This is a genomic window from Sinomonas flava (genome assembly GCF_039531875.1).
Taxonomy (GTDB): domain Bacteria; phylum Actinomycetota; class Actinomycetes; order Actinomycetales; family Micrococcaceae; genus Sinomonas; species Sinomonas flava.
In genome coordinates, this window is record NZ_BAAAQW010000001.1 from 1 (window position 1) to 55,319 (window position 55,319).

52 protein-coding genes and 3 tRNA genes (1 of these 55 running past the window's edge) are annotated in these 55,319 nt (G+C 71.4%); 30 read left to right on the top strand and 25 right to left on the bottom strand.

What is annotated here, in order from left to right:
* From ABD298_RS00005 to ABD298_RS00025, 5 genes are all read right to left on the bottom strand, one after another.
* Nucleotides 1–998: PEP-utilizing enzyme (locus ABD298_RS00005; RefSeq protein WP_344297258.1), on the bottom strand; the 998-nt coding region annotated here is incomplete at its 3' end.
* Between the two features lie 26 nt (nt 999–1,024).
* Complete coding sequence (locus tag ABD298_RS00010) at nt 1,025–3,103, bottom strand: PTS fructose transporter subunit IIABC (protein ID WP_344297260.1); 2,079 nt, start codon at nt 3,101–3,103, stop codon at nt 1,025–1,027.
* A 2-nt stretch (nt 3,104–3,105) separates the two neighbouring features.
* Entirely contained in the window at nt 3,106–4,086 is a 981-nt protein-coding gene (locus ABD298_RS00015; protein WP_344297262.1) for a 1-phosphofructokinase family hexose kinase, read from the bottom strand.
* Entirely contained in the window at nt 4,086–4,874 is a 789-nt protein-coding gene (locus ABD298_RS00020; RefSeq protein WP_344297264.1) for a DeoR/GlpR family DNA-binding transcription regulator, read from the bottom strand. The genes ABD298_RS00015 and ABD298_RS00020 overlap by 1 nt, the downstream gene beginning before the upstream one ends.
* Nucleotides 4,875–5,097: 223 nt before the next feature.
* On the bottom strand, nt 5,098–5,349 hold the full coding sequence (locus ABD298_RS00025; RefSeq protein ID WP_344297266.1) for a DUF6458 family protein: 252 nt from the start codon (nt 5,347–5,349) through the stop codon (nt 5,098–5,100).
* 173 nt (nt 5,350–5,522) lie between these two features.
* On the opposite strand from ABD298_RS00025, the gene ABD298_RS00030 reads away from it, so the two are divergent.
* Both ABD298_RS00030 and ABD298_RS00035 read left to right on the top strand, forming a co-directional pair.
* Nucleotides 5,523–6,416, top strand: a complete 894-nt coding sequence (locus tag ABD298_RS00030; protein ID WP_344297268.1) for a hypothetical protein — start codon at nt 5,523–5,525, stop codon at nt 6,414–6,416.
* Between the two features lie 171 nt (nt 6,417–6,587).
* Nucleotides 6,588–7,682 (top strand): hypothetical protein, encoded by a 1,095-nt coding sequence (locus ABD298_RS00035; RefSeq protein WP_344297270.1) that lies wholly within the window; start codon nt 6,588–6,590, stop codon nt 7,680–7,682.
* Nucleotides 7,683–7,704: 22 nt separating this feature from the next.
* Here the strand turns inward: ABD298_RS00035 and ABD298_RS00040 are convergent, their stop codons facing one another.
* From ABD298_RS00040 to ABD298_RS00050, 3 genes are all read right to left on the bottom strand, one after another.
* Nucleotides 7,705–9,006, bottom strand: coding sequence for a DUF445 domain-containing protein (locus tag ABD298_RS00040; RefSeq protein WP_344297272.1), 1,302 nt, complete (start codon nt 9,004–9,006; stop codon nt 7,705–7,707).
* Nucleotides 9,007–9,131: 125 nt separating this feature from the next.
* Nucleotides 9,132–9,722: a rhodanese-like domain-containing protein gene (locus tag ABD298_RS00045; RefSeq protein WP_344297274.1), complete on the bottom strand. Its 591-nt coding sequence runs from the start codon at nt 9,720–9,722 to the stop codon at nt 9,132–9,134.
* Between the two features lie 79 nt (nt 9,723–9,801).
* Nucleotides 9,802–11,211 carry an MBL fold metallo-hydrolase gene (locus ABD298_RS00050; protein WP_344297276.1) on the bottom strand — a complete coding sequence of 470 codons (1,410 nt, stop codon included), beginning with the start codon at nt 11,209–11,211 and terminating at the stop codon, nt 9,802–9,804.
* Nucleotides 11,212–11,365: 154 nt separating this feature from the next.
* On the opposite strand from ABD298_RS00050, the gene ABD298_RS00055 reads away from it, so the two are divergent.
* The 3 genes from ABD298_RS00055 (at nt 11,366) to ABD298_RS00065 (ending at nt 13,468) form a co-directional block, all read left to right on the top strand.
* The gene (locus ABD298_RS00055) at nt 11,366–12,244 is read left to right on the top strand and encodes a glycerophosphodiester phosphodiesterase (protein WP_344297278.1); all 879 of its coding nucleotides are present in this window, start codon (nt 11,366–11,368) and stop codon (nt 12,242–12,244) included.
* Between the two features lie 67 nt (nt 12,245–12,311).
* Nucleotides 12,312–13,160, top strand: a complete 849-nt coding sequence (locus ABD298_RS00060; protein WP_344297566.1) for an AzlC family ABC transporter permease — start codon at nt 12,312–12,314, stop codon at nt 13,158–13,160.
* Nucleotides 13,157–13,468 (top strand): AzlD domain-containing protein, encoded by a 312-nt coding sequence (locus ABD298_RS00065; RefSeq protein WP_344297280.1) that lies wholly within the window; start codon nt 13,157–13,159, stop codon nt 13,466–13,468. The genes ABD298_RS00060 and ABD298_RS00065 overlap by 4 nt, the downstream gene beginning before the upstream one ends.
* Nucleotides 13,469–13,517: 49 nt before the next feature.
* Here ABD298_RS00065 and ABD298_RS00070 read toward each other — a convergent pair whose 3' ends face one another.
* Both ABD298_RS00070 and ABD298_RS00075 read right to left on the bottom strand, forming a co-directional pair.
* Entirely contained in the window at nt 13,518–14,141 is a 624-nt protein-coding gene (locus ABD298_RS00070) for a DUF5684 domain-containing protein (RefSeq protein ID WP_344297282.1), read from the bottom strand.
* Between the two features lie 89 nt (nt 14,142–14,230).
* The gene (locus tag ABD298_RS00075; RefSeq protein WP_344297284.1) at nt 14,231–14,857 is read right to left on the bottom strand and encodes a TetR/AcrR family transcriptional regulator; all 627 of its coding nucleotides are present in this window, start codon (nt 14,855–14,857) and stop codon (nt 14,231–14,233) included.
* A gap of 123 nt (nt 14,858–14,980) precedes the next feature.
* Between ABD298_RS00075 and ABD298_RS00080 the strand changes: the two genes are divergently transcribed.
* The 6 genes from ABD298_RS00080 to ABD298_RS00105 all read left to right on the top strand — a co-directional run bounded on the left by ABD298_RS00080 (nt 14,981) and on the right by ABD298_RS00105 (nt 19,380).
* Nucleotides 14,981–15,349: a thiamine-binding protein gene (locus ABD298_RS00080; protein WP_344297286.1), complete on the top strand. Its 369-nt coding sequence runs from the start codon at nt 14,981–14,983 to the stop codon at nt 15,347–15,349.
* Between the two features lie 72 nt (nt 15,350–15,421).
* Nucleotides 15,422–16,099: an O-methyltransferase gene (locus ABD298_RS00085; RefSeq protein WP_344297288.1), complete on the top strand. Its 678-nt coding sequence runs from the start codon at nt 15,422–15,424 to the stop codon at nt 16,097–16,099.
* Nucleotides 16,092–16,625: a GNAT family N-acetyltransferase gene (locus tag ABD298_RS00090; protein WP_344297290.1), complete on the top strand. Its 534-nt coding sequence runs from the start codon at nt 16,092–16,094 to the stop codon at nt 16,623–16,625. The genes ABD298_RS00085 and ABD298_RS00090 overlap by 8 nt, the downstream gene beginning before the upstream one ends.
* 94 nt (nt 16,626–16,719) lie before the next feature.
* The gene (locus ABD298_RS00095; RefSeq protein WP_344297568.1) at nt 16,720–17,778 is read left to right on the top strand and encodes a zinc-dependent alcohol dehydrogenase family protein; all 1,059 of its coding nucleotides are present in this window, start codon (nt 16,720–16,722) and stop codon (nt 17,776–17,778) included.
* A 48-nt stretch (nt 17,779–17,826) separates the two neighbouring features.
* A complete protein-coding gene (locus ABD298_RS00100) occupies nt 17,827–18,702 on the top strand; it encodes a spermidine synthase (RefSeq protein ID WP_344297292.1) in 876 nt (291 codons plus the stop codon).
* Nucleotides 18,703–18,813: 111 nt separating this feature from the next.
* Nucleotides 18,814–19,380 (top strand): hypothetical protein, encoded by a 567-nt coding sequence (locus ABD298_RS00105; protein WP_344297294.1) that lies wholly within the window; start codon nt 18,814–18,816, stop codon nt 19,378–19,380.
* On the opposite strand, the gene ABD298_RS00110 is transcribed toward ABD298_RS00105, so the two are convergent.
* Nucleotides 19,377–20,297, bottom strand: a complete 921-nt coding sequence (locus tag ABD298_RS00110; protein WP_344297296.1) for a LysR family transcriptional regulator — start codon at nt 20,295–20,297, stop codon at nt 19,377–19,379. The two genes, ABD298_RS00105 and ABD298_RS00110, sit on opposite strands and share 4 nt — an antisense overlap.
* Before the next feature lie 190 nt (nt 20,298–20,487).
* Here ABD298_RS00110 and ABD298_RS00115 point away from each other — a divergent pair, with 190 nt between their 5' ends.
* A complete protein-coding gene (locus tag ABD298_RS00115; RefSeq protein WP_344297298.1) occupies nt 20,488–21,864 on the top strand; it encodes an MFS transporter in 1,377 nt (458 codons plus the stop codon).
* Nucleotides 21,861–22,604 carry a 3-hydroxybutyrate dehydrogenase gene (locus ABD298_RS00120; RefSeq protein ID WP_344297300.1) on the top strand — a complete coding sequence of 248 codons (744 nt, stop codon included), beginning with the start codon at nt 21,861–21,863 and terminating at the stop codon, nt 22,602–22,604. Before ABD298_RS00115 ends, ABD298_RS00120 begins: the two co-directional genes overlap by 4 nt.
* Before the next feature lie 118 nt (nt 22,605–22,722).
* On the opposite strand, the gene ABD298_RS00125 is transcribed toward ABD298_RS00120, so the two are convergent.
* On the bottom strand, nt 22,723–24,174 hold the full coding sequence (locus ABD298_RS00125; RefSeq protein ID WP_344297301.1) for an amino acid permease: 1,452 nt from the start codon (nt 24,172–24,174) through the stop codon (nt 22,723–22,725).
* A 210-nt stretch (nt 24,175–24,384) separates the two neighbouring features.
* Between ABD298_RS00125 and ABD298_RS00130 the strand changes: the two genes are divergently transcribed.
* Both ABD298_RS00130 and ABD298_RS00135 read left to right on the top strand, forming a co-directional pair.
* Nucleotides 24,385–25,170, top strand: a complete 786-nt coding sequence (locus tag ABD298_RS00130) for an IclR family transcriptional regulator (RefSeq protein ID WP_344297303.1) — start codon at nt 24,385–24,387, stop codon at nt 25,168–25,170.
* A gap of 110 nt (nt 25,171–25,280) precedes the next feature.
* The gene (locus ABD298_RS00135; protein ID WP_344297305.1) at nt 25,281–26,627 is read left to right on the top strand and encodes an LCP family protein; all 1,347 of its coding nucleotides are present in this window, start codon (nt 25,281–25,283) and stop codon (nt 26,625–26,627) included.
* Here ABD298_RS00135 and ABD298_RS00140 read toward each other — a convergent pair whose 3' ends face one another.
* Complete coding sequence (locus ABD298_RS00140) at nt 26,628–27,065, bottom strand: hypothetical protein (protein ID WP_344297307.1); 438 nt, start codon at nt 27,063–27,065, stop codon at nt 26,628–26,630.
* A gap of 181 nt (nt 27,066–27,246) precedes the next feature.
* On the opposite strand from ABD298_RS00140, the gene ABD298_RS00145 reads away from it, so the two are divergent.
* The 3 genes from ABD298_RS00145 to ABD298_RS00155 all read left to right on the top strand — a co-directional run bounded on the left by ABD298_RS00145 (nt 27,247) and on the right by ABD298_RS00155 (nt 31,104).
* The gene (locus ABD298_RS00145) at nt 27,247–28,977 is read left to right on the top strand and encodes a urocanate hydratase (protein ID WP_344297309.1); all 1,731 of its coding nucleotides are present in this window, start codon (nt 27,247–27,249) and stop codon (nt 28,975–28,977) included.
* A gap of 110 nt (nt 28,978–29,087) precedes the next feature.
* Nucleotides 29,088–30,689 (top strand): histidine ammonia-lyase, encoded by a 1,602-nt coding sequence (gene hutH, locus ABD298_RS00150; protein WP_344297311.1) that lies wholly within the window; start codon nt 29,088–29,090, stop codon nt 30,687–30,689.
* A 178-nt stretch (nt 30,690–30,867) separates the two neighbouring features.
* Nucleotides 30,868–31,104: a hypothetical protein gene (locus ABD298_RS00155; RefSeq protein WP_208711342.1), complete on the top strand. Its 237-nt coding sequence runs from the start codon at nt 30,868–30,870 to the stop codon at nt 31,102–31,104.
* Nucleotides 31,105–31,176: 72 nt separating this feature from the next.
* Here the strand turns inward: ABD298_RS00155 and ABD298_RS00160 are convergent, their stop codons facing one another.
* From ABD298_RS00160 to ABD298_RS00180, 5 genes are all read right to left on the bottom strand, one after another.
* Nucleotides 31,177–31,566 carry a DUF4190 domain-containing protein gene (locus ABD298_RS00160; RefSeq protein WP_344297314.1) on the bottom strand — a complete coding sequence of 130 codons (390 nt, stop codon included), beginning with the start codon at nt 31,564–31,566 and terminating at the stop codon, nt 31,177–31,179.
* A gap of 27 nt (nt 31,567–31,593) precedes the next feature.
* Complete coding sequence (gene hutG / locus ABD298_RS00165) at nt 31,594–32,646, bottom strand: formimidoylglutamase (RefSeq protein WP_344297316.1); 1,053 nt, start codon at nt 32,644–32,646, stop codon at nt 31,594–31,596.
* 84 nt (nt 32,647–32,730) lie between these two features.
* Nucleotides 32,731–34,854: an elongation factor G-like protein EF-G2 gene (locus tag ABD298_RS00170; protein WP_344297318.1), complete on the bottom strand. Its 2,124-nt coding sequence runs from the start codon at nt 34,852–34,854 to the stop codon at nt 32,731–32,733.
* A 162-nt stretch (nt 34,855–35,016) separates the two neighbouring features.
* Nucleotides 35,017–35,586, bottom strand: a complete 570-nt coding sequence (locus ABD298_RS00175; RefSeq protein WP_344297320.1) for an NADPH-dependent FMN reductase — start codon at nt 35,584–35,586, stop codon at nt 35,017–35,019.
* A gap of 117 nt (nt 35,587–35,703) precedes the next feature.
* Nucleotides 35,704–37,155 carry an NCS2 family permease gene (locus ABD298_RS00180; protein ID WP_344297322.1) on the bottom strand — a complete coding sequence of 484 codons (1,452 nt, stop codon included), beginning with the start codon at nt 37,153–37,155 and terminating at the stop codon, nt 35,704–35,706.
* A gap of 123 nt (nt 37,156–37,278) precedes the next feature.
* Between ABD298_RS00180 and ABD298_RS00185 the strand changes: the two genes are divergently transcribed.
* Nucleotides 37,279–37,947 carry a copper resistance CopC family protein gene (locus ABD298_RS00185; protein ID WP_344297324.1) on the top strand — a complete coding sequence of 223 codons (669 nt, stop codon included), beginning with the start codon at nt 37,279–37,281 and terminating at the stop codon, nt 37,945–37,947.
* A gap of 21 nt (nt 37,948–37,968) precedes the next feature.
* On the opposite strand, the gene ABD298_RS00190 is transcribed toward ABD298_RS00185, so the two are convergent.
* Nucleotides 37,969–38,610 (bottom strand): FAD-dependent monooxygenase, encoded by a 642-nt coding sequence (locus tag ABD298_RS00190; protein WP_344297326.1) that lies wholly within the window; start codon nt 38,608–38,610, stop codon nt 37,969–37,971.
* A gap of 290 nt (nt 38,611–38,900) precedes the next feature.
* Between ABD298_RS00190 and ABD298_RS00195 the strand changes: the two genes are divergently transcribed.
* Genes ABD298_RS00195 through ABD298_RS00215 form a run of 5 tightly spaced genes read left to right on the top strand, consistent with a single transcriptional unit; the run spans nt 38,901 to nt 42,836 of the window.
* Complete coding sequence (locus ABD298_RS00195; protein ID WP_208711349.1) at nt 38,901–39,941, top strand: universal stress protein; 1,041 nt, start codon at nt 38,901–38,903, stop codon at nt 39,939–39,941.
* A gap of 54 nt (nt 39,942–39,995) precedes the next feature.
* The gene (locus ABD298_RS00200; RefSeq protein WP_344297329.1) at nt 39,996–40,343 is read left to right on the top strand and encodes an ArsR/SmtB family transcription factor; all 348 of its coding nucleotides are present in this window, start codon (nt 39,996–39,998) and stop codon (nt 40,341–40,343) included.
* Nucleotides 40,340–41,041 carry an aquaporin gene (locus tag ABD298_RS00205; RefSeq protein WP_344297331.1) on the top strand — a complete coding sequence of 234 codons (702 nt, stop codon included), beginning with the start codon at nt 40,340–40,342 and terminating at the stop codon, nt 41,039–41,041. The genes ABD298_RS00200 and ABD298_RS00205 overlap by 4 nt, the downstream gene beginning before the upstream one ends.
* Nucleotides 41,038–41,448 (top strand): arsenate reductase ArsC, encoded by a 411-nt coding sequence (locus ABD298_RS00210; RefSeq protein WP_344297333.1) that lies wholly within the window; start codon nt 41,038–41,040, stop codon nt 41,446–41,448. Before ABD298_RS00205 ends, ABD298_RS00210 begins: the two co-directional genes overlap by 4 nt.
* 29 nt (nt 41,449–41,477) lie before the next feature.
* Nucleotides 41,478–42,836 carry an FAD-dependent oxidoreductase gene (locus ABD298_RS00215; RefSeq protein WP_344297335.1) on the top strand — a complete coding sequence of 453 codons (1,359 nt, stop codon included), beginning with the start codon at nt 41,478–41,480 and terminating at the stop codon, nt 42,834–42,836.
* Nucleotide 42,837: 1 nt separating this feature from the next.
* On the opposite strand, the gene ABD298_RS00220 is transcribed toward ABD298_RS00215, so the two are convergent.
* Together ABD298_RS00220 and ABD298_RS00225 are read right to left on the bottom strand one after the other, a co-directional pair.
* Nucleotides 42,838–43,761: a cation diffusion facilitator family transporter gene (locus tag ABD298_RS00220; RefSeq protein ID WP_344297337.1), complete on the bottom strand. Its 924-nt coding sequence runs from the start codon at nt 43,759–43,761 to the stop codon at nt 42,838–42,840.
* Between the two features lies 1 nt (nt 43,762).
* Nucleotides 43,763–44,137, bottom strand: a complete 375-nt coding sequence (locus ABD298_RS00225; protein ID WP_344297339.1) for a metallopeptidase family protein — start codon at nt 44,135–44,137, stop codon at nt 43,763–43,765.
* A 63-nt stretch (nt 44,138–44,200) separates the two neighbouring features.
* On the opposite strand from ABD298_RS00225, the gene ABD298_RS00230 reads away from it, so the two are divergent.
* From ABD298_RS00230 to ABD298_RS00240, 3 genes are all read left to right on the top strand, one after another.
* Nucleotides 44,201–44,273, top strand: a tRNA-Glu gene (locus ABD298_RS00230).
* 81 nt (nt 44,274–44,354) lie between these two features.
* Nucleotides 44,355–44,428: transfer RNA gene (locus ABD298_RS00235), tRNA-Asp, on the top strand.
* Nucleotides 44,429–44,478: 50 nt separating this feature from the next.
* A tRNA-Phe gene (locus ABD298_RS00240) sits at nt 44,479–44,554 on the top strand.
* Between the two features lie 62 nt (nt 44,555–44,616).
* Here the strand turns inward: ABD298_RS00240 and ABD298_RS00245 are convergent.
* The 3 genes from ABD298_RS00245 to ABD298_RS00255 all read right to left on the bottom strand — a co-directional run bounded on the left by ABD298_RS00245 (nt 44,617) and on the right by ABD298_RS00255 (nt 48,390).
* Nucleotides 44,617–44,976 (bottom strand): protealysin inhibitor emfourin, encoded by a 360-nt coding sequence (locus tag ABD298_RS00245; protein ID WP_344297341.1) that lies wholly within the window; start codon nt 44,974–44,976, stop codon nt 44,617–44,619.
* Nucleotides 44,973–46,052, bottom strand: a complete 1,080-nt coding sequence (locus tag ABD298_RS00250; protein ID WP_344297343.1) for a M4 family metallopeptidase — start codon at nt 46,050–46,052, stop codon at nt 44,973–44,975. Before ABD298_RS00250 ends, ABD298_RS00245 begins: the two co-directional genes overlap by 4 nt.
* A 64-nt stretch (nt 46,053–46,116) precedes the next feature.
* Nucleotides 46,117–48,390 carry an ATP-binding protein gene (locus ABD298_RS00255; protein WP_344297345.1) on the bottom strand — a complete coding sequence of 758 codons (2,274 nt, stop codon included), beginning with the start codon at nt 48,388–48,390 and terminating at the stop codon, nt 46,117–46,119.
* A gap of 154 nt (nt 48,391–48,544) precedes the next feature.
* Here ABD298_RS00255 and ABD298_RS00260 point away from each other — a divergent pair, with 154 nt between their 5' ends.
* From ABD298_RS00260 to ABD298_RS00270, 3 genes are all read left to right on the top strand, one after another.
* Entirely contained in the window at nt 48,545–48,976 is a 432-nt protein-coding gene (locus ABD298_RS00260) for an ester cyclase (protein WP_344297347.1), read from the top strand.
* Complete coding sequence (locus ABD298_RS00265) at nt 48,973–50,205, top strand: M20 metallopeptidase family protein (RefSeq protein WP_344297349.1); 1,233 nt, start codon at nt 48,973–48,975, stop codon at nt 50,203–50,205. Before ABD298_RS00260 ends, ABD298_RS00265 begins: the two co-directional genes overlap by 4 nt.
* Before the next feature lie 1,072 nt (nt 50,206–51,277).
* Nucleotides 51,278–53,155, top strand: a complete 1,878-nt coding sequence (locus tag ABD298_RS00270; RefSeq protein WP_344297351.1) for an alpha-amylase family glycosyl hydrolase — start codon at nt 51,278–51,280, stop codon at nt 53,153–53,155.
* A 14-nt stretch (nt 53,156–53,169) separates the two neighbouring features.
* Here ABD298_RS00270 and ABD298_RS00275 read toward each other — a convergent pair whose 3' ends face one another.
* Nucleotides 53,170–55,319: the 3' portion of a caspase family protein gene (locus tag ABD298_RS00275; RefSeq protein ID WP_344297353.1), read on the bottom strand. It continues 43 nt past the right edge of the window; the window shows 2,150 of its 2,193 coding nt (coding positions 44–2,193); the start codon falls outside the window, past its right edge; its stop codon occupies nt 53,170–53,172.

Sequence of the window (55,319 nt, forward strand, 5' to 3'; positions counted from 1 at the left end):
CCGGCGTCGAGGGTGCGGATGACGACCTTCTTCCCGGCGAACTCGGCGAACACGGCGGAGTAGGCGGTGACCTGCTCGTCGTGGGTGGGCTCGGTGGGGCGGTCCAGGAAGCAGAACTCGGTGCGCAGCAGGCCCACGCCCTCGGCGCCGGCGGCCGCGGCGGCGGCGGCGTCCTTGCCGGTGGCGACGTTGGCCAGCAGGGGCACGGGGTGCCCGTCGGCGAGCCGGTTGGCCCCGGTGAAGCCCCCGGCCAGGGCGGCGGCCTGGGCGGCCCACGCCGCGGCCGCGGCCTCCTGCTCGGGGCCGGGGCCGGTGGCCACGGTCCCGGCGGCGCCGTCGACGTACACGGGTGTGCCGTCCGGGATGGTGTCCACGCCGGGGGCGGCGACCACGGCGGGCAGGCCCAGGGCCCGGGCCAGGATCGCGGTGTGGGACTGCGGGCCGCCGCCGGAGGTGACCAGGGCCAGGACCCGGGCCGGGTCCAGGGTCGCGGTGTCGGCCGGGGCCAGGTCGTGGGCGGCGAGCACGAACGGGGTCGGGGAGGCCGGGATGCCCGGGGCGGGCAGGCCGCGCAGCTCGGCCACGATCCGGGCGCGCACGTCCAGGACGTCCGCGGCGCGCTCGGCCATGTATCCGCCCAGGGACTCCAGCTTCGCCGCGACCGCGGCCCCGGACTCCCACACCGCCCGCTCGGCCGAGCGGGCACCCCCCTCGGCTGAGGGGTCCAGCAGCTTCACGGCGCCCTTGACCAGCATCGGGTCCGCGGCCATCAGCGCGGTCGCCTCCAGCACGCCCCGCGCCTCCCCCGCAGCGGCCGCGGCACGGTCCTTCAGCGCCGCCTGGACGGCCTTGGACGCGGACCGGATCCGCTCCGCCTCCACCACCGCGTCCTGCCCCGGGACCGGCCCCGGCACCGGCTCGGCCACCGGCGCCGGCATCTGCAGCACCGGCCCCACAACCCGCCCCGGAGTCACACCGACACCGTGAAACTGCTCCATGATTCGACCTCGGACTCTCTGTCGCCTCAGGCGGCGACGGGGACGGCTTCGGCGGTCTCGGGCGCCTTCTTGCCAACGTAGCGCTTGAGGGCGATGGTGGCCAGAGCCGTCACCACGACGCCCGCGGCGATCGAGACGACCCACATGATGAAGTTGTCGATCGCGAAGAAGACGAAGATGCCGCCGTGGGGAGCCTTGGAACCGGCGCCGAAGGCCATCGACAGCGCGCCCGTCAGGGCGCCGCCGAGCATCGAGGCCGGGATGACCCGCAGCGGGTCGGCCGCGGCGAACGGGATCGCGCCCTCAGAGATGAACGACGCGCCCAGAAGCCATGCCGCCTTGCCGTTCTCGTGCTCGGTGGCGTTGAAGTTCTTGTGGTCGAGCACGGTGGCCAGGGCCATCGCCAGCGGCGGGACCATGCCCGCGGCCATGACGGCCGCCATGATCTGGTACGGGGCTGCGTTGGCGGCGCTGCCGGCGCTCAGGCCGGCGACCGCGAAGGCGTAGGCCACCTTGTTCACCGGGCCGCCCAGGTCGAAGCACATCATGAGGCCGAGGATGATTCCGAGGATGACGGCGGTCGCGCCGCTCATCCCGGTCAGCCAGTCGTTGAGGGCCTTGGTGATGAAGGCGATCGGGCCGCCGAGGACCACGAACAGCAGGCCGGACGCGATGATCGAGGCGACGAGCGGGATGATCGCCACCGGCATGAGTCCGCGCAGCCAGCGGGGTGCCGGGAGCGACGCGAGCCAGTGCGCGACGTAGCCGGCCAGGAGGCCGCCCACGATGCCGCCGAGGAATCCTGCGCCCATGAACCCTGCGACAGCGCCTGCGACGAAGCCGGGGGCGATGCCCGGGCGGTCGGCGAGCGCGTAGGCGATGTAGCCGGCGAGCGCCGGGACGAGGAAGCCCATCGACAGAGCGCCGATCTTGAACAGCACCGCGCCGATGTACGCGCCGAGCGGTCCCCAAGCCTGCGGGCCGAACTCGGTCGGGAGGCTGAACAGGTTGTTCTGGACCACGATCGTGTCCGCGTACTTCGTGATGTCGAAGCCGCCGAGGAGGAAGCCCAGTGCGATGAGCAGGCCGCCGCCGGCGACGAAGGGGATCATGTAGCTCACGCCCGTGAGGAGCGAGCGCTTGAGCTTGCCGCCGAACGACTCGGCGCGGTCAGAGCCGGAGGCCGACGACGACGCGCCCGCCGCCGCGACAACGCGCCGCCCGTTGGGGTCGGCCGCCACGGACAGGGCCTCGTCGATCATGACGCCGGGCTCGTCGATGCCGCGCTTGACCGGCGACTGCACGTACGGCTTCCCGGCGAAGCGCTCCTTGTCGCGGACGTCCACGTCCACTGCGAAGACCACCGCGTCGGCGGCGTCGATGACAGACTGCGCGAGCGGCGTCGCCCCCGCGGAGCCCTGGGTCTCGACCTGCACGTCGACGCCCTTGTCCTTGCCCGCCGCGACGAGTGAGTCGGCCGCCATGTACGTGTGCGCGATGCCGGTCGGGCAGGCGGTGACGGCGACGATGCGGCGCGCTGAGCCCCCGCCTGTGGAGGACGCGGCGCCCGCCGAGACGGCGCCTGCGGACGATGCGGCGCCTGCCGAGGCGCCACCTGCTGCCACGGCACCTGCGGTGGCCGGTGCAGGGGCAGAGAGGCCGAGGGCATCGTTGACGAGGGAGACGACTTCGTGCTGGCTCCCGGCCGCGCGGAGCGATGCGGTGAAGTCCTTCTTGATGAGGCTGCGGGCCAGCTTGGCCAGGAGCTTGAGGTGCTGCTGGTCGGCGCCCTCGGGGGCGGCGATGAAGAAGACGATGTCTGCCGGGCCGTCCTTGGCGCCGAAGTCCACCGGCTGGGACAGGCGGGCCATCGCGAGGGACGGCACCGTGACGGCGGTTGAACGGCAGTGCGGGATGGCGATCCCGCCGGGGACACCGGTGGCGGTCTTCTGCTCGCGCGCGTACGCGTCGGCGAAGAGTCCCTCCACCTCCGTGGCGCGGCCGGCGTCGGCCACCAGGCCGGCCAGGTGCCGGATGACGTCGGCGGGCGACGAACCCAGCGACGCGTCGAGCACGACGAGCTCGGGGCTGAGGAGTTCGGTCATGGTCAGTCCTTCGTGACAAGGGCCGTGACGGTCACGGCAGAGGGATTGGTCTGGTTCACTGCCGGGACGGTTGACCCCGGCAGGGACGCGGCGGCGGCCCCGTGGGCCACCGCCTGACGGAGGCGGCCCTCGGCGTCCGCCCCGGACAGGTCGGCCAGGAGGTACCCGGCCAACGACGAGTCGCCGGCACCCACGGTGCTGACGGCACGGATGGGGGAGTGGGTCGCGTGCCAGGCGCCCTCTGCCGTCACGAGGACGGCCCCCTTCGATCCCAGCGTGGCGAGCACGGCGCCGACGCCGGCCTCCACGAGGGCACGCGCTGCCTTCGCCGCGCGCTCCGGCGAGGCTTCCAGCTCGGCGGGGGTGCCGGCGTCGTGCATCCCCACCATCGCGGCGAGCTCGGAGAGCTCGTCCGCGTTGGGCTTGAGCAGCTCCGGCTTCCCCTTCAGTGACGCCGCGAGGGGAGCCCCCGAGGAGTCGACCGCGACCTTGGGGGCCGCGCCGTCGAACGACGGGTCGGTGCGGATCCGCTCCGCCGCCGTGGCGTAGAAGTCAGCCGGCACCCCCGGGGGCACCGAGCCGGCGAGCACGACCCACGAGGCGCCGCGGGCCCGCTCGACGAGGAGCTCCAGGAGCTGCTCCTGGAGCTCCTCCGAGAGCTCCGGGCCCGGCTCGTTGACCTTCGTGGTGACGCCGTCCGGCTCGGTCAGGGCAACGTTCGAGCGCAGGGGCGCGCCGATCTTGAGCGCGGCGAACGGAACGCCAATCGCCTCGAGGCCAGTGAGGACGGGGTCGGCCGGGTCGCCGGGGAGGACGGCGAGGGTGTCGAGGCCGGAGGCCTTGAGGGCGCGGGAGACGTTCACGCCCTTGCCGCCCGACTCCTGCCGGACCGACACCGCGCGCTGCACCTCACCCCGCTCGAGGGGTCCGCCGAGCTCGACCGTGCGGTCGAGGCTCGGGTTCGCGGTCAGGGTCACGATCATCAGATGCCTGCCTCCACTACTTCCACTCCGGCCTCCGCGAGCGCGTCGGCCATCTCGCCCCGGGGGGCGCGGTCGGTCACGATGACGTCCAGCTGGTCGAGGCGCGCGAACTGCACGAGCGTCTCCACGCCGAACTTGCTGTGGTCAGCCAGCACGACGACGCGCCGTGCGCAGCGGACGAAGGCGGCCTTGACGGACGCCTCCTCGACGTCCGGGGTGCTGAGCCCGAACGTCGCGTGGATCCCGTTCGCGCCCATGAAGACGAGGTCGGGGCGGAGGCGCTCGACGGCGTCGACCGTGGCTGGCCCCACCGCCGCCCGGGTGAGCGGGCGGATCCGGCCGCCGAGGAGCTGGACCGAGAGCGACGCGTCCGTCGCGAGCTTGTCCGCGATGGGGAGGGCGTTGGTGACGACGACGAGCTCCTTGCCGTCCGGCCGGGACCCCATGAGCCGCTCGGCGAGCGCCTCGGTGGAGCTCCCGGCGTCCAGGAGCACGCTGCCGGCGCGGGACGAGACGACGAGGGCGGCCGCCGCCTCCGCCATCGCACGCTTCTCGAGGAGGTTCTGCACCTGCCGCTCGAGGAGGCTGGGCTCCGCGGTGCTCGCACGCTCCGCGGGCACGGCGCCCCCGTGCACACGGCGGAGGACTCCGGCGGTTTCGAGGGTGGCAAGATCCCGGCGGACAGTCTCGGTGGTGACCGAGAAGCGCTCTGCGAGTTCCGTGACGCTCACGCGCCCGATCTCGGCCACGCGCTCGGCCACCAGCCGCTGCCGTTCCTCCGCGAACATTGCTTCTCCTCGACGCCCTTGTCGTCCGTCGGCCGCTTCCGGCGGCGCCCTTCAGTCTGTGGCTCCCATCACATTCATGTGGGATTGATTGACTGTATCTGTGTTTATGTGGGGTTGTCAACAGTTCCCACGCAAACGCAGATCGGCCCGGTGGAGAATGTCTCCACCGGGCCGATCTGAGGGGGTCGAGGTCGAATGCGGCGGGCGGGGGCCCGCCGGTCTCCTAGACCTCGCGCGTGTCGTGGTGCGTGATGGTGTCGCCCGTCTCAGGGTCAACCATGCGGCGCGACTCGCGCACTCGGCGGCGAGGGCCGGAGTTCATCATGACGAGGGAGATGACGAGTCCGAGGACGCCGACGCCGATGAGGATGTAGCCGATGAGCGTCTGGTCAACATAGGGGATCAAGCCTGGGGTGATGGCGAACGCAAGGATCGCGCCGATCGCGATGAGGAAGATGGATGCACCGATGCCCATAATGAGCTCCTTCCGTCGCTGCGGGTGCTGGGGGCAGCGCTTTGCGCCCGCTGGACCGCGGGCTTGCAGATGTACTTCCCCGCCGCGGCCCGGGTGAAACAGCTCTGGTCAGGGGGTAAGCCGATGGCGAAGCCGCGCGGGCGTTGGGCGCGGCGCGGGGATACGCTGAGGAGATGGCGAAGAAGAACGTCGCCCTGCGCATCGCGCAGGACACAGCCCATCAGGCCATGTTCGACTCCCAGGGCCAGGCGAAGCCCGCCGTCCACCGCGCGCTGCTGAGGGCTGTGGACGTGCAGCGCCCGCTGGTCCTCGCCAATCTGCGCCGCATGCGGCGGCAGCATCCGAAGGACAGCCCTGCCCAGCTGAGCGCCCGCCTCGAGCGGGATTATCTCCGGGCGGTTGCCGGCGGCGGCGCGGCGGTCGGCGGTACCGCGGCCGTCCCGGGCGTGGGCACCGTCGCGTCCCTGGGGCTGTCGGCTGCCGCGACGATCGGCTTCCTCGAGGCGACCGCCTTCTATGCGGCGTCGGTCGCAGAGCTGCACGGGGTGCACCTCGAAGACCCTGAGCGCGCCCGCACCACGGTCATGGCCCTCATGCTGGGGGAGGAGGGGGCCGCGCTCCTGTCCGCCTTCAGCGGCCAGGCCCTGGGCCGGGGCGGGAGCACCACCCGCGCGTGGGGAACCGCGCTCAACCGCTCCGTCCCCTCGTCAGCGCTGAAGGCCATCCAGAGCACGGTGCAGAAGCGCTTCCTGAAGTGGATGGTCAAGAAGCAGGGCAGTGCCATGCTCGGGCGCGCCCTGCCGTTCGGGGTCGGCGCGGTGGTCGGCGGCGCGGGCAACCTCGTCATGGGCCGCGCCGTCGTGAAAGCGGCGCGGGAAGCGTTCGGCCCGGCGCCCGATGTCCTCCCCGGTGAGTTCCACGTGAAACCGAATGAGGTTGATGCGTTCCGGGGCGCTCTGCTCTCGTCCGAGCCCCTCGAGCCCGCCGAAACCCCCGAGCAGGCCGTGGAGCGGGAGATCGAGGAGCGCCGGGCCCGCTTGCGCGGAGAAGGCCGCGGAGAAGCCTGAGCTGGGCTCTCCCCGCTCCCGGACGACGCCGCCGGTGGCCGCAGCGTGCGGCCGTGCGCGCCACCTGATACGTTGCCTCCATTCGTGCCGTGACCGGGGGGTCATGAGGTCTGGGGGGAAACTGTGGGGATTAGCCTGTCGCGTCGCCAGCGTGCGTCGCTTTCGGTGAGCGTGGCGGCATCGACGGTGGTGCTGGGCCTCGTGCTCGGAGCCGCCGGCTGCATGCCGTCCGCGGATCCGGCCGGCACGGAGAGCGCCGAGAGCCGGCCGCAGACGTCGGAGCGGGCAGCCCCGGAGGCCGGCCAGCCGCCGTCGCACGCTGTTGCCGCGGCCGACGCCCCGGCGGCGCCCGCGACGGAGCGGAGCACCGAGCAGGCCGCCGAGCCAGCAGCAGAGCTTCCCGTGGCCGAGATCCCTGCCGTGCCGACGCCGTGGCGGCGGATCCAGCCGATCCATCCGGCGGGGCCAGGGCGGGCCTCTGCGGGGCTCGTCGTGGTTCCCCTCGCGCAGGATCCGGCGCCGGCTGCCCCAGCGCCCTCGGCGCCGGCCGCCCCGGCACCCGAGCCTCCGCGGTGCACGACGCCGCCGTTCGTCGCGGCGCCGCCCCCGGAATACGGCTCCGGGATCCCTGCGATGCGGCTCGATGTCGTTCCGGCATGGGACCTCCAGGCGCCGGCCGGACTCGAGGCCGCGGCAGCAGTGGAGTGGTGGGCGGGCAACGGGCCGACCCACGTCGCCGCCGCCGCGCAGCGGGCGCTCGCGGACGCTGCCGCCGCACCGGAGGAGGTCTCGCGCGACGCCGTCCTCGTCGGCTTCCTCACCGATGGCCTCCTGCAGACGAAGACCCTTCAGGACCGCATCGCGGCCTATCAGACCATCGCCCTCGGCGTGCCGGCGGTCGCGCAGGCCGCGCAGGCCCCACTCGACTCGGGAGATCCGGCGGTGGTCGCCGAGTTCCTGCGCCGGGGGCAGTACGCGGCCGCCGTCGAGGGCGTGGCTGCGACGGCCCGGGGCGCTGTGCTCCGCGCCGCCGAGCGTGCCCTCGCTGACGGCACCCGTGAGGCGCTCATGGAGTTCCTCCGCACCGGGATGCTCGAGGCTCAGGCAGCCAACGACCGCCAGTCGGTGTACGCGCTACTGACAGCCGCGACGCCCGCCGTCTGGGCCGCCGCGCAGGACGCGCTTGCGGCCCACGACCCGCTCGTCGTGGTCGAGTTCCTCCGCGCCGGCCAGTACGCCGCGGCGGCGAAGGACGCCTGCGCCTAGCAGTTGGCCCGGCGTCCTGGCGTCAGCCGCCGAAGACGGCGTGCGCGACGGCGAAGATGAGCAGCCCCGCCAGGGCGCCGACCACGGTGCCGTTGATCCGGATGAACTGGAGGTCCTTGCCGACCTGCAGCTCGATCTTCTGGGACGTCTCCTCGGCATCCCAGCGCGCCACCGTGTCCTCGATGACGCCGGCGATGTCGCTGCGGTACGTGGCGACGACGTACGACGCCGCGTCGGCCACCCACGCGTTGACCTTGCCGGCGAGCTCCTCGTCTTCGACCAGCCGGGCGCCGAAGTCCCGGACCGCCGTGGTGAACCGGTGGTGGAGCTCGCTGTGGGGGTTTGCGACCGCCTCGAGGAGGGCCTTCTTGATCGTGGCCCACGTGCGGCCGGCGAGGTCGCGCACCTGCGGGTCTCCGAGGACCTGGGCCTTGATGCCCTCCGCCCGGGCGATCATCTTCGGATCGTGCTGGAGGTCCTTGGCGAGCTCCTTGAGGTAGGCGTCGATGGAGCGGCGCACCTGGTGGTCGGGGTCGGACTGCACCGCGGCCACGAACTTGGAGATCTCGATGTAGACCTTGTCCCCCACGAGGTCATTCGCGAAACTCGGCACCCAGGACGGCGAGCGGTCGGACACGACCCGCGTGACGGCGTCGTAGTTCCCGGCCACCCAGTCCGCGGCGCGGTCCACGAGCATGTCCACGAGCTGGTGGTGGTGCCCCGCCTCGAAGACGCGCTCCGCGAGCCGCCCGACCGGCGGCCCCCAGGGCGGGGCGAGCAGGTGCCGCCGCACCATCCCCTCGATGACGGCCTGCACGTCGTCGTCGTTGAGCACGGTGAAGAGGCCGTGCACGACGGCGGCGCCCTCCTTCGCGACCCGCTCGGCCCCGGCGGGGCTCGCCAGCCAGGTGCCGGCCTTCCGGGCGACATCGACCGTCTCGAGCTTGGTCCTGACCACGGCCGAGGAGAGGAAGTTGTCCCGCACGAAGGCGCTCAGGGACGCGCCGATCGCGTCCTTCCGGGTCGGGATGATCGCCGTGTGGGGGATGGGCAGCCCCATCGGGTGGCGGAACAGGGCCGTCACCGCGAACCAGTCCGCGAGGGCACCGACCATGCCGCCCTCGGCGGCCGCGCGGACGTACTGGAGCCACGGGAACCGCTCCTGGAGGGCGAAGGACACTGCGAAGATGACGGCCATCACCAGCAGGAGAGACAGCGCGAAGGCCTTCATGCGCTTCAGGGCCGCGGCCTTCTCGGCGTCGCCGGGGCTGAGCCCGGGCCCTGTCGCCGAGGACGTGCCCATGAGCCGGTTGAGCGTCACCATAGGGCAACCCTACCGGCGTCCTGCCGACAGCCGGCTGTCCCTGCCACGGCCCGGGGAAGCCGGATGCCCTGCCGGAGGGGGGACCGACAGGGCATCCGGGGTCAGGGGCCGTTTCCGGCGCGCAGCTAGTTCTGCGCGGGGATCTGGCCGATCGCGTCAGCCGCGCTCGGCTCAGAGGCCGTCTTGTTCCACGGCATCCTGGCGAGGGCATTGCCCATGGCGCAGGTATTCGTGGCCGCGGAGAACGCGAGGCCGGCACCGATGGCGCCGGAGAGCGCGCGCAGCTTGGGGGAGACGAACTTCCCCGCCACGAGGCCGGCCACCACGAGCCCGCCTGCGGCCATGCGGACCTGCCGTTCGAGCGCCCACCGCTGGGCACCGCGGACCACGTCGCCGCCAGCCGCGGCGAAGGCCGGCACGCCGCCCTCGAGGATGAGGGCCGAACCCATGCCCGCGCCGTCGAGCCTCTGCCGCGCCTGCTCGGCGCGCACGCCGGACTGGCACACCAGCACGACCCGCTTGCCGAGGCGCTCGGCGAGGTCCTCGGTGTGCTCGGAGAGCAGGGGGAGCGGGACGTTGTACGAGCCGCGGATGTGCTGCGTCTCGAACTCGGCCGCCGATCGGACGTCGATCACGATGAGGTCCTCGTGCGTGTCGATCCACGCGCGCAGCGTCTGGGGGCTCAGGGTGGTGGCGGTCTGAGTGCCGTCGGTCATGTCTTCCTTTCGCAGGGGTGTGGGGCGCGCCGGGGGAGGCGCGCCCCACGGGTCAGGGGGTGGGCTGAGGCGGGCTGGGTCAGCCGGCCGAGACGGTCTCCTGGGAGTCCTTCCAGGCCTTCCAGCCGGCGTAGGAGCCGTCGAGCTCCACCACGTCGTACCCGGCGCGGCGCAGGGCGCTCGCGGCCACCGAGTTGCGGACGCCGGACTGGCAGTAGCTCACGATCACGCCGTCCGAGGGCAGCTGATCGGTGTGCCACAGGACGCGGCTGGCGCTCAGCTGGACGGAGCCGGGGATGTTCCCAGCGGCGAACTCGCCCTTGTTGCGCACATCCAGCAGGAGTGCGGCGTCGAAGCCCTCGAGCTCCTTCGGGTCCAGGACCTTCGGGGTCTCCATGGGCAGGCCGTCGAGCGTCGGGGTGAAGCCAGCGACGTCGTCGATCCCGACGCGCACGAGGTGGTCCTGCATCTCGCGGGCGGAGGCCTGGTCCGGGGCGAGGAGCACCAGCGGGCGGGAGTCGGCCTCGGGGTTGTAGGCCCAGGCGCCGTAGGTGGCCATCTTTCCGCCGGCCGGGATGTTGAGCGACCCCGCGACTGTGCCCTCGTGGACCTCGGCGTTGTGACGCGTGTCAACGAACGTGATGCGGTCCGCGGCGAGGTCCTCTGCGATGCCCGCGTTGTCGAGCTGGGGCAGTTCGCCGCGCTCGCCCATGACGGCCGGGCCCTGGCGGTTCTGGCGCTTCATGCGGCCGAAGTAGGCGTGCGCGTCCGGCTGGCCGTCGAGGAGCTCGTTCACGAAGCCCTCCTCGTCATTGGCCGCGAGGTACGGAGCCCACCACGAGAAGAGGCGCTCGTAGCCCACCGTGGTGGATGGGATCGAGCCGAGGGCCTTGCCGCAGGCGCTGCCGGAGCCGTGGCCCGGGTGCACCTGGACGTGGTCGGGGAGCGTGAGGAACTTCTCCTGCAGGCTCTTGAAGAGCAGGCGTGCGCCCTCGAACCGGGTGTTGACGCCGCCGGCGGCCTCGTCGAGCAGGTCCGGGCGGCCGAGGTCGCCGGCGAACACGAAGTCGCCGGAGAGCAGGTAGCCGGCCTGGTCGGCGAACGCGCCGTCGGTGACGAGGAACGAGAGGTGCTCCGGGGTGTGGCCGGGCGTGTGCAGCGCCTTGATGGTGATATTTCCGAGGGCGATCTGGCTGCCGTCCTGGAGGCGCTCGGCCTCGAAGCCGTACTGCCAGTCATCGCCGCCCTCGCCGGAGACGTACATCGTGGCGCCCGTCGCGGCGGCGAGCTCACGCGTGCCGGAGAGGTAGTCGGCGTGGATGTGGGTCTCGGTCACGGCGACGATCTTCATCCCGTTCGCCGCGGCGAGCTCAAGGTAGGGGGCGATGTCGCGGCGGGCGTCGACCACGATGGCCTCCCCTTTCGCCTGGCAGCCGATCATGTAGCCGGCCTGGGCGAGGTCCTCGTCGTAGATGCGCTCGAGCAGCATGGCTTTCTCCTTCCGGATCCTTTATACCCCTAGGGGTATCTCCTGTCCTCAACAATAATACCTCTGGGGGTATCGCGCAAACTCCGTCGGAGCGGGGTGCGCTGCGCCCCCGTCCCGCACTCCGGCGACGCGTGGGTCGGCTACCCTAGGCGCCATGACCAGCCCTCGTCCCCTCGTCTACGCCCATCGCGGCGCGAGCGCCCGGTTCGCCGAGCACACCCGCGCCGCCTACCTCCAGGCTCTTGCCGAGGGAGCGGACGGGGTCGAGTGCGACGTCCACCTCACGAGGGACCAGCACGTCGTCCTGCTCCACGACGCCAATCTCGACCGCACCTCGACCGGCACGGGGCCGGTGGCCGAGAGGACGCTCGCCCAGCTGCGGGAGCTGGACTTCTCCTCGTGGAAGGGCGTCCGCATCCCGGACGAGTTCGGCGCCGCAAGCCAGCAGCTCCTGACCCTGCCCGAGCTCCTGGACCTCCTCGCTGCCGCGGCACGGCCAGTGGGCCTCGCCATCGAGTTCAAGCACCCCACCCCCTACCGGTTCCGGCTCGAGGACCGCGTCCTCGACCTCCTCGCCGCCCGCGGGTGGGAGCCCGAGTCCTCGGTGGTGGGAAACGTGGCGGTGAGCTTCATGAGCTTCGACCCCGAGGCGATCGAGTACCTCCTCGAGCGCGTCCCCGCCCGGCATGTGTGCATGCTCGTCGACGACGTGACAGTCGACGAGCTGCGGGAGTCCACGGCTCTCGGCGCCTTCACGGGCGGCGCCGTCGCCAATGTCCTCAAAGCGGCCCAGCGCGATGCCGAGGAGATCCTCGACACCGGCCGCGTCGGCGTCGCCGGCCCCGGGATCTCCTACGTGCGCGAGAACCCGAACCGCGTCCGCGCCTGGCTCAAGGCGGGGCTCACCTTCCGTGTCTGGACCGTCGACTCGCCCGAGGACGTCCAGCACTGCCTCGACGTGGGCATCCAGCAGATCACCACCAACAGGCCCGCTGAGGTCCTCACCCAGGTGAAGGCGGCGGCTGTTGGCTGACGCGGACCATCCGGACGCGCCTGCCTCGCCCCAGCCCGCACACGACGGCGGCGCCCCGCCGTCGCTGCTGCGCTCGCCGGCCGCGCGGGTTGGTGCCTCGATCTCCGTCGCCACCGGTCTCTACGGCATCTCCTTCGGCGCCCTCGGCGTCGCCTCGGGGCTCGACGTGCTCCAGACGATGGCGCTGAGCCTGCTCATGTTCACCGGGGGCTCCCAGTTCGCGTTCATCGGCGTCGTGGCGGGCGGCGGCTCGGGGACTGCGGCCGCGGCCGCGGCGACGCTCCTGGGCATCCGCAACGCCGTGTACGGGATGCAGCTCAACGCCATGTTCTCCCCTAGGGGGTGGCGGCGCTTCGTGGCGCCGCAGTTCACGATCGACGAATCGACAGCCACCGCCGTCGGTCAGGACTCGCAGGTCGAGCAGCGCCGGGGGTTCTGGGTCGCCGGCCTGGGCGTGTTCGTGCTGTGGAACGTCTTCACGGCCGTCGGCGCGTTCGCGGGCAACGCCCTCGGCGACCCGAAGCAGTTGGGCCTCGACGGCGCCGCCGTGGCCGCGTTTCTCGGGCTGCTCTGGCCGCGGCTCAAGGGCCGCGAGCCGATCGCCATCGCCGTGGTCTGCGCCCTGGCCACAGTCCTCGCCGTACCGTTGATCCCCTCCGGCGTTCCGATCCTCGTCGCGGCCGTGGTCGCGGCCGTGCTCGGCTGGGTCAGCCACGCCCGGGCCCAGGCGCGGCAGGCCGCCGGCCTCGGTGTCGAGGGACTCGGCCCGGACATCGACCCGTACGAGGGCCAGTCCCTCTCCCGCCGCGGCTCGGCGGGCCGCGAGGGTGAGGCGCCGGCGGACGGCGAGGGGCGGCGTCGTGCGTCGGATCCCGGCGGCGGGGGCGAGCCGGATGCGGACGGAGGCCGAGCGTGAGCCTCTGGGGGTGGATCCTCGTGGCGTGCGCCGCGGCGTACGCGCTGAAGCTGCTCGGCTACCTGCTGCCGCGGCGGTGGATGGAGAACGAGCGGATGCTGCGGATCGCGGGCACCGTGACGATCGGGCTGCTCGCCTCACTGACGGCGGTCAACGCGGTGGCGGCAGGGCAGGCACTCGTGCTCGACGCCCGGCTGGGGGCGCTCGTGGCAGCTGCCCTCGCGCTCGCCCTGCGGGCCCCGTTCCTCGTCGTGGTGATCGCAGGGGCTGCCGCAGCGGCGCTCCTGCGGATGCTCGGCTGGGGGTAGGCAGCCCGCGCCGGACGGCGGGACATGTGTCGCCGGCGGCTGGCGTCCCTTACTGCTTGGGCGGCGGCTGCTGGCCGTAGCCCTCCTGGGGCTGTTGGCCGTAGGGGCCTGCCTGTGGCGGCTGCTGGCCGTAGGGCTGCTGCCCATACGGCTGCTGGCCGTACTGCTCGGGCTGCTGGGCGTACGGCTGCTGGCCATAGGCGCCCTGCGGCGCATAGCCGGCCGGAGCCCGCATGAGGGCGCCCTTGCCGAAGTACTGGTACTGGCCGTAGCCGAGCAGCGGCAGGAACACGATCGGCAGCAGCACGAGGCCCACGGTCCAGGCGTTGTCCTTGCCGAACGACTTGGAGAGGTCGTTCATGACGAAGATCCACATCACCAGCGAGACGATCCAACCGACTGCGTTCAGGAAGGGGATCACCGAGCAGGCGACGATCACCCAGAACCACCAGGTCGGGCGGCCGACGATCTGGGTGATCAGGACGTACTGGTTGTAGAAGGGCACATAGGCTTCCCACGCTGGCCGTCCGGCCTTGGTGAAGATGCCCATGAGCAGCAGGCCGGCGACCGCGAGGCCGATCACGGCGGAGATGAGGCCGAACACGATGGCAAAGCCCGTGGCGGCGGCGGAGTTCCCATAGGTCGTCGACGCGGCGACGGTGAGAGTCGTCATGGCAGCGACCCTAGCTGGGTTTGATCCGCGCGCCCATGGGCAGGACTTCCCTTTTCCCAGAATTAATCAGGGCGTCACACGGGCGGCGCTCAGAGAGGGAGGTCGACGTCGGGGATCGGCTCGAGCGGGGGCAGGGGACGGTTCTCCCGGTGGGTCCGGATCGCATCCTCGACGAGGGCCACGTACCGCTGCCACGCGAAGGAGCCCGGCTCCACGGTGTCGCCCGCGCCGATCAGCATTGCGACGAGGCGGACCATGTCGATGAGGCGGAGCTCCTCGCGGAGCGTGCCCTGCTGCTGGCCGCGCTGCAGCAGCACGCCCATGGACTCGATGAGCTTCCCCGCGAGCCCCACGAGGAGCGCGCGCCGGCCGGCGACGGCCGAGAGCAGGTGGTGCTCCTCGTTGGCGACCTGCATGACGGCGCCCAGCACGTCGACCAGCCCCGCGGCCGCGTCCGGGTTCTCGAGCGCGAGCTCGGTGACGGGATCGACCTTCACCTTGAGCTGCCGCTCGATGGCCGCGAGGACGAGTTCCTCCTTGTCCGCAAAGTTGCGGAAGAGGGTCGCGGGGCCCACGCCCGCGCGGTCGGCCACGGTCTTGAGGGACACATGCGGCCCCTCGTCGCGGAAGCAGTCGAGCGCTGCGCTGATGATCTTCTCGATGTTGCGCGCCGCGTCCGCACGCATCGGCTTGCGCCACGCCCGTTCCTGCTGCATTCCTCAAGGGTACTTACGAGAGTGCTGGTGTCGCCTATGTGACGGCCCGCTCTCGAGAGCCGTCTCCTGCCGGTGCGCCTCCTCCTGCCCGGGGCACACGACGGCGGTGGCAGACTGGGGCGCATGATCGTCGCCTTCTCCGTCGCCCCCTCCGGTCCCGCCCCCGACGCCGTGCGCGCCGCCGCCGGCGGGGACGCGCCGTCGTCCGTGCCGTCCGATTCAGTGCACGAAGCCGTGGCCGCCGCCGTCAGGGTGGTCCGCGAATCGGGTCTGCCCAACCGCACGAGCTCGATGTTCACGGAGATCGAAGGCGACTGGGACGAGGTCATGGACGTGGTCAAGCGGGCCACGGAGGCCGTGGGCCGGTACGGGTCCCGGGTCTCGCTCGTGCTCAAGGCGGACATCCGGCCCGGGCGTACGGGGGAGATCGAAGGCAAGGTCGAGCGGCTCGAGAAGGCGATCGCCCAGCAGGGCCTGGAGCACGCGGGCTGACCCGGGGGCCTGTGGCGGAGGGCAGTGGCGGAGGGCCTGTCGCAGACCCGGCCGGGGTGCCAGACTGGCCGGATGGTGGAGCACGTGGCCAAGCCCGAATGGATCGACGTTGAACGCTGGCTGACCGACACCGTGGTCAAGCCCGGCCCCGAGCACGAGCGGGCGCTCCGCACCGCCGTCGAGCGCGGGATGCCCCCGATCGAGGTCCAGCCGACCTCCGGGAAGCTCCTGGCACTGCTCGTGCGGATCTCGGGGGCACGGCGCGTGCTCGAGATTGGAACGCTCGCAGGTTTCAGCAGCATCTGGATGGGCCAGGCTCTCCCAGAGGGCGGTCACCTCGACACACTGGAGTACCTCCCCGAGCACGCAGGCGTCGCCCGCGAGAACCTCGCCGCGGCCGGGCTCGCCGACCGTGTCACCGTGCACGTGGGGGCCGCCCTCGACACGCTTCCTTCGCTCAGCGGCCCGTACGACCTCGTGTTCATCGACGCCGACAAGCAGAACAATGTCGCCTACCTCGAGTGGGCGGTGCGCCTGGGGCGTCCGGGGACCGTCGTCGTGCTGGACAACGCCGTCTGGGAGGGGACGCTCCTCGACCCGGCGCAGGACGAGGCCAATGCCCCCTCGATCGTCTCCGCCCTCGAGTTACTGGGTGGGTCCCTGTTCGACGCGACGGTCGTCCAGACAGCGGGGTCCAAGGGCTGGGACGGCTTCGCGCTCGGAGTCGTCCGCGCCCAGGACGATGGCTGACTCTGAGGAGGCAGCCAAGGCGTTCGAGATCGCCGACGCCACTCCGGCGGACGCGGAGGCGGTCCTCGCCGTGAAGGACCAGGCCTGGCGCGAGGCCTACGCGCATCTCCTGCCGGCCGAGTACCTCGCCGGACCCATGGACGGCGGCCCCGAACGCACCGAGAGGTGGCGGGGGTACCTGACGCCCGACGGCGCGCGGCGGTTCGCGCTCGTGCACCGCGGTGGGCGCGTGGTCGGCTTCGCCGGTGCGGGCCCCGCCCTCGACGAGGACTGCCCGGCCCCTCTCCAGCTCTACACCGCCTACGTCCTGGCCGAGATGTACGGAACCGGGGCGGCCCATGCGGTGGTCGAGCGGGTGCTCGGGGAGCAGCCCGCCCTCCTCTGGGTCTTCGAGGACAACCCGCGGGCGCGGGCGTTCTACGCGAAGCTCGGCTTCGTCCCGGACGGGGCACGCCAGCTGGCGGAGTTCCGCGGCCGCTTCGTGTCGGAGATCAGGATGGTCCGCGAGCCTCCGCCGCCCCGATGAGGGGCACGGAGCGACGGGGGCCCAAGGCCCCTATCCGCCGTCGCTCCGCTTGGGTTGGCTGGTGCTGGAGATCCCCCCTGACGAGAGGTTCATGATGAAGGCGCTTGTCTACCACGGCCCGGGCCAGAAGGCGTGGGAGGACGTCCCTGATCCGGTCATCCAGGATCCCACCGATGCGATCGTGAAGGTGGAGACCACCACGATCTGCGGAACGGACCTCCACATCCTCAAAGGCGACGTCCCCGCGGTCACCGACGGCCGCATCCTGGGCCATGAGGGCGTGGGCGTCGTGACTCAGGTCGGGCCGGAGTGCACGAAGGTCAAGGTCGGCGACCGCGTGATTATCTCGTGCATCAGCAAGTGCATGGCCTGCGACTTCTGCCTGTCCGGGCTGACCTCCCACTGCCGGACTCTGGGCGGGATCGGCTGGATCTTCGGCCACCTCATCGACGGCACCCAGGCCGAGTACGTGCGCGTGCCCTTCGCAGACAACGGACTCATTCCCCTGCCCGAGGGCGTCACTGCCGAGCAGGGGGCCATGCTCAGCGACATCCTCCCCACCGGGTACGAGATCGGGGTCCTCTACGGCGGGGTCAAGGAGGGCGACGAGGTGGCCGTCATCGGGGCCGGGCCGGTCGGGCTCGCGGCGATCATGACAGCCGGTCCACTGGGGGCGACGAAGGTCATCGCCGTGGACGGGAACGAGTACCGGCTCGAGCAGGCCCTCGCGTTCGGGGCCACGGACACGCTGAAGGCCGGCGGGGGAGACCCGGCCGCGGAGCTCAAGAAGCTCAGCCGCGACGGCCTCGGTGTCGACGTCGCCATCGAGGCCGTGGGCATTCCCGAGACCTTCGAGCTGGCCGTCGACTCGATCCGACCGGGCGGACGCGTCGCCAACGTCGGTGTCCACGGCAAGCCGGTGACGTTCCCGATCGACCGCGACTGGATCAACAACATCACCATCACCACCGGCCTCGTGAATGCCACGACCGCGCCCGACCTCCTGGAGAAGATCAAGGGGGGAGAGATCGATCCCGCGAAGTTCGTCACCCACCGCTTCACCTTCGAGAACATCCTCGACGCGTACGAGACGTTCGCCAATGCCGCCGGGGAGAAGGCCCTCAAGGTCATCATCGGCGCTCAGGAGGCCTGATCCCGGGGGTAGCGTTGGAGGCATGCATGCTGTGAGGGCCGGGGCCTGATGGCCCGGGACAGGGAGAGGAGCGGAGGTCCGGTCGCGGGCCTCTATCCCATCAGCACCGGCAGCGCCGAGCTCGTCCCCGACGGCGATTCCTCGGACGGGTGGCTCCTGAAGATCAACGGAGTCCAGAGCTCCCACGTCGTTCTCGGGGACCCGCTGCGGCTCGACTTCGAGTACATGCGGTGGATCGTGGCGCTTGTCGAGGACCGCTTCGACCCCGGCGGTCGGTCCCGGCTCCGCGTCCTCCACCAGGGCGGCGGGGGCTGCTCGATGCCGAGGTACGTCGCCGCCCGGTACCCCGACGCCCGGCAGGTCGTCGTGGAACTCGACGCGCAGCTCGCCGAGTACGTGCGCCAGTGGTTCGACCTGCCTAGGGCGCCTCTCCTGCGCATCCGTGTGGGGGAGGCGCGTGAGGTCACGGAGTCCCTCACGCCCGGGACGCGGGACGTCGTGATCCGTGACGTGTTCGCAGGCCCGTACACCCCGCACCCGCTCACGACGGTCGAGTTCACGCAGGCCTCGGCAAGGCTCCTCGACGCCGGCGGGATCTACCTCGCGAACATCGGCAGCGCGCCGGACCAAGTGACCGCCCGGATCGAGGCCGCCGCCATCGCCGAGGTGTTCCCCCACGTCGCGATCGTCGCCGACCCCGCGATGCTCAAGGGACGCCGCTACGGGAACATCATCATTGCCGGAAGCGCGGATCCGGTCGAAGGCTCGGCCGTGCTTCGCCGCCGTCTGCTCGGCGGTGCCATGCCAGCCCACTTCTGGGACGACGCGCAGGTCAGGGCGTGGATCGGCCCCACCCGCGCCCGGCGGGATCCTGCCGAGCCGGAGACCGCGTCCGGGGAGCCGGGCGGGCGCAATCGCGCGTAACGAAGGCTGGCTCCTCCGCGACAGGGCGTAAGCTGGAAGCTTCCCACCCGTTGGCAGGCAGTGGCGCCTGCCGTCAAGCATCAGGGTGCGCGGTGACAGTGATGGGGATCGATGACGATTGCACATGCGGCGCAAGGCCTCGCAGAGGCGACGGCATACGGCGTGAAGGGGGTCCTGCTCCCGGACGGCACGCGGCTCATCCGCTCTGTGCCTCTCGGCCTTGAGCACGAAGCGGAGTTCGCCGCTGATCAGGCTCGCCTCGCCCGGGCACGCGTCCACCGAGCCCGGGCCCGGGGGCTGAACCTCCTCGGACGCGCCGCGGTTGTTGCCATGGGGCTGGCCCTCGGCTACCTCGTCTTCGCGCAGCGGATCGACCTTGTGGTCGCCGGAGTCACTGCGCTCTTCCTCCTGGCCGCGCCGGAGCTGCTGGCCCGAGTCTCCGGCAGGCTCGAGCGTCGGCGGGTGCTGGCGCTCGAGAGCATCGCCTTCACGCGGGAACTCGTCGAGCGGGGAGTCCCGGGCATCGGCGCGCTCCCGTCCTCTGAGCGCCATGCGCTCTATCCCGAGCTGCTGGCAGGCAGGGCCGTCGACGTCGCCGGCCGGCGGATCTCCCTCGTGCGGACAGCCGAGGGATCGCTCGAGCTCCGCGTCACCACCGCCCCGGCAGCCGCGGCCTAGGAATCCTCGCCCCGCTCCTCGCCAGTCCCCAGCAGCATTGACCGCGACAGCTCGGACTGCCGCTTGAGGGCGTCCGCGACGGCCGCCACGGATGGCTGCCGCAGCGAGTCTGCGCGCAGGACCATCCAATAGGGCAGCTGCTCCCGGAAGTAGTCCGGCAGCAGCCGCACGAGGTCCTCGTGGCGGTCCGCCATGAAGCAGGGGAGGAATCCCACGCCGGCCCCCGCCCGCGTCGCCTCCACATGCACGAACACGTTCGTGGAGGTGAGCCCGTCCCGCATCTCGGGGGCCAGCCGGCGCGGCGCGTCGAGGTCGTCGACCTGAAGCATCGAGTCCACGAAGTAGACGAGCCCGTGGCGCGCCATCTCCTCTGGAGTCCCGGGCGTCCCGTGCCGGGCCAGATAGTCCCGCGAGGCGTACATCCCGAGCGTGTAGTCCCCCAGGCGCACGGCCTGTGCGCGGTGGACCTGTGGTTCCCCCACCACCACCTCGATGTCGACCCCCGACCGCTGTTGCATCGCGCGCCGGGTCACGGTCACGAGTTCCACCGTCAGGCCCGGGTGCTCGGCCCGCAGACCTGCCACCGCGGGCGAGGCGATGTATGCGCTGAAGCCGTCCGTCGCCGTCATCCGCACCACCCCGGCAACCGGGTCCTCCGCGCCCTCGCCCAGCCTCGACACCGCCGCTGCGACCTGCTCGGCAACGCCCACGGCCTGTTCGCCGAGCGGTGTCAGCTCCCAGCCCCCTGCCGAGCGCACGAGGACCCGGCCGCCGAGAGACTTCTCCAGCGCCGCGATCTTGCGTGCCACAGTGGTGTGGTTGAGGCCCAGGCCCTCGCCCGCCGTCGTGAACTTCCCGGAACGGGAGACCTCGAGCAGGACGAGGAGCAGATCTGGGGAGGGGGCCGGCGTCGCCATGCGCCCACAGTAGCCCGGTGCGCGGCCGCTGATCTGCACTTCTGCAGAGCAAGCGTGCCCATTTGGCCATTGAGTGCGCAATACCGCCCAGTAAATACTCAAGGGAACACGTGATGGGCGTCATACCGAGAAGACGCCCGCACGGCACCATTTGTGAGCCGTGTCAGCGACGACACCCAGGAGGGAACCTATGAGCGTTGATCAACGCTCCTCCGGCAGCACCGACCGGTCCTTGCTCAAGAAGATCGTCTCCGCCTCGATGGCCGGCACGGTCGTCGAGTGGTACGACTTCTTCCTCTACGCGACCGCCTCCACGATCGTGTTCAACAAGATCCTCCTGCCCAAGATGGGCAACGAGTACGACGCGATCATTGCCGCGTTCCTCACCTACGCCGTCGGGTTCGTTGCCCGTCCTCTCGGCGGAATCGTCTTCGGCCAGATCGGCGACCGGCTCGGCCGCAAGCAGACGCTCCAGATCACCATCATGCTGATCGGCGTCGCGACGGTCCTCATGGGCTGCCTCCCGACCTACGACCAGATCGGCGTCTGGGCCCCGATCCTGCTCGTGCTGCTCCGCTTCATCCAGGGCCTCGCCCTCGGCGGCGAATGGGGCGGTGCCGTGCTGCTCGTCGCCGAGCACGCCCCGGACAGGGAACGCGCCTTCTGGGCCTCCTGGCCGCAGGCCGCTGTGCCGCTCGGGAACGTCCTGGCGACCGTGGTCCTCTGGCTCATGACCACCACCCTCTCCGGGGACGCCTTCCTCGCGTGGGGCTGGCGCGTGGCGTTCTGGCTCTCCGCCGTCGTCGTGATCGTGGGCTACTACATCCGCACCAAGATCGACGAGGCGCCGATCTTCCAGCAGGCCAAGGCCGAGCTGGAGACGGAGAAGGCCGCCGGCTACGGCGTGCTCGAGGTCCTCAAGCGCTACCCCCGCGGCGTCCTCGTGGGCATGGGCCTCCGTTTCGCGGAGAACATCATGTACTACCTCGTGGTCACGTTCTCGATCGTCTACCTCGGCACGGGCCTGAAGATGAACACGGGCTCGATCCTCGGCGTGATCGCGATCGCCCACATCTGCCACTTCGCAGTCATCCCGGTCATCGGCCGCATGGCCGACAGGGTGGGCCGCAAGCCCGTCTACCTCGCCGGCGCGATCCTCGGCGGCACGTGGGGCTTCTGGGCCTTCCCCGCCTTCGGCACCCAGAACGTCGTAGTCATCCTCCTGACCATCATCGTGGGCCTCTTCTTCCACGGCCTCATGTACTCGGGCCAGCCCGCGATCATGTCTGAGATGTTCCCGACCCGCATGCGCTACTCGGGCGTCTCGATCTCCTACCAGGTCACCTCGATCGTCGCGGGCTCGCTCGCCCCGGTCTTCGCCACCGAGTGGCTCAAGGCCACCGGCTCCTGGTGGCCCACCGCGGTCTACCTGGCCATCGCCGGCGTGGTCACCGTCGTCGCCGTGCTCGCGATGCGCGAGACGAAGGGTGCCTCGCTCCACGCCCTCGACGCCGCCGACGCGGCCCGGGTCCAGAGCGGGACGCCAGAGGCGGAGGCGCGCGCATGAGCATCGCAGGCCGCAAGGCGCTCGTGACGGGCGGAGCCGCCGGAATCGGTGCCGCCGTCGCCCATGGCCTCGCGGACAAGGGCGCGCACGTGGTGGTCGCGGACCTGGACGGCGACGCGGCCGACAAGCTCGCCGCGGACATCGGCGGCACCGCCTGGGCGGTGGACCTGCTCGACACGGCGGCGCTCGAGGACCTGACGCTCGACTGCGACATCCTCGTCAACAACGCCGGAATCCAGAAGGTCGCCCCGATCCATGAGTACGACCCCGAGGCGTTCCGTCGCATCCAGCGGCTCATGGTCGAGGCTCCGTTCCTCCTGATCCGTGCCGCCCTCCCGCACATGTACGAGCGCGGCTGGGGCCGGGTCATCAACCTGAGCTCCGTCCACGGGATCCGCGCCTCGGCGTTCAAGAGCGCGTACGTCACGGCGAAGCATGCGCTCGAGGGCCTCTCCAAGGTCACGGCCCTCGAAGGAGCGGAGCACGGCGTCACCTCGAACTGCGTCAACCCCGGCTACGTCCGCACGGCGCTCGTGGAGAAGCAGATCAAGGACCAGGCGGCGACGCACGGCATCCCCGAGTCCGAGGTCCTCGAGAAGGTCATGCTCACCGAGATGGCAATCAAGCGGCTCGTGGAGCCAGCCGAGGTCGCCTCGCTCGTCGCGTGGCTCGCCTCGGACGACGCGGGCATGGTCACCGGCGCCTCCTACACGATGGACGGCGGCTGGTCGGCCCGGTAGACCGCCGCGCACCGCAAGAGAGCGTGCATAACTGCATCACTCAGCGCCGTTCCGGCCCTTTGAGGGGCCGGAACGGCGCTGAGTTGTGTCGATCTGCACGGTGGGCGGGAAGGGAGGCCTAGGCCCGCACGCTGTCCTGAACCGACACTGTCCCCCGGGGACCCACCACGGGCATCTGGGCCGTCTCATCCCGCAGCGCGGGCCTGTTCCGGCCGTCACCGCGCACCCACAGCGCGTAGGCCGCGCCGAGCAGGCCGATCCACGCCGCACCCACCACGAGCGCCACCCGGGTCTCCTCGAAGCAGCCCAGCAGCACCACGACGAGCGCGAGGAAGCCGATCGCCGCCACCGAGGCCGCCGGCCACAGGGGTGAGGGGAACTCGGACGGGGCGAGCGCGTACCGTCGGATCTCGCGCTTCATGGCCACGTGGCTGGCCAGGATCATGCCCCACACGAAGACGGTGGCGAAGGTGGCGATCGAGGCGATCACCGTGAACACGTCCTCAGGGATGACGGCGTTGAGCACCACGCCGAGGCCCAGCACGCCGGTCATGACCACCACGGTCATCCACGGCACGCCCCGCCGCGACACCCGGCCGAAGGCGGCGGGCGCGTGGCCCTGCTGCGCAAGCCCGAACAGGATGCGTCCGGCACCGAAGATGTCCGAGTTGATCGCGGACAGCGCCGCGGTGATGACGACCGCATTGAGCACATGCGCGGCGCCTGGGATGCCCAGCCCGTCGAAGATCTGCACGAACGGGCTGCCCTGGGCCCCGACCTGGTTCCACGGGAAGAGGCTCATGAGCACGCCGAGGGTGAGCACGTAGAAGAGCAGGATGCGCACCGGCACGGTGTTCACCGCGCCCGGGATGGCCCTCTTCGGGTCCGCGGCCTCACCGGCCGTGACGCCGATCGTCTCGACGCCGCCGAACGCGAACACCACCACGGAGAACGCCGCGAGCAGACCGCCGAAGCCGTTGGGGACCAGCCCGCCGTGCTCCACCAGTTGGTGCGCGCCGGCCTGCCCGTCCCCGGACGAGAACCCGAACACGATGAGCGCCGCGCCCCCGGCGATCATCGCGATGATCGCCACCACCTTCACGAGCGAGAACCAGAACTCGAGCTCGCCGAACACCTTGACGCTGAGCAGGTTCACGGCGGTGAGGAAGAGGATGACGGCGGCGATCCACACCCACCGGTCCACATCCGGGAACCAGAACCCCATGTAGATCCCGAAGGCGGTGACGTCGGCGAGTGCCACGATGGCCATCTCGAAGACGTAGGTCCATCCGGTCGCGAACCCGGCGAACGGGCCGAGGTAGCGGCCGGCGTACTGGCCGAACGAGCCGGACACGGGGTGCCGCACGGCCATCTCGCCGAGCGAACGCATGACCATGAAGACGGCCGCGCCGGCCACCATGTAGGCGATGAGCACGGCGGGCCCGGCGGCCCGGATCGCGGAGGCCGAACCGTAGAAGAGGCCCGTCCCGATGGCCGACCCCAAGGCCATGAACCGGATGTGCCGGACGTTGAGGCCGCGGCTGAGCGCGGCGGGGTTCTGTGTCTGCATAGGGGTTCCTCACGACTCTGGGAAGGATCCCTTCCACTGTTCCGGGTCCGGGGGCCGTGTGAGTGCCGTCACCTGCGCTTGCCGTCTCGGATCACAGACAGTGCGACTGTCTGGCATCCCGGACGCCCCGCGTACGACGGCGAGTGCGCACCGTCGTCCTGCTCGCGCACACTGGAGTTCGGTATGACAGACAGAGGAGACCGAGGCCCCATGCCCGAGCCAGCCCAGAAGTCCAAGGTTCCCGCTGCCGAGAGCACGCTGCGCATCCTCCGCCTGCTCGCGTCGCGTCGGGGCCCGCAGCCTGCCTCGGCGATCGCGACCCAGCTAGGACTGCCGCGCTCCACGGTGTACCACCTGCTCGCCGTCATGGAGGAGAACGGGTTCGTGCTGCACCTGGCGGAGGAGCAGCGGTACGGGCTGGGGATCGGCGCGTTCGAGCTCTCGAGCGCGTACTCGCGCCAGGAGCCGCTCTCCCGCCTCGGACGGCCGGTGCTCGCCGCGCTCGTGGACGCGATCGGGGAGAGCGCGCACCTCGCGGTTCTGCACGGCCGCGACGTGCTCTACATCGTCGAGGAGCGGGCGAAGAGCAGGCCCTCGCTCGTGACCGACGTCGGCGTGCGTCTGCCGAGCCACCTCACCGCGAGCGGCAGGGCGATCCTCGCGGCGCTGCCGAAGTCGCAGGTCCGCGCGCTGTATCCGAACGCAGCGGCGTTCACGTCCCGCACCGAGGAGGGCGAGCAGATCCGCTCCTACTCGGCGCTGCAGTCCGAGCTCGACCAGGTCCGCCAGCGCGGCTACGCGACCGAAGCCGGCGAGGTCACTCCGGGCCTCGCCTCCGTTGCGGCAGCGGTCACCGACCACGCCGGATGGCCGACGGCAGCAGTCGCCGTGACGTTCGAGGACGAGAGGGTGCCCACGGAGCGTCGCGAGGACCTCGCGAAGCGCGTCCACAAGGTCGCGGGCGAGCTTGCGGCGAGGATCTACGGCCGGGGCTGACTTCAGCCTCTGGGCACGCCCCTGCCCCGGCGGTATGGTGTGCATCACGTCGATGCCTGCCGGCGCCGTCCGTCGCCGCACGCCCGCATCGCGCGGAAGGATGGCGGCGCATGGGGGAGCAGGAGGGCGGCGGGAACCGACGGGCCACGCTGCGTCGGAGGTGGCTGCGCATCGGCCTCGCCCTGGGGATCGTCGTGGTGCTGGTCGGCGCGGCCGCAGTCGTCTACGGCGTGCAGCTCGCCGCCCGGTTCAACTCCAACGTCCACCGCTCGGATGCGCTCACCCGCGCCTTCGGGGACGAGGCCGCGAGCCCGTCCGCCTCCACGGCGCCGCCCACGCTGTCCAAGGACACCAACATCCTGGTCATGGGCCTCGACTCCCGGCTCGACGAGAACGGCCAGCCCCTCCCGCCGGACATCCTGGACGCTCTCCAGGCCGGTGACGACAGCGGGGGCTTCTACAACGCGAACGTGCTCATGCTCGTGCACATCCCCGCCGACGGCTCGCAGGCCACCGCGATCTCCATCCCCCGCGACGACTACGTGGAGATCGCCGGGATCCCCGGAGGCGGGGGTTTCTCCACCAAGATCAAGGAGGCGTACAGCTACGGGTTCGCTGCCGAGCAGTCCGCGCTCCTCTCCCAGGGCAAGCCGAACGACGACGCCACCTACCAGGCCGCGCGCGACGCCGGCCGCGCCGCCCAGATCGCCACCGTCTCCCAGTTCCTCGGCGGAGTGCCGATCGACCACTTCGTCGAGGTCACCATGGTCGCCTTCTACCAGGTCGCCCTCGCGATCCAGCCCATCACCGTGTGCGTCAACCGGGCCACCCAGGACGCCTACTCCGGAGCAGACTTCCGTGCCGGGGTGCAGCAGATCGATGCCCGGCAGGCCATGGCATTCGTCCGCCAGCGCCGCGACACGAGCGACCCGACCTACGACTTCACCGACCTCGACCGCACACGCCGCCAGCAGGCCTTCGTCGCCTCCGTCCTGCACCAGCTGACCCAGGCGGGGACCTTCACCAACCTGCCCAAGATGGAGGCGGTCCTCGATGCGGTGAGCAAGAACATGGCCGTAGACCGCAACCTCGACCTCCTCCTGCTCGCCCAGCAGGCCAGGTCCCTGACGGGCGGGAACATCACCTTCACGACCCTGCCGATCGTCGGCTTCGGCTGGTCGCCCGAGGGCGCGGCGATCAACGTGGTCGACGTCCCGGCGATCCAGGCCCTCGTAAAGGAGCTCCTCGCACCGAAGCCCGTCCAGCCGACGACGCCGCCGCCCGCCTCCGCGCCGGCCTCGCCGGAGGGCGCTCCCTCCTCGGACGGAGCGGACCAGTCCACCGCGAGCGGCGCCCCCAGCGAGACGGCCAGCGCAACGCCCGTCGCCTCACCGCCCCCGACCTACGAGGACTGGAAGAGCCCACTCCAGGGCGGCAGCGTCCCGTGCGTCAAGTAGCTACAGGTGGTTCCAGAAGAAGAGCCCCCACGCCTGCACGACGGTCGCGCCCGCCGCGGCCGAGAACGTGAGCCCGATGACGGTGAGGCCCAAGGACCAGCGCGCGATGAGCGAGGCGGCGCCGCACGCTAGGCCGGCCACGGCTGCGCCCGTGCACACCCACGCGGCCACGAGGGCACCCGATTGGACGAGCGCCCAGCGCCCCACCTCGTCCATGGCGCGCGGGCCGTACCAGCCGAGCCCGGAGGTGAGGAACCAGGACACCAGGGCGGCGCCGACCAGGGCGAAGAGGCCGCAGGCCGTGGAGGCAATGCCGAGGACATGCCGCCCGCGGGGGTTGCCGCGGTGTGCGGCGCGTCCCCAGCCCCCGCTGAACAGCAGCCCGCGCCAGACCTCGGGATCGCTGTACGTCCTGCGCTGATCGGCCGTCTCGCCCATGGTGCCGCCCCCTCCGGTGACTTCCGCGCCCAGTCAACCAGCCGCCGTCGTGCGCGGCAACGGCGTTCGCGGCCCTGTCTGCAATCCCGGACAGCACCCCTCGCAAGCCGCTGTCGACGCGGGTCCCGGCGCGGTGTCATGGATACAGAAGCAATCCCGACATCACGACGCAGGAGTCACGATGACCGACAGCACCACCCCCGCACCGGCCCGCAAGGCCGACTTCACCACCGGCGCCCGCCCCGTCCGCGCCCCGCGCGGCACCGAGATCAGCGCCAGGTCCTGGCAGACCGAGGCGCCGATGCGCATGCTCATGAACAACCTCGACCCCGAGGTCGCGGAGCGTCCCGACGAGCTCGTGGTGTACGGAGGCACCGGCCGCGCCGCCCGCTCCTGGAAGGCGTTCGACGCCATCATCGCCACCCTCAAGGAGATGGACGATGACGAGACCCTCCTCGTCCAGTCCGGCAAGCCGGTGGGGGTCTTCCGCACGAACGCGTGGGCCCCCCGCGTGCTCATCGCCAACTCGAACCTCGTGGGCGACTGGGCCACCTGGCCCGAGTTCCGCCGCCTTGAGGCCGAGGGCCTGACGATGTACGGGCAGATGACCGCTGGCTCGTGGATCTACATCGGCACCCAGGGCATCCTGCAGGGCACGTACGAGACGTTCGCGGCCATCGGCCGGAAGCTGCACGGCGAGGGCAGGTTCGCCGAGCCGACCCTCAAGGGCACCCTGACCCTCACCGGCGGCTGCGGCGGGATGGGCGGAGCGCAGCCGCTCGCCGTGACGCTCAACGACGGCGCCGTGCTGATCGTCGACGTCGACGAGGCGCGCCTCCTCCGCCGCGTCGGCAAGCGCTACCTTGACGAGGTCGAGACGGACCTCGACGCCGCCGTGGCGAAGGTCGTCGCCGCGAAGGAGGAGGGCCGTGCACTCTCCGTCGGCTACGTCGGCAACGCCGCGGAGGTCTTCCCCGAGATCCTGCGCCGCCACCGCGCCGGCGAGCTCACGGTGGACATCGTCACTGACCAGACCTCGGCACACGATCCGCTCAGCTATCTCCCCACCGAGTACACCGTGGAGCAGTGGCACCACGAGGCCGAGGCGGACCCGGAGGGATTCACCAAGAAGGCACAGAACGCGATGGCCCGCCACGTCCAGGCCATGGTCGAGTTCCAGGACGAGGGCGCGGAGGTGTTCGACTACGGCAACTCGATCCGCGACGAGGCCCGCAAGGGCGGCTACAGCCGCGCGTTCGAGTTCCCCGGCTTCGTCCCGGCCTACATCCGCCCGCTGTTCTGCGAGGGCCTGGGCCCGTTCCGCTGGGTGGCCCTGTCCGGGGACCCGGAGGACATCAAGGTCACCGACCAGGCGATCAAGGAGCTCTTCCCGGAGAACGAGCACCTGCACCGCTGGATCGACGCCGCCGAGGAGTTCGTCGAGTTCGAGGGCCTCCCGGCACGCATCTGCTGGCTCGGCTACGGCGAACGCCATCAGGCCGGCCTGCTGTTCAACCGGCTCGTGGCCGAGAGCAAGGTCAAGGCGCCGATCGTGATCGGGCGCGACCACCTCGACTCCGGCTCCGTGGCATCGCCGTACCGCGAGACCGAGGGCATGAAGGACGGCTCGGACGCCATCGCCGACTGGCCGCTCCTCAACGCCCTCAACGCCGCCTCCTCCGGCGCCACCTGGGTCTCGATCCACCATGGCGGCGGCGTCGGGATCGGCCGCTCGATCCACGCCGGCCAGGTCTCCGTGGCGGACGGCACCGAGCTCGCCGCCGCGAAGCTCACCGCCCTCCTCACCAACGACCCCGGCATGGGCGTCATCCGCCACGTCGACGCCGGCTACGAGCGCGCCGTCGAGGTCGCCGCCGAGCGCGGCGTGAAGATCCCCATGGCCGGCCGCTGACCCACTCGCACTGTCAGAAACTGCACAATTCGAATCCGTCAGCGGCCCTCAGGGACCGACCCGCCCACGAGTTGTGCAGTTCCGGACACTTCCACCAAGGAACTCCCGACATGACCCTCACCGCCCCCGAAACGCACCTTCCCACCGAGGTCACCCTCTCGACCGCCGGCCTCACGCCCGAGGACGTCGTCGCGGTCGCCCGCCACGGCGCGACTGTGAGCATCGCGCCCGAGGCGCTCGACGCCGTCGCGCGCGTCCGCGCCCATGTCGAGGAGCTCGCCGCGTCCGAGACGCCCGCGTACGGGATCTCGACCGGCTTCGGCGCCCTGGCCACCCTGCACATCCCGCAGGAGAAGCGCACGCAGCTGCAGAAGTCGCTCATCCGGAGCCACGCAGCCGGCATGGGACCCGCGGTCGAGCGCGAGGTCGCGCGCGCGCTTATGCTCCTGCGCGCCAAGACCCTCGCCTCGGGCCGCACCGGCGTCCGTCCGGTGGTCCTCGAGACCTTCGTGAAGCTCCTCAACGCGGGCATCACGCCCGTCATCCGCGAGTTCGGCTCGCTCGGCTGCTCGGGCGATCTGGCCCCGCTCTCCCACGTGGCGCTCGTCCTCATGGGCGAGGGCGAGGCGGAGGGGCCCGACGGCGTGCGCTTCGGCGGCGCGGGGGAGCCTCCCGTCGCGCAGCTGCTTGCCGCGCACGGCATCGAGGCGGTCACGCTGGCCGAGAAGGAGGGCCTGGCCCTCGTGAACGGTACCGAGGGCATGCTCGGCATGCTCCTCATGGCCCTGCACGACCTCCGCCAGCTCGCCAAGACCGCGGACGTCACGGCTGCGATGAGCGTCGAGGGACTGCTCGGCACGGACCAGGTGTTCCTGCCCGAGCTCCACGCCCCGCTGCGGCCGCATCCGGGCCAGGCCGACTCTGCGGCGAACATGCTCGCGGTGCTGCGCGGCTCGCCCATCGTCGCGTCCCACCGCGAGGGGGACACCCGCGTCCAGGACGCCTACTCGCTGCGGTGTGCGCCGCAGGTGGCCGGCGCCTTCCGCGACACGGTCGCGCACGCGGCTACAGTGGCCGAGCGCGAGCTCGCCGCGTCGATCGACAACCCCGTGGTCCTGCCGGACGGGCGTGTCTCCAGCAATGGGAACTTCCACGGCGCCCCCGTCGCCTACGTGCTGGACTTCCTCGCGATCGCCGTCGCGGACCTCGCCTCGATGGCCGAGCGCCGCACGGACCGCATGCTCGATCCCGCTCGCTCCCACGGCCTTCCGGCGTTCCTCGCCCACGATCCCGGCGTGGACTCGGGCCTCATGATCGCCCAGTACACGCAGGCGGGGCTCGTCTCGGACTGCAAGCGGCTCGCGGTCCCGGCCTCGGTCGACTCGATCCCGAGCTCGGCCATGCAGGAGGACCACGTCTCGATGGGCTGGCACGCGGCCCGCAAGCTCCGCAAGGCGGTCGAAAATCTCCGCCGGGTCCTCGCGATCGAACTGGTCACCGCTGCGCGTGCGATTGACCTCCGGACGCAGATGTCCGACGGCGCGCTGGTCCCCGGGTCGGGGACGGCGGCGGCCATCACGGTGCTCCGCAGGACAGTGGCCGGGCCGGGCGCGGACCGGTTCATGTCGCCCGAACTGGAGGAAGCGGACCGTGTCCTGGCTGGCGGCGAGCTGCTCGCCGCGGTCGAGGAGGCCGCAGGGCCGCTCAACTGATGGCGGACTGCACAAGGAATCCCGGAAACGTCGTCGAACCATACATGGCGACGCGCCGGAGAAGCCGATAGAAAGAAGTGAGCGCCCCCGCACGGGGCGACACTGGGGCCATCAGCCGTGGCCTCACGGATACCGAATCAGTCACGGATGTTTCTGCACAAAGGAGTGGGAGAGATCGATGAAGGCACGGGGAGCGGTTCTGAACCGACGCGGGGCATACCAGGCGCCGATCGAGAACTGGACTGAGCTCGCGGTGGGCGAGATGGTCGAGGTCATGCGGCACGCGAAGGTCGTCACGCGGGGCACCGTGGAGGAGGTCTCGCTGAGCGGCAACGTCATGTGGATCGTTCCGCCAGGCCCTGCTGGCCGCCACCTCTGCCTGAAGTCGGACGGCGTGATCGTCCGCCGCGGCTGAACCGCCTCGCCCGCACACCCGGAAAGGGCCCGCACCGACTGGTGCGGGCCCTTTCGGCATCTGCGGGCCCTGCTACCCGCACGTGATGGTGATCCCATTCACGTGGTGCACGCCCGGGCCGAGCTGCGCGCACTGGCCGAACACGCCGGCGAGGACCACGGCCACAGCAATCCCCACGATGAGGCCGATGACCACCGTGACCGCCCCGGCGATGATGCCGACCAGGGCGGGCACGTTCCGGTACCCGACCTTGGAGGACTGGGAGCGTGCCACGATGCCGAGGACCAGCCCGATGAGGCCCAAGCCGACGAACGGCAGGACCGCGGCCACGATTCCTAGGGTCTTGCCCGGCGGCTCTGGCGGGAAGTAGTAGCCCGGCGGCACTTGGCCGGCAGGGCCCTGCGCAGGGGGCGGCTGCCACCGGTGCTCGTCCTGGCCCTGGGGGTCCGGCTGATGCGGCATGGTGCCCCTTCCTCGTGCGGCCCGGCGCTAGCCCAGGATCGTATCGACAAGCCGCGCCGCAACGCGGGCAGTCCGCCCGTCCACGTCGAGCGACGGGTTGAGTTCGGCGATGTCGGCGTGAAGGAGCTTGCCGCTCGCCGCCACTCTGCGCACGACGGCGACGATCACCTCGAGCGGGACCCCCAGTGAGGCGGGGGCCGAGACGCCGGGGGCAGTGTCCGCCGGCAGGACGTCGAGGTCGATCGTGAGGTAGACCGCGTCGAGGTCGGCGAGGAAGTCCTCCACGAACGACTCGGCGGTCGCTCTGGTGGTGTACTCGTCGAGCAGGTACCGCGCGCCGAGCTCGTCAGCGCGGTCGAACAGCGCTCGTGTATTTCCGGGACGGGATATGCCGAGGGCCGCATACTGCAGGGCCCGGCCCTCCGCAGCCTCGGCCCGGGCCATCTGCAGGAACGGCGTCCCGGATGTTGCGCGCGGCTCGTCCCGCAGGTCGAAGTGGGCGTCGAGGTTGAGCACGCCGAGGCGCGAGCCACCGGCGCGATCGGAGCTGATGACGCCGAGGTAGCTCGCGTACGCCGTCTCATGCCCACCGCCCAAGCCCACCGTGAGGGCACCGGCGTCGATCGCCGATGCGAGCACGGTCCCGAAGCGCTCCTGGCCTTCCTCGAGGGGCCCGTGGCCGTCCGGCGTGCCGAGCGGCACGGCGACATCGCCGGCGTCGAACACGTGCCTGTCGAGGTGGAACGCGAGAGGGGACAGCGCGCTCCGGATCGCCGCGGGACCGTGGGCGGCGCCGATGCGGCCCTTGTTCCGCCGCACGCCCTCGTCGGACGCGAAGCCGAGGAGCACGGCCGGGCGCTGGGCGCCGTCGTATGCCGCCGCGGTGGCCTCGGGGGTGAATGGGCGCACGGCCTGCCACCAGCGGCGGTGCCCGGGCGCGTCGCCGTCATGGCGCCCGGACCATGGTGTGAACGCCACCTCGCGGGTCAGGCCTGCACGGTTCTCGGGGGCACGGGTCTCGGGCGATGCGTCGGGGGCCTCCGTGTCGGCGGCCACCGTGGGAAGGGTCGAGTCGCTCATCATCCCAGCACACCGCATGCATGGCCCGGCGCGCCAGAGTCCAGCGCGTGCGCAGTCCGGGGAGCCGGACTGCGCCCACGGCCGCTAGTGCGCCTTGTCGGCAACCGGCTCGTGACGCAGGTACTCCCGCCGGAAGGTCCCGGTCCCGCCGGTGAGGCCGCGGAGCTCCACGGCATACCGCACGAGCTCGGAATCAGGCACCTCGGCGCTCACGTCGGCTGCGCCGTCGCCGGTGGCCGTGGTCCCCGTGACGCGCCCGCGTCGCGAGGAGAGGTCGCTGATCACCGTGCCGACGTGCTCTTCGGGAACGCTGATCGTCACCGTCGAGACGGGCTCGAGCAGCCTGATCTTCGCTGCAGCCGCCGCCTCCCGCAGGGCCAGGGCGCCGGCGGCCTGGAACGCGGCGTCGGAGGAGTCCACGCTGTGCGTCTTCCCTCCCACGAGGGTGACGCGGATGTCCACCACGGGGAACCCCTCGGCGACGCCCTTGACCATCTGGGCGCGCACGCCCTTCTCGACCGACTCGATGAACGTCTTGGGGATCGCTCCGCCCACCACCCGGTCTTGGAACTCGAACCCGGCACCGCGGGGCAGTGGCTCGACCTCGATGTCGCAGATCGCATACTGCCCGTGGCCCCCGGACTGCTTGACGTGCCGACCGTGGCCCGCCGCCGCACTGGCGAAGGTCTCGCGGAGGGGGGTCACGACGTCGACCGTCGAGAGCTTGACGCCCTGCTCCCGCAGCCGGTCGAGGACGGCCTCCGCGTGGGATTCGCCCATGCACCACAGGACCAGCTGGTGGGTCTCGGCGTTCCGTTCGACGCGCAGCGTCGGATCGCCCGCGGCAACCTTCGCGAGGCTCTTCGCGAGCGCGTCCTCGTCCCCGTGCGATGCCGCCTCGACCGCCACCGGAAGCAGCGGCTCCGGCATGTCCCACGGCGCCACCAGGAGGGGCAGCTCCCGCGCCGAGATCGTGTCCCCCGTCTCGGCGGTGATGCGTGCGACGGCGCAGACGTCGCCCGCCACGGCCTGCGGCACCGCGTGGAGCGTGGACCCGAAGGGCAGGTACACGTGGCCCAGCCGCTCGTCGCTGTCGTGGTCGGGATGCCCGCGGTCGGCGAGGCCGTGGCCGGACACGTGGACCGCGGTGTCGTCGCGCAGGGTCCCCGAGAACAGGCGGACGAGGCAGACGCGCCCCAGGAACGCGTCCACCGTGGTGCGCACGACCTCGCCCACGAGCGGTCCGTCCGGGTCGCAGACGAGGTGCTTGACCGGCTTGCCGTCCAGGTCCGTGACCGCCGGGACGGGCCGCTCGGCGGGGGAGGGGAATCCGCGCCGGAGGATCTCGAGCAGCTCGGCGGTGCCGAGCCCGGTCGTGGCGGACGCCGGAATCACGGGGAAGAAGGCGCCTCGCGCCACGGCCTTCTCGAGGTCGTCGACGAGGACGTCGAAGCCGATCTCCTCACCGCCCAGGTACCGGTCCATGAGGGTCTCGTCCTCGCTCTCGGCGATGATCCCCTCGATGAGCTCCCCCCGCGGCCCCTCCCACCCGGCGAGCTCCTCGGCGGTGGCCGGCCGGGTCTCGGGCTCGAGCTCATCGCCCGAGTAGTCCGACAGGGTTCCGGAGAGGAGGCCTACGAGCCGGCTCGGGACGTCACCCCCGCGCAGCGGGAGATACAGGGGCAGCACGGCGTCGCCGAAGGCGCCGCGGCAGAGGTCCAAGGCAGCGTCGTAGTCTGCGCGCGGGTGGTCCAGCCGGCTGATGACGACGGCGCGCGGCATGCCGACCCGCTCGCACTCCTCCCAGAGGGCGCGGGTCGCGGCGTCGATCCCGTCCGCCGCGGAGACGACGAACAGCGCCGCGTCCGCCGCCCGCAGTCCCGCGCGCAGCTCCCCGATGAAGTCCGCGTACCCCGGGGTGTCCAGGAAGTTCACCTTGGTGTCGCCCACCATGACGGGCACGGCCGAGAGCCCCACCGAGCGCTGCTGGTGGACAGCTGTGGGGTCCGAGTCGCCGATGGTGGTACCCTCCACGATCGAACCCATGCGCGGGATGGCTCCGGTCGAGGCGAGGACGGCTTCGAGCAGAGTGGTCTTGCCGGATCCGGAATGGCCCACGAGGGCCACGTTGCGGATGAGCTCGGGGCGGCTCACCGCGGCGGCGGAGCCGGGCCCCTTCACGGGTCCGCTGGTCCCTTTCCCAGACATCAGGTCCTCCTGAGTGCCACGTGCCCGCAGGGGGCGGATGGAATTGTTGTCCTATCCTGCCCCCCATCCTCCGCGGGGGCGAGGATTGCCGCTGAGCTATTCCGTGAGGATGCAGCGACGGCGCCCGGGTGGCGAGCGCTGCCGGTCCGAGGCGGCGGGCCTTCAGCGCTCGCGCGGCAGGACCGTCAGCACGCGCTCCACGAACAGCCCGAACTCCTCCATGAAATGGCGCAGGAATTCCTCGGTGCTCGCGTCGGTGACCTCGCCGTCGTCGCTGAACACGCCGGGGACGTACTGGATGTACGCCTCAGGGGCGTTCATCTGCGGGGAGTTGCAGAACGACAGGATGCTGCGGAGGTTCTGCTGGGCCACCGCGGTCCCGATCTTGCCGGGGGAGGCGCCGATGACGGCGCTCGGCTTGCGGTTGAACGAGTTCGTGCCCCACGGCCGGGAGGCCCAGTCGATCGCGTTCTTGAGGGATCCGGGAATGTCGCGGTTGTACTCGGGGGTGACGAACAGGACGGCGTCGACTCGCTCGATCGCCTCCTTGAGCGCACGGCCCTCGGCGGGGAAGTCCGCGTCGAGGTCGTGGTTGTAGAGCGGGAGGTCCTTGATCGGGATCTCCTCGAACGCCAGCGAGTCCGGGGCGAGGCGGATGAGCGCCTTGGAGAGCGTGCGGTTGATGGACTTCTGGGACAGGCTGCCGATGAAGTAGCCGACGGTGTAGGCCATCGGGGGTTCCTTCCGTTGCCGGTGCGGCACCGCCGGGGTGCCGGGCAGCGGACCCGGCGCGGCGCCGTCGTCAGCCTATGACGACGGCGCCGCGCGGTGAAGGGCTGCGCCGAGCAGCTACATGCCGAGGAGCTGCTCGACCGGGCCGATGCCGAAGAAGAGCAGGAACGCCGCCGCGACGGCCCACATGAGCGGGTGGATCTCCTTGGCGCGGCCCTGGAAGGCGCGCACGAGGACGTAGGAGATGAAGCCTGCGCCGAGGCCGTTGGCAATGGAGTACGTGAACGGCATGAGGCCGATCGTGAGGAACGCGGGGATCGCGATCCCGATGTCGTGCCAGTCGATCTTGGCGACCTGCTGGAACATGAGGAAGCCCACGACGACGAGCGCCGGCGCCACCGCCTCGAACGGCACGAGGTTGATGAGCGGGGTCAGGAACATCGCCAGGATCAGGAGCGCGCCGGTGACGACCGAGGCGAGGCCCGTGCGGGCACCCTCGCCGATGCCCGCGCCGGACTCGACGAAGATCTGGTTCGACGAGATCGACGAGCCGCCGCCCGCGATCGCACCGAAAGCGTCGACGAGGAGGACGCGGTCGACGTTGGGGATCTGTCCGTCCTTGCCCATCGTCCCGGCCTCCCGGGCGAGCCCGACCATGGTGCCCATCGCGTCGAAGAAGATGCTCAGGAGAATCACGAAGGCCATGAGCAGGGCAGCCAGGGTGCCGAGGTGCGCGAAGGCGCCGAAGGGATTCGCCTGTCCGATGAGGCTCAGGTCGACCGGTGAGACATCGCCGAGGCCCGGCACGACGAGGGACCATCCGGCCGGATTCGGCGCCTTGCCCGGCGCCACGGACGGGCCGATGTGGAACAGCTGCTCGAGGATGTTCGCGAGCAGGGTTGCGGCGAGGATGCCGATGAGCAGGGCTCCGCGGACCTTGCGGACCATGAGCGCGATGGTCAGGACTAGCCCGACGACGAACACCAGTGTGGGCCAGCCCAGCAGCTTGCCGCCCGCCCCCAGCCCGAGGGGAACGGTCGTCCCTGCCGCGTCCGGGATGCGGCGGACGAAGCCCGCGTTGACGAGGCCGATCAGGGCGATGAAGACGCCGATGCCCACGACGATGGCGGTCTTGAGGCCTTCCGGGACGGCGCGGAACACAGCGGTCCGGAACCCGGTCAGCACGAGGATGAACATCACCACACCGGCAACGACGACGAGCCCCATGACGTCGGGCCAGGTCACGCCCGGGTTGGTCGCGACGGTCACCGCGACGAAGGCGTTGACGCCCAGCCCCGTCGCGAGCGCGAACGGGTGCTTGGCCCACACGCCCATGGCGATCGTGAGGAGGCCTGCGACGAGCGCCGTCGCGGCGGCCACGCGCGGGATGCCGAGCGTGTTCCCGGCCGAGTCCGCGCCGGAGAGGATGAGGGGGTTGAGGACCACGATGTAGCTCATCGCGAAGAACGTGGCGAGGCCGCCGCGGATCTCGCGCGCAACCGACGAGCCGCGCTCGCTGATCTTGAAGTAACGGTCCACTGCGGATGTCGTTGCCGTAGCCGTTGCCATGGGCACTCCTGTGGGGCGGTGATGGGGGTGATTCGAAGGCGGCGACGCAGCCGGCCGGGGACAATCCTACTCGTGAGTTGCGGCCCGGTTGTTCTACACAACGTCGAAACCTAGGCTGGTGAGATGCACATCATCCCCTCCTTCCCCCGGCTGCGCGCTGCCGCCCGGGCGGCGGTCGCGCCCGTGCTGGCTGCGTTCGCGCTCGCGGCGCTCGTCCTTGTGGCCACCCCGGCGCCGGCCCTCGCACACGATGCTCTCGAGGGTTCCTCCCCGGCCTCCGGTGCCACGGCGGCGACCGCCCCGGGGGAGATCCGCCTCGACTTCTCCGAGAGGCCTCTGGGCGTGGGCGCCGAGGTCAGGGTCACCGACCCGTCCGGCACGTCCTGGTCCGACGGCTCCCCGGAGGTCGTCGACCGCAGCCTTCACCAGAAGCTGCGCGCGGGCGCGCCGGCAGGGCAGTACACCGTGGTGTGGCGCGTCGTGAGCTCCGATTCGCACCCCATCGAGGGAACGTTCGCCTACACAGTGGCACAGGGAAGCACGACGCCGGCCGCGGTGTCTGGGGCGTCCTCCTCGCCGTCCGCCGCGGGGCCGGGGATCCAGGCTTCGCAGCCGGGCACCGTCGAGACGCCCGCGCCGGCCCCCGCGGCGCAGAACGACTTCCCGTGGATGATCGTCGTGTTCGCCGTGGTGGCCGTGGGCCTGCTGGCCGCGCTGGGCGTCGGGGCCCGGCGACGCCTCGCCCGGGGCGACGAGGAGAACGACGAGGTCAGCGAGGACCGCGGGGCCTGAGCCCCGCCCCTCCACGCGTTCTCAGGCGTGCTGCAAGCCGGCCCCGAGCCGGGCGGCCGCGTCCGCGCCGACCGACTTGGCCTGGCGCAGCACCTCGCGGGCGCTGAGCGCCTCCAAGTCGGTGACGCCGATGAGGTACAGGCCGATCTCGGCGAGCCCGGCCATCAGGTGCTCGCCGAGGGAGTAGCCGAGGTCGGCGAGGAACCGGCGCAGCTGGTTGTGGGCGCACCGGGTGAGGATCACCGCGTCGGCGAGCACCACGCCGTCGTCCGTGCGCACCGCCCACTGCACCGGCGCGCCCGGCTCCGGGGACTCGACCAGCGCGAGGTGCCGGGCGGGGACGTGGTGGCGCACGTCGAGCCGGTGGCTTGCGGCGTACTTGCGGAGGTGCCGAAGCACCTCGAGGTACTCGGCGGACTCGGCGCTCGAGAGGTCTGCGACGCGCAGGGCCGAGGTGGCCGTGCTGGGGGAGGAGGACTCGAGGCCGTCCACGGTGACCGTCTCGATCCCGAGGCGGCTGAGCTCGGCGGCGACCGCGAGGCCCGACAGCCCGGTGCCGATCACGACGGCGCTCGTGTGCTCGGGATGCCCGTCAGTGGCCCCTCCGCCCGGTTGGCCGTCGGGGTAGAACGGCTGAACACCTGGACGCGGCGAAACCGACACGGGCTGATCCTCCCCGGGCAGGACAGAGTGGAATGGAAGCTGCGCGCCCGTCTCCCCCGGACTGCTCGCAACGCATGCCGTCGGGGCGCCCGTGAGGGCTCCGGTCGGCGACAACGAGTTGAACCTTACAGAAGATCCGCGTCGATGGGTAGACGGATGTCAGGCAGGTTCGAGGGGCCCTCGGAGGGGCCTCCGGGATGCCGGCGTGGAGGGTTGACCACCCTTGAAAACCAGCGGAGATTGAGTGTGAGAGGGGCGTGTTAGGCTCGCAGCGAGTCGAGGAGGAAGCCATGGCAGACCAGCTCCACCCGCAGGATGGCGCGGCCGGAAGGGACTCCGCCGAGTCGGATCTCCCCACCGGGATCGTCGTGGGCGTGGACGGCTCCGAGCACGGGCACTGCGCACTCATGTGGGCCGCTGCAGAGGCGAAGCGCCGTCGGCGCCCCCTGCACGTCGTGACCGCCTACAGCGTCCCCCTCTTCGCCGCGTCGGGCCTCGACGGAGGCTACGCGAGCTTCGACGACACCGTGATCCGTGACGGTGCCGAGGCCGTCCTGAAGGAGGCCGTCGAGAAGCTCGGCGAGGTCGACGGCGTTGAGGTCACCTCCTCCGTCGAATCCGGCGACGCGTCCGGCGTCCTCCTCGAGTTCTCCAAGGCCGCCGAGCTCCTCGTGTTCGGAACCCGGGGCCGCGGCGGCTTCGTGGGCAGGCTCCTCGGGTCTGTCTCCAGCGCCCTCCCGGCCCACGCCGCCTGCCCGACCGTGACCGTCCCGCTGCGCTTCGCCGAGAGGATCGGCGAGGAGATCGAGGACAGGCACCTCAAGGCCGAGCAGGCCAAGGAGGGCCACGCGTCCCTCGAACATGTGGTCGCTGTTGGCGTCGACGGCTCGGACCAGGCCCGGGTCGCCGTCCTGGTCGCGGCGGAGGAGGCCATGATGATGGGCGTGCCCCTGCGGGTTGTGTGCGCGGTTCCGCAGTTCAGCGGCAGCCTGGCGTGGGTCCCGGCGCCCGTGGACCGGGAGCAGCTGTTCGAGGACATCCGTGCCCAGCTCAAGGCCGGCGTCGCGTGGCTCCAGAGCCACTTCCCTGATCTCGAGGTGCAGACGAGCCTTCTCGACGGGGCCCCGGTGGATGTCCTGGTCGAGGTCTCCCGCACCGTCGAGTTGCTCGTCCTGGGAACCCGCGGCCGCGGGGGCTTCACCGGCATGCTGCTCGGCTCGACCTCGGACGGCGTGCTGCACCACGCGAAGGGCCCTGTCATGGTGGTCCCGGACCACGCCGACGAGCGGCTCGCCGACCGGGCCAGTTTCGGCCCGATGCTCGCCCCCTGACGCAACTCTTCTGTTGCAGCGCGGGACCACACATGCAAACATGTGCATGTGTCTATGTCATTGCGTGCCGCCCAGCCCGGCGCGGCCTGCTGCTCGCCGCTGTCCGGCGAGCCGCTGTCCGAAGCCGAGGCGGAGAAGGCGGCGCCGGCGCTCAAGGCGCTCGGCGACCCCGTCCGGCTCAGGCTCATGTCCCTCATCGCCGCCCACGAGGACGGCGAAGCCTGCGTGTGCGACCTCAACGAGGCCTTCGAGCTCTCGCAGCCGACCATCAGCCGCCACCTGAAGATCCTCCACGACGCCGGCCTCCTCGAGCGCGAGAAGCGCGGAGTATGGGTCTACTACCGCGCCCGCACTGAAGCGCTCGGCGGCGTGGCGGCCCTCATCTCGGGTTCCGCCACGTGACCCGTGAGACGGTGCGCCGCGCGGCCGCCGAGTCTGTCGGCACCGCCTTCCTGGTCCTTGCCGTAGTCGGCTCCGGGATCATGGCCTCGAGGCTGTCCCCAGCGGACACCGGGCTGGCGCTGCTGGAGAACAGCATCGCCACCGGCGCTGCGCTCGTGGCCCTGATCATTGCGCTCCAGCCTGTCTCGGCGTCCTTCAACCCGGTGGTGACCCTCGTCGAACGGGCCCTCGGCCTGATCGACACGACGACGGCGGCAGCCCTCATCGCCGCCCAGATCTTCGGCGGCTTGGCAGGCACGGTTCTGGCGAACCTCATGTTCGGCCTCGACGCCGTGTCCCTGTCCGGCCACGAGCGCTCGGGTCTGGGGCTGTGGCTGGGTGAGGCCGTGGCAACCGTCGGCCTGCTGCTCATCGTGTTCGGCACGGTCCGCTCGGGGCGCGCCGACCGGGTGGCGTTCGCCGTCGGCGGCTATATCGCCGCGGCGTACTGGTTCACGAGTTCGACCAGCTTCGCCAACCCCGCTGTCACCATCGCACGGTCCATCACGGACACGTTCGCCGGGATCGCTCCCGCCTCGGTGCCCGGCTTCGTCGTCGCGCAGCTGGCGGGCGGCGTCCTCGGCTTCCTGCTCGTCCGGCTCCTCTACCCCTCCCTGACCGGCGCTGCTGATGCAGCCGATCGAAAGGTCCTCTCATGAGCGACAAGCCCTCAGTCCTCTTCGTGTGCGTCCACAATGCCGGCCGCTCCCAGATGGCCGCGGCGTACCTCAGCCGCCTCTCATCGGGCCGGGTCGAGGTGCGCTCCGCCGGATCCGAACCTGCGGAGCAGGTCAACCCCGCGGCGGTGGAGGCGATGCTGGAGGAGGGCATCGACATCCGTGACGAGCAGCCGAAGATCCTCACCACTGAGGCGGTCAAGGCCTCGGACGTCGTGATCACCATGGGCTGTGGCGACACCTGCCCCATCTTCCCGGGCAAGCGCTACGAGGACTGGGAGCTCGAGGACCCCGCAGGCAAGGGCGTCGACTCCGTGCGCCCCATCCGCGACGACATCCGCGGCCGCGTCGAGGCCCTCATCGCCGAGCTCCTGCCTGCGGGCGCGTGATGGCCGCCGCCGCTGAGGGACAGGCCGGGATGACCCGCGCCGACCATCCCGTCGCCGTCATCGGGGCAGGACCTGTCGGCCTCGCCGCAGCCGCCCACCTCCTCGAACGCGGGCTCGAAGTGCTCGTGCTCGAGGCTGGCCCCAGCGTCGGCTCCTCGATCCGAGCGTGGGGGCACGTGAGGCTCTTCTCCACCTGGCGCTACAACCTCGATCCGGCCTCGGTGCGCCTGCTCGAGAAGCACGGCTGGGAGGCCCCGCGACCCACCGCGCTGCCCTACGGCTCCCAAATCGTCGCCGACTACCTCGAGCCCCTTGCGGCGACGCCCGAACTGTCCAGCCGGATCCGCACCCGGCACCGCGTTCTCGCGGTCACCCGTCAGGACAGCGACAAGGGTGCGGGCATCGGACGCGACCAGACGCCCTTCCTCCTGCGGGTGCAGAGGCCGGACGGCTCCATCGCCGACCTTCTGGCGCGCGCTGTGATCGACGCGTCCGGGACGTGGGAAACGCCGGCCCCGCTGGGCTCCTCGGGCCTACCCGCCCTCGGCGAGCAGGAGGCCGTCCAGGCCCGGCTCATCACGGCTCCGCTTCCCGATGTCTCCGCGGGTGGCTTCGCGCGACGGCGAGTGCTCGTCGTGGGCGGGGGCCATTCCGCGGCGAACAGCGTCCTCGCGCTCTCCCGGCTCGCCCAGACGAATCCGGGCACCGAGGTCCTGTGGGCCATCCGCGCCGAGACCCCCGGCAGGGCCTACGGCGGTGGATCTGCGGACGGGCTTCCCGCGCGGGGCCAGATCGGTGCCCGGCTCCGAACCATGGTCGAGTCCGGCGCCGTGCAACTTGTCACCGGCTTCCTGACCGAGCGGATCGAGATCCTCGAGGGGGAACGACTGCGCGTCCACGCGGCCGACGGCCGGACCCTCGACGCCGATCGGCTCATTCCCGCCACGGGGTTCCGGCCCGACCTGTCGATCCTGTCCGAGGTGCGCCTCGACCTCGACCCCGCCGTGGACGCGCCCCGGCGGCTCGGTCCCCTGATCGACCCGGACTTCCACAGCTGCGGGACCGTCGAGCCCCACGGGGCCGGGGTCCTCGCGCACCCGGAGAAGGACTTCTACATCGTGGGCATGAAGTCCTACGGGCGGGCGCCGACCTTCCTCATGGCCACGGGCTACGAGCAGGTGCGCTCCATCGCTGCCGCGCTTGCCGGGGACCATGTCGCCGCCGGCGCCGTCCAGCTGGAGCTGCCCGCCACGGGCGTGTGCTCCGGCGTCGGCTCGGATGGCATCGCCGAGGAATCGCTTCTCGGAACCTCCTGCTGCAGCACCCCCGAGAAGACGCCCGTCGTGATCGGCGTCCCGACCGGGCTGGCGCACGGGCGCTCGTCCTAGGCTAGGCGTGCTGCTCCGGCTCGTGCTCCCGGTGCGAGGCGGGCTCGAGCTGGAACGTGCAGTGCTCCGTGTCGAAGTGCTCTCCGAGGCATTGGGCGAGGCGGTCGAGGACCAGGTCGACCCCATCCGCGTCGAGCACCTCGTCCTCGACCACCACGTGTGCTGAGAACACCGGCACGCCGGAGGTGATGGTCCACGCGTGGATGTCGTGCACGTCGACGACGCCCGCCGCGGAGAGGATGTGCTCGCGAATGCTCTGCACGCTCACCCCCTTCGGGCTGGCCTCGAGGAGCACGTCCACCACGTCGCGCAGGAGGCCCCAGGCGCGCGGCACGATGAGCACGGCGATGAGCAGCGACGCCACCGCATCGGCCTGGACCCAGCCCGTGGTGATGATGACGACGGCGGCCGCGATGACTGCGACCGACCCCAGCAGGTCCCCGAGCACCTCGAGATAGGCACCCCGCACGTTGAGGCTCTCCCGGTGGGCGCCGTGCAGGATCAGGAGCCCGGCGAGATTCGCGACGGCGCCGAGGGCCGCGCCGGCGAGCATCGTCGTCGTCTGCACCTCGTGGCCGCCGCCGAACCGCTGGAGGGCCTCGAGGCAGATGACGACCGCGACGACCATGAGCGCGAGCGCGTTGGCCAGTGCGGCGAGCACCTCGGCGCGCTGGTAGCCGAAGGTCCGCTGGTCGGTCGGGGGCAGGGTCGCGACCCAGGCGGCCGTGAGCGCTATGCCAAGCCCGGCGGCGTCGGAGAACATGTGGCCGGCGTCCGCGAGGAGCGCGAGCGATCCCGAGAGGAAGCCCGCGAACAGCTGGACGACGACGACGGACAGCGTGATGGCCAGGACCAGCAGCAGACGACGGCGGTGCCTGCCCGTCGCTGTCGCCCCACCGTGGTCGTGGGCGTGCGTGTGGCCCATGTCAGCCCCAGCCCAGCTCGTGGAGGCGGTCGTCGGCGACCCCGAAGTGGTGGGCGAGCTCGTGGACGACCGTCACCAGGATCTCCTCGATGACCTCCTCACGGGAGGAGCAGGCCTCCAGGATCGACTCGCGGAACACGGTGATGCGGTCGGGCAGCGACCCGGCGGCGTACCACTCGCCGCGCTCAGTCAGGGGCGTGCCCTCGTAGAGGCCCAGCAGGACGGTATCCGGGTCCTCGTGCGCCCGCGGGGCGTAGCGGTCCTCGATGAAGACGGCGACGTTGTCCATGTGCTCTGCGATCCGCCGCGGAATGCGGTCGAGTGCCGCGTCCACGGCGGCCTCGAACTCGTCCTCGCTCATCCACGCCGTGCCCATGCCGCCCACTCTAGCGATTTGTGCCGTATGACAGCCCCGCCCTATAGTTTGATGGTCTGGCTGGCCCCCATCGTCTAGTGGCCTAGGACACCGCCCTTTCACGGCGGCGACACGGGTTCGAATCCCGTTGGGGGTACGCATGAGCGGATTTTGAGTGGTCCGAAAGGGTCTGCTAGGATCTAAGTCTTGTGAGCGGGGTTCGCACCGCAAACAACAAGGCCCTGTAGCGCAGTTGGTTAGCGCGCCGCCCTGTCACGGCGGAGGTCGCGGGTTCAAGTCCCGTCAGGGTCGCTTCGGCGACATGACTCCGGTCAGGTTGTCTTTCGATGAGTAATCATCGAGGCTCTGTAGCTCAGTTGGTAGAGCGTTCGACTGAAAATCGAAAGGTCACCGGATCGACGCCGGTCGGAGCCACCACGAAGAAGGCCCCCGCGTGATGCGGGGGCCTTTTCGCGTATCCGGGCGGTACCAAGCAGGCGCTACATCTCCACCGAGTCCGTCCGCTCGGGCCTGGCGTCGATCAGTTCCATGAGGTGCCGCACCTGCTCGGGAAGGGACTCGTCGGTGTACCGCGCGCTGAACGGCGCAGCGCCCAGTCCCTCGACGAAGATCTCGTACAGCTGCGAATCCGGCTGCCGCGCCGCCGTCGGGGCAGGGGACTCGCGCTGCCCTTCCGGGGCCCGGACCTCGTGGTGCGGCGCGGGGAGGTCCTGCAGCCCCGCGCGCTGCACCTCGCCGACGAGGTCTTCGGCCACGGGATCGGGCAGGGCTGCGGTGTCCAGCTCAGTGCGGGTGACGATCCCGGAGATTCCCCCGCCGCGGCGAATCGTGAGCTTCACGTGAGGACGCCGACCCCCTTCCATGCATCGCTGACGGCCTTCTGCTCGGGCTGCCCGAAGAGCTGCCCCGCGACGTCGACCGTGGCGTTCGCGGCGTCCTCGAACTGCGCGGTCTGGTGCAGACGCCTGGTCAGAGTCTCGTACCAGATCTTCCCCGTGACCTCCCAGGCGTTCCCGCCGATCGTCGTCGCCGCCAAGTAGAAGGCGTGGTTGGGGATCCCCGAGTTGATATGGACGCCGCCGTTGTCGTGGTGGGGATCCTCATCGTCAGGAAGGTCCACATAGTCCTTCATGTGCGCGGGCTGCCGGTCTCCGGACCATGCCGTGCCGGGCTTGCTCATCGAGCGCAGCGCCGTGCCGAGCGTGGGCACGAGTGTCCCCTCGCCGATGAGCCAGTCGGCCTTGTCCGCTGTCTGCTTGAGGCTGTACTGCTTGACGAGCGAGCCGAAGACGTCCGAGAACGACTCGTTCAGCGCCCCGGACTGCTTGCTGTAGGCGAGGCCCGCCGTGAACTGGGTGACGCCGTGCGTGAGCTCGTGCCCGATGACATCGAGCGCGCGGGTGAGGGCGCCCGTCTGGAAGATCCGCCCGCTGCCGTCGCCGTAGACCATCTGAGTGCCGTCCCACATGGCGTTGTCGTACCCGGTGCTGAAGTGGACGCTCGAGACCAGTTCGAGGCCCTCGTCGTCGACCGAGTTGCGCCCGTACACGTTCCGGTAGAACTCATAGGTGGTGTTGCTGCCGTCGTACGCCTGGTTGACGGCGACGTCGGCGACCGCAGGCTCGCCCGCTCCGCGCATGCGGACGCCGGGGAGGAAGGACCTGCCCTTGTTCTTCGCGTCGTATACCGTCAGGCGGCTGCCGGGCGTCACCCCGAATCCGATCATCGGCCCGACCTTGAGGTCGAGCTGCCGTATCAGGTGGCCCATGACGCTGCGCTGCGAATGGATGGCGGCTGTGGTTGTCAGCGCGCGGACCGCCGCCTCGCGCTCGGGGAGTTCGCCATGGACGGCGACGTACGCCAGGAGGTCTGGCGGCGCGATGGAGCACAGTGCTCGTCTGGTGGTCTTCAACACGGTGGCCCCCTGAAGGATCGGCTCGAGGTTCGGCTGGGCGGCGAGAAGCGTAGCGCCCAGGGCGTTACTGCGGCGTTATCGCCGGAACCAGGCCTCCTTCCTCACGGCCCTCGGCCCATCCCGCCATGAATTCCTCACTGCCGCGCAGCGGGCCGAGATGCCTCTCCGCAAGAATCGCGTCGAACGGATGCTGCGCCACTCCGAGGCCGTGGCGCACGACGCCGGCCCTCGCCTCGAGTGCCCCGGCCCGTCGCGCGTCGTGGGCGGACGCCGCGGCGTGGGCCATTCCGGAGAGGGTCTCTGCGAGGCCCCACTGGTCGGCGGCGTCGGTCTCGGCCGCGAGGCTCTCCTCGAGCAGGCGCTCAGCGGAGGCAAGTTCGCCGGTCAGGAGGCGCACGGCGGCGAGATGCCTGAGCGCGCGCGCCCGGTAGGTTTCGTCGCCGAGCCCGGCGAACAGGTCCCGCGCTTCGGCGAAGCGCCGGGCCGCGGCGTCGAGCCATCCCGTGTGCGTCAGGCCGGCGCCGTCGTTGAGCGTCGAGACCGCGAGGATCCACGGGTCAGCGGGGACGAGGCGGCGCGCCGCCGCCAGAGCCTCGGCAAGGAGGTGCGCCGCGTCCGGAAGCCTGCGGTCGGCGAGGGCGAGCATGCCCCTGAGCGTGAGCGCACTGCGCTGTTCGACCGTGTCTTCGCTCCCTTCGGCAAGCCGCGCGAGCTCTGCAGCATGGACGCGCGCCTCAGCCCAGTCGCCCTGGTGGTACGCGAGCCAGCCAGCGCCCCAGCGGGCGCGCGCGGCGAGGGAGGGATCGGCGTCGCGCACGGCCGCGCCCTGCGTGGCGGCAAGCGCCGCACGGAACCATGCGCGCCCCTCGGAGAACCCGCCCTGCCAGAGCCAGAACATCCACAGGGCGGTCGCGAGGCGGAGCGCGTCGGTCCCGCGCCGTGAGTCCTCGAAGTGCCGGAAGGCGAGCCGCAGGTTCCCGAGGTCCGCCGCGGCCTCTCGGTGCGCCTCCCGCTGGCCGGCGTGGCGCATGGCGCCGGCCGAAGCCTCGGCTCCGGCGAGGAACCAGTCCGCGTGCCGGTCCCGCGCCTCGCCGAGCGCGCCGGCAGCCGCGAGCCGCGCGGACCCGAACTCGCGTACGGCGTCCAGCATCCGGTAGCGGCCATGGGCCGCGGCCGGGTCGGGGACGAAGGCTAGGCTCTGGTCGACGAGTGCGCTGACCGCAGGCAGGGGGTCGCGGCCCAGCGCGGCGGCGGCGCCGGCGAGAGTCCAGCCGTCGAAGACGGACAGGTGCGCGAGCGCTTCCCGCCCCGCGTCGTCGAGGAGCCCGGAGCTCCATGCAACGGTCGCCTCGAGCGTGCGGTGCCGCTCGTCGTCGTCCACCGGTCCGCCGGTGAGGACGCCCAGCTGGGCGCTCAGCCGGTCCCGCAGGTCGGCGAGTTGGAGGTGGGCTACGCGCGCGGCGGCGAGCTCCAGTGCGAGCGGGATGCGCTGGACGCACTCGCAGATGTCCGCGATCAGGGGCTCGGCCGCCGAGAGGTCCACGCCGGGCCTGACCGTGGCCGCCCGCGCGCGGAACAGCTGGGCCGCGGCCGCCGCGTCCAGCGGCCCGACACGCACGAGCCGCTCGGCGACCAGCCGCAGGGGCGAACGGCTGGTCGCCAGGAACACCACGCCCGGGCACCTGCGCAGGGCCTCGGACAGGATCGCCGCAGCCTCGAGGACGCCCTCGAACGTGTCGCACACGACGAGCATCCGGCGCGTCCCAATAGCCTCGCACACCAGGTCCGCCACCGTCCCGTGGGCCGGGTTGGCGCCGACCGCCGTGGCGACCGCGAGCCCTGCTGCCTGCGTGTCCCGGCACCCGGCGAGCTGCACGAACGCTGCACCCTCCGGGAACGACGCCGCGCACGCGGCCGCCGCTGCGAGCGCCAGCCGCGTCTTCCCGACCCCGCCGGGGCCAGTGAGGGTCACGAGCCGGGCATCGGGCCCGGTGAGGAGGCCGACCAGACCAGCGAGGTCAGACTCGCGCCCCACGAGCGCGGACGCTGGCCGGGGCAAGGGCACGAGCGTGCTCACGGAGCCTTGTGACGCCGGGACCCCGTGGGCCACGGCGGCGAAGCGCTCCCGGTCAGGGCCGGTGAGGCCGAGCGCCTCGGCGAGCCGCGCCGTCGTGCCCGGGTAGAGGCGCGTGCGCAGCCCCCGCTCGGTGTCGCTCACCGCGCGGACGCTCAGTCCTGCGCGCTGGGCGAGGCCCTCTTGGGTGAGGCCGGCCGCCGTCCGGAGCCGCCGCAGCGCGGCACCGACGCCGCCGTCGGCGACCCTTGCGCTCCCTTCCACGCCACAAGGGTAGGCCCCCGCCTGCGCGGCCGACAGGGACGCCACCGTCCAGCGGCCCCCGCGGAAGTCGGTGGGCGGGTCGGTGGGTTCCCGTCGTGGTCCCGGATCCTCAGTGCGCGCACGCTGAGAGCACATCGACCTGAAGGAGGACACCATGTCAACCGAGACGTCGCGCGGCCTCGTGGAGCGCTTCTACCGTGAGGTGCTCAACGGGCGCAGGCTCGAGGTGATCGACGAGATCGCGGCCGAGGACTACTCCGAGCACGATCCGCTGCCGGGCCAGGGCGAGGGCCGTTCGGGGCTGCGGGACCGCGTCTCGATGCTCGTCGCCGCGCTCGATCCCAGCTTCACGGTGGAGGACGTCATCGCGGAGGGCGACCGCATCGTGGTCCGCTGGCGCAACCGGGGAACCCAGGTGGAGCCGTTCGCGGGCCTGCCGGCGAGCGGGAAGCCGTTCGATATCGCCGGCATCGACATCTACCGGGTGGCCGGCGGCCTGCTCGCCGAGCACTGGCACGTGGTGGACCAGCTCGCGATGCTGATGCAGCTGGGATTCGTGCCGGCGCCCGCGGCGGCTGCCCCATGAACCCTCCGCAGACGACGGCGTCGCCCGGCCCCGGGCACGCGACGCCCGCCGTCCTGTCCGCCGCTGCCCACCGTCGTCTCGGCAGCCTCGCGCCCGAGCTGGTCCTGCTGCGCCGGCGCTTCCACGCACACCCCGAGCTCGGCTTCGCCGAGCACGCCACGGCCGCGCTCGTCGCCCGGCGCCTCGACGGACTCGGGCTCGCTGTCCGGGCCGGAGTGGGCGGCACGGGGGTGGTCGGGGACCTGCACGGCGTCCGTCCGGGCCCGCGGGTGCTGGTGCGCGCCGAGTTGGACGCGGTCCCCGTCCGCGAGACGAGTGGACTTCCGTTCGCTGCGGACACCCCGGCAGCCGCGCCGGCGGGCCACCTGTGCGGGCACGACGTTCATCTCGCGGCGCTCATCGGCGTCGCTGCCGTCCTCAGCGGACTCCGCGAAGATCTCGCCGGCTCGTTCCGGTTCTGCCTCCAGCCGGCCGAGGAGCTCCTTGCGGGCGCGGCGGCGATGGTCGCGGAAGGGGTGCTCGACGGCGTCGACCTTGCCCTCGGCGCGCACGTCCTTTCCGGTCTCCCGTTCGGGACCGTCTCCGTCAACGCCGGAACGGTGCTCTCCGGCGCCGACTTCTTCCACCTGACCGTGAGGGGCGGGGGTGGCCACGCCGGAACGCCGGGCCAGTTCGCCGATGCCGTCCTGGCCGCGGCCCACGTGGCGACCGCGCTCCAGGCCCTCGTCGCCCGGGAAACCCCGGTCGGGGAAACGCTCGTGGTGGGCCTCGGCTCGATCCGCGGCGGCAATTCGGCGAATGCGGCTCCCGAGGAGGTCGTGGTCCTCGGGAACCTCCGCTGGTTCGACCCAGGGGTCGCGGACCGCGCGCGACGCCGGGTGGCCGAGATCGCTGCTGGGGTCGCCGGCGCGCTGGGGTGCTCCACGGGCCTGAAGTGGACGGGCCACGCGCCCTTGCTGGCCAACGATCCCGCCCTGGCCGCTGCCGCGGGCGGTGCGATCGCCGCGGAGCGGGTGGCCGCCGTCGTGCATGCCCCGCCGCTCACGGCGAGCGACGACTTCGCCGAGTTCTCCTCCCGCGTCCCCGGACTGTTCCTCGGCGTCGGCTGCGGCGGCCCTGATGCCGCGCCGCACCACCACCCGCGGTTCACTGTTGACGAGCGGGCAGTCCTGCTGACTGCGCGCGTGCTGGCCAGTGCCACTCTGGCGCTGTCGCAGGCTGCGCGGTAATGGGGCTCGCGCGACCCATCCCTTCCCTGAGACCATGGGGTGCATGGTGCGACGCGCAGCGTCCTCCCCGCCCCTCGTCCGGGCTCGCGCCGAGCCTCATTCCGGCGCCCGGTGGGCGGCTGCCAGGGTTCTGTTCATAGGGTTGGTCGGGGCCATTGCGGCCGCGGCCTTGGTGCTTGTCGTCCTGGCACCGCTGGCTGCCTTGGTCCTCGCGGCCGTGATCCTCATCGCGGCAGCCTCATGGAGATCGCCCGCCCGCCGCTCACGCGGCGTCCTCCTGATGCCCCTCGCCGCGACGTGGGGTGCAGCGGCCATGGTGGTCCTCGGGATCGGTTCGCTGGCCGTCCAGTCCTTCCTGTCGGGTGGCCTCGGCCCGAGCCCCAACTCGCGCCAAGGGGGAGAGAGCTCGGCCGCCCCCTCGATCCCGTCCGCCATTCCGGGCCCCACAGCGGGCGCGACACCCACGCCTCCCGTGGCCAGCTCCAGTCCCTCACCAGTCCCGGCGACGGGGGACACCCAGACGCCCCCGCCGGCCGGGGCTGCAGGTCCCCCTGCAGCGGTTCCGGCCGCTCCGGCTCCCGCGTTCGTGCCTACGTGGCCGCAGGTTGCTCCGCTCGCGCCCCTTCCTCGCACCTCACCCCAGCCCCTCACGCTCCGGGCTCCGGCGTCGGCTGCGGCGTTGCCGTCGGCGCTGGCGCCAGCCCTGGCTCCTGTGCCAGCCCCAGCGCCAGCCCAGGCTCCTGTTCCCGCCGCCGCCCCCGCCGCGACCCCGGCTGGACAGGCCACCCCTCCTGTCGCGCCCGCCCCTGCGGCGTCGCCCGCCACCGCCCCCCGAGGGAAGGGCCCGGGCCAGAACTGCGCAGGCGGTGTGGCTCCATGGGCTCCTCCCGCCTTTGCCGGACGGCCAGTCTGCAGCGCCCCACCCTGCGATGACCGGGGCGCATCAGGCCATCCGCCCGTGCCGGCTCCGCCCGAGTGCGCGAGCCGCTGACTCCTTGGGAGGCGGACGCTCGGGCCTGGGACCATAGCCCGATAACAGCCCCGTAACGCGCCGCACCCCTAGGATGGCGGCATGATCACGCTGTCCGAGGTCGGCGCCCACGTCTCCCCCGAGACCGGCACGCCCGGGAGGGCCGACTTCGGCGTGTACCTGCCCGGCATCACCTTCGACAAGGGGTACCGGGTCCGCGCCAAGGTGATCCACGAGGCGGACCAGTTCGTCCGCGGGATCGAACCGGTGGCCGTGTGGCTCAGCTGGATGAAGGGCACTGAGTATGACCTGTGGACGGGAGGGCTCTCCCTCTCCGCCGCGGCCGACCAGCAGCCCGGGACCCACTTCGGTTGGCCCGGACGCTACCTCTACAGGTACGAGCTGCTCCGCGAACCCGGCGGCATCCCGGGGGTTGCGGCCGTCCGGTTCGCGGACCCCTTCGGCAGGGACGCCGGGCTGGGCACCCTCTCGTCCTTCACGGCGCCTGCTCCCGCACCCTTCGCCTGGACCGACGGCGCGCACACCCCGCCATCCGTGGACGAGATGGTGGTCTACGAGCTGAACGTGCGCGAGTTCAACCAGGACTTCGACGGCGTCGTGACCCAGCTCGACTACCTGCGCGGGCTCGGGGTGAACGTCCTCGAGCTCATGCCCGTGACGAATGTCGGTGAGGACGTCGAATGGGGCTACACCCCCTTGGGCTACTTCTGCCCGGACGACCGCTTCGGCGGGTCGGCCGGGCTCAAGCGGCTCGTTGACGCGTGCCACGCGAAGGGGATGGCGGTCATCCTCGACGCCGTGTATGCCCACTCGCACCCGGACTTCGCGTATAACACGGTCTACGACTCCACCGGGGAGCCCAACCCGATGATGGGCCCCTTCGCGGGAGAGTTCTTCCCGCACCGCCCCGGCAGCGACTTCACGAAGGCATTCACCGCGCAGTACTTCACGGCGCTCAACAGGTTTTGGCTCGACGAGTACCACGTGGACGGCTTCCGCTACGACTACGTTCCCGGCTACTACGACGGGAACCCTGCCGGTCCCGGCTACCCCGCGCTCGCGTACGAGACCTACGAGTACTCGCGGACCCTTCCGCGCTTCCAGACCGCCTCCGGCGCCAGCTCGGTCATCCAGTGCTCCGAGAACCTCGACGACCCGATCGGGATGCTCTCACAGACCTACACGAACACGTGCTGGCAGAACCGGCTCATGGACGCCGCGCGCGGGATGGCCCGCGGCGGCTACGTCAGCGAGGACTTCGCGCACCTCCTCGACCCGGCGTTCGTCGGCTACCCGGACCGCTACAGCAATCCCGCCTCGGGCGAGACGTTCCCGGTCGCCCCGTTCCAGTACCTCGAGACCCATGACCACCAGCGCTTCCTGAACGAGTTCGGCAGGGCGCTCGCCCCGGATCTCCTCGAGCAGCCCTTCGGCGACCGCACGAAGTTCTACAAGACGCAGCCCTACGCCATCGGCCTGTTCACCGGGAAGGGCATCCCGTTCCTCTTCCAGGGGCAGGAGTTCGGCGAGAATTGGGGCCTGCCCGAGGACGGGATCGGGCGGAACCTCTTCGAGCGCCCACTGCACTGGGACTACTTCTACGACCCGCCGGGCAAGGCGCTCGTGCGCCTCTACCGCATCCTGGGCTCCCTGCGGAACGCCAGCCGCGCCCTCCGCGCCCGCGGCGACTTCTACTACTACTCGCGCCCGGACCACCTCAGCGCGAAGGTGCTCGCCTTCCGCCGCCATGCACCCGCCGACGGCGCCGCCCCACCGGAGGACTTCGCCGTCGCCCTCAATTTCGGCGACGCGCCCGCCACGGTTTGGCTCCCGCTGCAGGCCGCCGGCGACTGGCGCGAGCAGATCGACGGCGCGATGCTCCTGCACACGCTGCACGACGGCGACGAGGCGCTCGTGACCATCCCGCCGAACTACGGGCTCGTGTTCCGCAGGCTCTGACTGCTACTCCTCGATTACTCCTCGATGACATCCGCGATGGCCCGCAGGAGCCGCGCCACCCTCGTCGCGCGGTGCTCCGCGGCTCCCGCGGCCGCGGCGAGCGTCGCCTCGAGGGCCGCCACCTCGGCGTCGTCCGCGCGCTTCCCGACCGCGGTCAGCGTTCCCGCGCCGCCGGACGCCCCGCCGACGCCGGACGGCCCGGCAGGCTCCGGCGTTGCCGCTGGTCCCAGGAAGGTGCGGCCGAAGAGCGCCTTCTCGCCGTTGATCTTCGGGTGCTGCCGGTCCCCGAATCCGTCGACGACCCGCCCCAGGAACTGCTCATTGGTGAGCTTCCCGATCGCGTCGGCGAGCAGGGGCGAGGCCTTCGAGGTGAAGTCCCCGTGCCCCGCCGTCTCGTAGGCGAGCTCGGTGGGCTGGCAGGCGCTGAACAGGAGTTCCCGGTGGGGCTTCTGCTGCCCGTCCACGGGCCCACCAGGCGACGGCGCAGGCCCCCGGGATCCCGTGGCCGACGTGTAGCCGCGGCGCGCCCGGAACGCCTCGCGGTCGGCCTCGGACAGGACGATCCGCCGCGGAAGGCGCCGCAGCGTCGTCTCCTGCTCAAGCTCGGCCTGGGAGAGGATGCGGCGCTGCCCGTCGCCCGAATGGCACGAGTCGAAGAACAGCGTGAGAGCCACCCCTTCGGGGAGCTGGTCCCAGATGAGCCCGAGGTCGTCGTCGATGATGAGCTCGCCGGCGCGGAAGTCCACGGGGCAGAGCGCCTCGTCCTCCATATTGCCGCCCTGCCCGCTCGCCGCCTCGTCGCCGTCGAGGTCCGGCGCCGTCGTGCCGTGGCCCGCGTACTGGACCACGAGCGTGTCCCCGGGGGCGCTGGTCGAGACGAGCTCGAGCATCCTCAGCAGGACTTCCGACCGGGTCGCCTGCGCGTCGGCGAGGAGGTGCACGGCGAATCCGGCCTTCTCGAGTTCGGTGGCCCATGCCCCGGCGTCCGCGACGCAGCCCGAGAGCTGGTCGGCCCCGTCGGGGTAGGCGTTGATGCCGACGCACAGCGCCTTTCGCGTGGCCGAGTGCGGCCAGGTGGGGGCGGGGACGTCGCGGGGCTGGGTCGGCCAGAGCGGCTCCACGGCGCGCGGCAGCGGGAAGGGGGTGACGTCTTTGCGGTCCACGATGCGCCGCAGGACGCTCTCCATGGTGGCAGGGTCGTCGTCGAAGGCGCCGTGGCTCGTGGCGTCGCTGCTGCTGTACGGGCCGCTGTCCGCGACCGACCACACCACCTGGGCCGACGACGGCGAGTCCGGTTCGCCGAACCAGTCGCGCAGGTCCGGGTCGCTCCGCACCGAGTCCTGGAGGCCGAGGATGGGGTCGCCGATCCTCGGCTCGAACGCGGCCCGGACCAGATACAGCAGGCTCTTGCCGTAGACGCGCACGCAGTTGTCGGCGCGCTCGCGGTCATCGGTCATGGTGAACATCGAGAGCTGGCCGATCGACTGGTCCACCTCGTCCTTGACCTTCTCCTTGAAGAGGTCCGTGCGGACGGCGGGCGCCAGGAAGCTCACCGTCTCGAAGCGGTCCACGCCGGCTTTCACCGCGGCGGGGATGAAGTACGAGTGGAAGATCGAGCCTGCGCTGTGTCCCACGGCGTGGACAGTGAGCGCGCCGCGGTGCTCGTTCATGAAGGACCCCAGCGCGTCGGCGAAGACCGAGGCGCCGCCGCCGGCGCTCGCGGCCTCGGCGTACTCCTTCATCTCCCCCCAGACGCGTTCGCCCTGCCCGAACCGTGCGGCGAGCTCGACGATGCGGTCCTTGAAGTCGCCGGGTCCGCGGCTGCCGCCCAGCCATCCGGCGAGGGCGTCGGCGAGGGACGTCACGAGCCCGGTCTCCCACACAAAGTAGATGGGGTAGACGCCGTTCTCCTTCCACCATGGGATGCGCGACGCTGCGGCCCGCAGCCCGGCGGCCTCCGTGACGAGTCCGCCGTGGGCGTTGACCATGAGCGGCACCGGTCCGCTGCGTCCGGCGAGGAAGGCCGGCAGATGGGTCGCGAAGATCGCCTCCACATCCGCCGCCGTCGAGAAGTACTCGCCCTCTCCGTCCGGACCGTCGGCCAGCTGGCCCCGGCGGAGGTTGATGACGTGCGGCTTGAGCGCGGCGAGCTCCTCGTCGCTGA

Bases quoted from the DNA above. Each gene is read 5' to 3' on its own strand.
- ABD298_RS00010 (WP_344297260.1), bottom strand. From the start codon at position 3,103: ATGACCGAACTCCTCAGCCCCGAGCTCGTCGTGCTCGACGCGTCGCTG.
- ABD298_RS00015 (WP_344297262.1), bottom strand. From the start codon at position 4,086: ATGATCGTGACCCTGACCGCGAACCCGAGCCTCGACCGCACGGTCGAG.
- ABD298_RS00020 (WP_344297264.1), bottom strand. From the start codon at position 4,874: ATGTTCGCGGAGGAACGGCAGCGGCTGGTGGCCGAGCGCGTGGCCGAG.
- ABD298_RS00025 (WP_344297266.1), bottom strand. From the start codon at position 5,349: ATGGGCATCGGTGCATCCATCTTCCTCATCGCGATCGGCGCGATCCTT.
- ABD298_RS00030 (WP_344297268.1), top strand. From the start codon at position 5,523: ATGGCGAAGAAGAACGTCGCCCTGCGCATCGCGCAGGACACAGCCCAT.
- ABD298_RS00040 (WP_344297272.1), bottom strand. From the start codon at position 9,006: ATGGTGACGCTCAACCGGCTCATGGGCACGTCCTCGGCGACAGGGCCC.
- ABD298_RS00045 (WP_344297274.1), bottom strand. From the start codon at position 9,722: ATGACCGACGGCACTCAGACCGCCACCACCCTGAGCCCCCAGACGCTG.
- ABD298_RS00050 (WP_344297276.1), bottom strand. From the start codon at position 11,211: ATGCTGCTCGAGCGCATCTACGACGAGGACCTCGCCCAGGCCGGCTAC.
- ABD298_RS00055 (WP_344297278.1), top strand. From the start codon at position 11,366: ATGACCAGCCCTCGTCCCCTCGTCTACGCCCATCGCGGCGCGAGCGCC.
- ABD298_RS00070 (WP_344297282.1), bottom strand. From the start codon at position 14,141: ATGACGACTCTCACCGTCGCCGCGTCGACGACCTATGGGAACTCCGCC.
- ABD298_RS00075 (WP_344297284.1), bottom strand. From the start codon at position 14,857: ATGCAGCAGGAACGGGCGTGGCGCAAGCCGATGCGTGCGGACGCGGCG.
- ABD298_RS00080 (WP_344297286.1), top strand. From the start codon at position 14,981: ATGATCGTCGCCTTCTCCGTCGCCCCCTCCGGTCCCGCCCCCGACGCC.
- ABD298_RS00085 (WP_344297288.1), top strand. From the start codon at position 15,422: ATGGTGGAGCACGTGGCCAAGCCCGAATGGATCGACGTTGAACGCTGG.
- ABD298_RS00090 (WP_344297290.1), top strand. From the start codon at position 16,092: ATGGCTGACTCTGAGGAGGCAGCCAAGGCGTTCGAGATCGCCGACGCC.
- ABD298_RS00095 (WP_344297568.1), top strand. From the start codon at position 16,720: ATGAAGGCGCTTGTCTACCACGGCCCGGGCCAGAAGGCGTGGGAGGAC.
- ABD298_RS00100 (WP_344297292.1), top strand. From the start codon at position 17,827: ATGGCCCGGGACAGGGAGAGGAGCGGAGGTCCGGTCGCGGGCCTCTAT.
- ABD298_RS00105 (WP_344297294.1), top strand. From the start codon at position 18,814: ATGACGATTGCACATGCGGCGCAAGGCCTCGCAGAGGCGACGGCATAC.
- ABD298_RS00110 (WP_344297296.1), bottom strand. From the start codon at position 20,297: ATGGCGACGCCGGCCCCCTCCCCAGATCTGCTCCTCGTCCTGCTCGAG.
- ABD298_RS00115 (WP_344297298.1), top strand. From the start codon at position 20,488: ATGAGCGTTGATCAACGCTCCTCCGGCAGCACCGACCGGTCCTTGCTC.
- ABD298_RS00120 (WP_344297300.1), top strand. From the start codon at position 21,861: ATGAGCATCGCAGGCCGCAAGGCGCTCGTGACGGGCGGAGCCGCCGGA.
- ABD298_RS00125 (WP_344297301.1), bottom strand. From the start codon at position 24,174: ATGCAGACACAGAACCCCGCCGCGCTCAGCCGCGGCCTCAACGTCCGG.
- ABD298_RS00130 (WP_344297303.1), top strand. From the start codon at position 24,385: ATGCCCGAGCCAGCCCAGAAGTCCAAGGTTCCCGCTGCCGAGAGCACG.
- ABD298_RS00135 (WP_344297305.1), top strand. From the start codon at position 25,281: ATGGGGGAGCAGGAGGGCGGCGGGAACCGACGGGCCACGCTGCGTCGG.
- ABD298_RS00140 (WP_344297307.1), bottom strand. From the start codon at position 27,065: ATGGGCGAGACGGCCGATCAGCGCAGGACGTACAGCGATCCCGAGGTC.
- ABD298_RS00145 (WP_344297309.1), top strand. From the start codon at position 27,247: ATGACCGACAGCACCACCCCCGCACCGGCCCGCAAGGCCGACTTCACC.
- hutH (WP_344297311.1), top strand. From the start codon at position 29,088: ATGACCCTCACCGCCCCCGAAACGCACCTTCCCACCGAGGTCACCCTC.
- ABD298_RS00155 (WP_208711342.1), top strand. From the start codon at position 30,868: ATGAAGGCACGGGGAGCGGTTCTGAACCGACGCGGGGCATACCAGGCG.
- ABD298_RS00160 (WP_344297314.1), bottom strand. From the start codon at position 31,566: ATGCCGCATCAGCCGGACCCCCAGGGCCAGGACGAGCACCGGTGGCAG.
- hutG (WP_344297316.1), bottom strand. From the start codon at position 32,646: ATGAGCGACTCGACCCTTCCCACGGTGGCCGCCGACACGGAGGCCCCC.
- ABD298_RS00170 (WP_344297318.1), bottom strand. From the start codon at position 34,854: ATGTCTGGGAAAGGGACCAGCGGACCCGTGAAGGGGCCCGGCTCCGCC.
- ABD298_RS00175 (WP_344297320.1), bottom strand. From the start codon at position 35,586: ATGGCCTACACCGTCGGCTACTTCATCGGCAGCCTGTCCCAGAAGTCC.
- ABD298_RS00180 (WP_344297322.1), bottom strand. From the start codon at position 37,155: ATGGCAACGGCTACGGCAACGACATCCGCAGTGGACCGTTACTTCAAG.
- ABD298_RS00185 (WP_344297324.1), top strand. From the start codon at position 37,279: ATGCACATCATCCCCTCCTTCCCCCGGCTGCGCGCTGCCGCCCGGGCG.
- ABD298_RS00195 (WP_208711349.1), top strand. From the start codon at position 38,901: ATGGCAGACCAGCTCCACCCGCAGGATGGCGCGGCCGGAAGGGACTCC.
- ABD298_RS00200 (WP_344297329.1), top strand. From the start codon at position 39,996: ATGTCATTGCGTGCCGCCCAGCCCGGCGCGGCCTGCTGCTCGCCGCTG.
- ABD298_RS00210 (WP_344297333.1), top strand. From the start codon at position 41,038: ATGAGCGACAAGCCCTCAGTCCTCTTCGTGTGCGTCCACAATGCCGGC.
- ABD298_RS00215 (WP_344297335.1), top strand. From the start codon at position 41,478: ATGACCCGCGCCGACCATCCCGTCGCCGTCATCGGGGCAGGACCTGTC.
- ABD298_RS00220 (WP_344297337.1), bottom strand. From the start codon at position 43,761: ATGGGCCACACGCACGCCCACGACCACGGTGGGGCGACAGCGACGGGC.
- ABD298_RS00225 (WP_344297339.1), bottom strand. From the start codon at position 44,137: ATGGGCACGGCGTGGATGAGCGAGGACGAGTTCGAGGCCGCCGTGGAC.
- ABD298_RS00260 (WP_344297347.1), top strand. From the start codon at position 48,545: ATGTCAACCGAGACGTCGCGCGGCCTCGTGGAGCGCTTCTACCGTGAG.
- ABD298_RS00265 (WP_344297349.1), top strand. From the start codon at position 48,973: ATGAACCCTCCGCAGACGACGGCGTCGCCCGGCCCCGGGCACGCGACG.
- ABD298_RS00270 (WP_344297351.1), top strand. From the start codon at position 51,278: ATGATCACGCTGTCCGAGGTCGGCGCCCACGTCTCCCCCGAGACCGGC.